54 protein-coding genes and 2 tRNA genes (1 of these 56 cut by a window edge) are annotated in these 55,624 nt (G+C 71.8%); 23 read left to right on the top strand and 33 right to left on the bottom strand.

Features of this window, described 5'->3' with window-relative positions; genetic code table 11:
* Positions 1-83: 83 nt before the first annotated feature.
* Positions 84-1,346 carry a DUF445 domain-containing protein gene (locus tag WN71_RS11860; RefSeq protein WP_046584130.1) on the bottom strand — a complete coding sequence of 421 codons (1,263 nt, stop codon included), beginning with the start codon at positions 1,344-1,346 and terminating at the stop codon, positions 84-86.
* 478 nt (positions 1,347-1,824) lie between these two features.
* Here WN71_RS11860 and WN71_RS11865 point away from each other — a divergent pair, with 478 nt between their 5' ends.
* Positions 1,825-3,156, top strand: coding sequence for an SGNH/GDSL hydrolase family protein (locus tag WN71_RS11865; RefSeq protein ID WP_046584087.1), 1,332 nt, complete (start codon positions 1,825-1,827; stop codon positions 3,154-3,156).
* A gap of 159 nt (positions 3,157-3,315) precedes the next feature.
* On the opposite strand, the gene WN71_RS11870 is transcribed toward WN71_RS11865, so the two are convergent.
* From WN71_RS11870 to WN71_RS11885, 4 genes are read right to left on the bottom strand one after another with little or no spacing between them, the layout of a single operon-like run.
* Positions 3,316-4,197 (bottom strand): DUF1707 SHOCT-like domain-containing protein, encoded by an 882-nt coding sequence (locus WN71_RS11870; RefSeq protein WP_046584086.1) that lies wholly within the window; start codon positions 4,195-4,197, stop codon positions 3,316-3,318.
* A gap of 10 nt (positions 4,198-4,207) precedes the next feature.
* Complete coding sequence (locus tag WN71_RS11875; RefSeq protein WP_046584129.1) at positions 4,208-5,215, bottom strand: ABC transporter ATP-binding protein; 1,008 nt, start codon at positions 5,213-5,215, stop codon at positions 4,208-4,210.
* A gap of 12 nt (positions 5,216-5,227) precedes the next feature.
* On the bottom strand, positions 5,228-5,992 hold the full coding sequence (locus tag WN71_RS11880) for an ABC transporter permease (RefSeq protein WP_079177815.1): 765 nt from the start codon (positions 5,990-5,992) through the stop codon (positions 5,228-5,230).
* Positions 5,993-6,023: 31 nt separating this feature from the next.
* On the bottom strand, positions 6,024-6,824 hold the full coding sequence (locus WN71_RS11885) for an ABC transporter permease (RefSeq protein ID WP_046584085.1): 801 nt from the start codon (positions 6,822-6,824) through the stop codon (positions 6,024-6,026).
* Positions 6,825-7,028: 204 nt separating this feature from the next.
* Here WN71_RS11885 and WN71_RS11890 point away from each other — a divergent pair, with 204 nt between their 5' ends.
* On the top strand, positions 7,029-9,455 hold the full coding sequence (locus WN71_RS11890) for a transglycosylase domain-containing protein (protein ID WP_046584127.1): 2,427 nt from the start codon (positions 7,029-7,031) through the stop codon (positions 9,453-9,455).
* A gap of 90 nt (positions 9,456-9,545) precedes the next feature.
* On the opposite strand, the gene WN71_RS11895 is transcribed toward WN71_RS11890, so the two are convergent.
* Both WN71_RS11895 and WN71_RS11900 read right to left on the bottom strand, forming a co-directional pair.
* Entirely contained in the window at positions 9,546-9,899 is a 354-nt protein-coding gene (locus tag WN71_RS11895; RefSeq protein ID WP_046584084.1) for a GroES family chaperonin, read from the bottom strand.
* 44 nt (positions 9,900-9,943) lie between these two features.
* The gene (locus tag WN71_RS11900; RefSeq protein ID WP_046584083.1) at positions 9,944-10,273 is read right to left on the bottom strand and encodes a DUF3618 domain-containing protein; all 330 of its coding nucleotides are present in this window, start codon (positions 10,271-10,273) and stop codon (positions 9,944-9,946) included.
* 92 nt (positions 10,274-10,365) lie between these two features.
* Between WN71_RS11900 and bcp the strand changes: the two genes are divergently transcribed.
* From bcp to WN71_RS11920, 4 genes are all read left to right on the top strand, one after another.
* Complete coding sequence (gene bcp / locus WN71_RS11905) at positions 10,366-10,833, top strand: thioredoxin-dependent thiol peroxidase (RefSeq protein ID WP_046584082.1); 468 nt, start codon at positions 10,366-10,368, stop codon at positions 10,831-10,833.
* 140 nt (positions 10,834-10,973) lie between these two features.
* Positions 10,974-11,612, top strand: a complete 639-nt coding sequence (locus WN71_RS11910; protein WP_046584081.1) for an HNH endonuclease signature motif containing protein — start codon at positions 10,974-10,976, stop codon at positions 11,610-11,612.
* The gene (locus WN71_RS11915) at positions 11,609-12,292 is read left to right on the top strand and encodes an HNH endonuclease signature motif containing protein (protein ID WP_046584080.1); all 684 of its coding nucleotides are present in this window, start codon (positions 11,609-11,611) and stop codon (positions 12,290-12,292) included. Before WN71_RS11910 ends, WN71_RS11915 begins: the two co-directional genes overlap by 4 nt.
* A 9-nt stretch (positions 12,293-12,301) precedes the next feature.
* Positions 12,302-12,376 (top strand) — tRNA-Leu (locus WN71_RS11920).
* A gap of 43 nt (positions 12,377-12,419) precedes the next feature.
* Here WN71_RS11920 and rdgB read toward each other — a convergent pair.
* The 3 genes from rdgB to WN71_RS11935 all read right to left on the bottom strand — a co-directional run bounded on the left by rdgB (position 12,420) and on the right by WN71_RS11935 (position 15,135).
* Positions 12,420-13,022 carry an RdgB/HAM1 family non-canonical purine NTP pyrophosphatase gene (gene rdgB, locus WN71_RS11925; protein WP_046584079.1) on the bottom strand — a complete coding sequence of 201 codons (603 nt, stop codon included), beginning with the start codon at positions 13,020-13,022 and terminating at the stop codon, positions 12,420-12,422.
* A 117-nt stretch (positions 13,023-13,139) separates the two neighbouring features.
* Positions 13,140-13,538: a hypothetical protein gene (locus WN71_RS11930; RefSeq protein ID WP_046584078.1), complete on the bottom strand. Its 399-nt coding sequence runs from the start codon at positions 13,536-13,538 to the stop codon at positions 13,140-13,142.
* A 136-nt stretch (positions 13,539-13,674) separates the two neighbouring features.
* On the bottom strand, positions 13,675-15,135 hold the full coding sequence (locus WN71_RS11935; protein WP_276208098.1) for an MFS transporter: 1,461 nt from the start codon (positions 15,133-15,135) through the stop codon (positions 13,675-13,677).
* 96 nt (positions 15,136-15,231) lie between these two features.
* Between WN71_RS11935 and WN71_RS11940 the strand changes: the two genes are divergently transcribed.
* Positions 15,232-15,966, top strand: a complete 735-nt coding sequence (locus WN71_RS11940) for a TetR/AcrR family transcriptional regulator (RefSeq protein WP_046584076.1) — start codon at positions 15,232-15,234, stop codon at positions 15,964-15,966.
* A gap of 81 nt (positions 15,967-16,047) precedes the next feature.
* On the opposite strand, the gene rph is transcribed toward WN71_RS11940, so the two are convergent.
* Positions 16,048-16,785 carry a ribonuclease PH gene (gene rph / locus WN71_RS11945; protein WP_046584075.1) on the bottom strand — a complete coding sequence of 246 codons (738 nt, stop codon included), beginning with the start codon at positions 16,783-16,785 and terminating at the stop codon, positions 16,048-16,050.
* Positions 16,786-16,911: 126 nt separating this feature from the next.
* Complete coding sequence (locus WN71_RS11950; RefSeq protein WP_046584074.1) at positions 16,912-17,145, bottom strand: PTS sugar transporter subunit IIB; 234 nt, start codon at positions 17,143-17,145, stop codon at positions 16,912-16,914.
* Between the two features lie 160 nt (positions 17,146-17,305).
* Between WN71_RS11950 and WN71_RS11955 the strand changes: the two genes are divergently transcribed.
* Together WN71_RS11955 and WN71_RS11960 are read left to right on the top strand one after the other, a co-directional pair.
* Positions 17,306-18,610, top strand: coding sequence for a PTS transporter subunit EIIC (locus WN71_RS11955; RefSeq protein ID WP_046584073.1), 1,305 nt, complete (start codon positions 17,306-17,308; stop codon positions 18,608-18,610).
* A gap of 214 nt (positions 18,611-18,824) precedes the next feature.
* Positions 18,825-20,075, top strand: a complete 1,251-nt coding sequence (locus tag WN71_RS11960) for a PTS transporter subunit EIIC (protein WP_046584072.1) — start codon at positions 18,825-18,827, stop codon at positions 20,073-20,075.
* 72 nt (positions 20,076-20,147) lie between these two features.
* On the opposite strand, the gene WN71_RS11965 is transcribed toward WN71_RS11960, so the two are convergent.
* Positions 20,148-20,900, bottom strand: a complete 753-nt coding sequence (locus tag WN71_RS11965; protein WP_046584071.1) for an MBL fold metallo-hydrolase — start codon at positions 20,898-20,900, stop codon at positions 20,148-20,150.
* A gap of 229 nt (positions 20,901-21,129) precedes the next feature.
* On the opposite strand from WN71_RS11965, the gene WN71_RS11970 reads away from it, so the two are divergent.
* A complete protein-coding gene (locus tag WN71_RS11970; RefSeq protein WP_046584070.1) occupies positions 21,130-21,600 on the top strand; it encodes a type II toxin-antitoxin system PemK/MazF family toxin in 471 nt (156 codons plus the stop codon).
* Positions 21,601-21,621: 21 nt separating this feature from the next.
* Here the strand turns inward: WN71_RS11970 and WN71_RS11975 are convergent, their stop codons facing one another.
* From WN71_RS11975 to clpS, 8 genes are all read right to left on the bottom strand, one after another.
* The gene (locus WN71_RS11975) at positions 21,622-22,167 is read right to left on the bottom strand and encodes a hypothetical protein (RefSeq protein WP_046584069.1); all 546 of its coding nucleotides are present in this window, start codon (positions 22,165-22,167) and stop codon (positions 21,622-21,624) included.
* A 205-nt stretch (positions 22,168-22,372) separates the two neighbouring features.
* Positions 22,373-24,451 (bottom strand): S53 family peptidase, encoded by a 2,079-nt coding sequence (locus tag WN71_RS11980; protein WP_046584068.1) that lies wholly within the window; start codon positions 24,449-24,451, stop codon positions 22,373-22,375.
* Positions 24,452-24,749: 298 nt separating this feature from the next.
* Positions 24,750-25,700: a PLP-dependent cysteine synthase family protein gene (locus tag WN71_RS11985; protein WP_046584067.1), complete on the bottom strand. Its 951-nt coding sequence runs from the start codon at positions 25,698-25,700 to the stop codon at positions 24,750-24,752.
* Positions 25,701-25,705: 5 nt separating this feature from the next.
* Complete coding sequence (locus WN71_RS11990) at positions 25,706-25,984, bottom strand: MoaD/ThiS family protein (RefSeq protein ID WP_046584066.1); 279 nt, start codon at positions 25,982-25,984, stop codon at positions 25,706-25,708.
* Positions 25,985-26,134: 150 nt separating this feature from the next.
* Positions 26,135-26,557 (bottom strand): M67 family metallopeptidase, encoded by a 423-nt coding sequence (locus tag WN71_RS11995; protein ID WP_046584065.1) that lies wholly within the window; start codon positions 26,555-26,557, stop codon positions 26,135-26,137.
* 172 nt (positions 26,558-26,729) lie between these two features.
* A complete protein-coding gene (locus WN71_RS12000) occupies positions 26,730-28,154 on the bottom strand; it encodes an amino acid permease (RefSeq protein WP_046584064.1) in 1,425 nt (474 codons plus the stop codon).
* Positions 28,155-28,671: 517 nt separating this feature from the next.
* A complete protein-coding gene (locus WN71_RS12005; protein WP_046584063.1) occupies positions 28,672-29,277 on the bottom strand; it encodes a DUF2017 domain-containing protein in 606 nt (201 codons plus the stop codon).
* 12 nt (positions 29,278-29,289) lie between these two features.
* Positions 29,290-29,607: an ATP-dependent Clp protease adapter ClpS gene (clpS, locus tag WN71_RS12010; protein WP_046584062.1), complete on the bottom strand. Its 318-nt coding sequence runs from the start codon at positions 29,605-29,607 to the stop codon at positions 29,290-29,292.
* Between the two features lie 58 nt (positions 29,608-29,665).
* On the opposite strand from clpS, the gene WN71_RS12015 reads away from it, so the two are divergent.
* On the top strand, positions 29,666-31,012 hold the full coding sequence (locus WN71_RS12015) for a nicotinate phosphoribosyltransferase (RefSeq protein ID WP_046584061.1): 1,347 nt from the start codon (positions 29,666-29,668) through the stop codon (positions 31,010-31,012).
* 149 nt (positions 31,013-31,161) lie between these two features.
* Positions 31,162-31,749, top strand: a complete 588-nt coding sequence (locus WN71_RS12020; protein WP_046584060.1) for a nicotinamidase — start codon at positions 31,162-31,164, stop codon at positions 31,747-31,749.
* A gap of 65 nt (positions 31,750-31,814) precedes the next feature.
* Here WN71_RS12020 and WN71_RS12025 read toward each other — a convergent pair whose 3' ends face one another.
* Complete coding sequence (locus WN71_RS12025) at positions 31,815-32,198, bottom strand: hypothetical protein (RefSeq protein WP_046584059.1); 384 nt, start codon at positions 32,196-32,198, stop codon at positions 31,815-31,817.
* Positions 32,199-32,319: 121 nt separating this feature from the next.
* A complete protein-coding gene (locus WN71_RS12030; RefSeq protein ID WP_046584058.1) occupies positions 32,320-34,671 on the bottom strand; it encodes an immune inhibitor A domain-containing protein in 2,352 nt (783 codons plus the stop codon).
* A gap of 494 nt (positions 34,672-35,165) precedes the next feature.
* Here WN71_RS12030 and WN71_RS12035 point away from each other — a divergent pair, with 494 nt between their 5' ends.
* Positions 35,166-35,498, top strand: a complete 333-nt coding sequence (locus WN71_RS12035) for a hypothetical protein (protein ID WP_046584057.1) — start codon at positions 35,166-35,168, stop codon at positions 35,496-35,498.
* Between the two features lie 139 nt (positions 35,499-35,637).
* Here WN71_RS12035 and WN71_RS39720 read toward each other — a convergent pair whose 3' ends face one another.
* Both WN71_RS39720 and WN71_RS12045 read right to left on the bottom strand, forming a co-directional pair.
* Positions 35,638-36,405, bottom strand: a complete 768-nt coding sequence (locus WN71_RS39720) for an RDD family protein (protein WP_079177811.1) — start codon at positions 36,403-36,405, stop codon at positions 35,638-35,640.
* Between the two features lie 337 nt (positions 36,406-36,742).
* The gene (locus tag WN71_RS12045; protein ID WP_046584055.1) at positions 36,743-38,263 is read right to left on the bottom strand and encodes an RDD family protein; all 1,521 of its coding nucleotides are present in this window, start codon (positions 38,261-38,263) and stop codon (positions 36,743-36,745) included.
* Between the two features lie 232 nt (positions 38,264-38,495).
* Between WN71_RS12045 and WN71_RS12050 the strand changes: the two genes are divergently transcribed.
* Positions 38,496-39,017, top strand: a complete 522-nt coding sequence (locus WN71_RS12050) for an SsgA family sporulation/cell division regulator (protein WP_046584054.1) — start codon at positions 38,496-38,498, stop codon at positions 39,015-39,017.
* Positions 39,018-39,083: 66 nt separating this feature from the next.
* Here the strand turns inward: WN71_RS12050 and WN71_RS12055 are convergent, their stop codons facing one another.
* Positions 39,084-40,490, bottom strand: a complete 1,407-nt coding sequence (locus WN71_RS12055; protein WP_046584053.1) for an FAD-binding oxidoreductase — start codon at positions 40,488-40,490, stop codon at positions 39,084-39,086.
* A gap of 92 nt (positions 40,491-40,582) precedes the next feature.
* Here WN71_RS12055 and WN71_RS12060 point away from each other — a divergent pair, with 92 nt between their 5' ends.
* The gene (locus tag WN71_RS12060; RefSeq protein ID WP_107469633.1) at positions 40,583-42,268 is read left to right on the top strand and encodes a tetratricopeptide repeat protein; all 1,686 of its coding nucleotides are present in this window, start codon (positions 40,583-40,585) and stop codon (positions 42,266-42,268) included.
* Positions 42,269-42,550: 282 nt separating this feature from the next.
* Here WN71_RS12060 and hppD read toward each other — a convergent pair whose 3' ends face one another.
* Positions 42,551-43,699, bottom strand: coding sequence for a 4-hydroxyphenylpyruvate dioxygenase (gene hppD, locus WN71_RS12065; protein ID WP_046584051.1), 1,149 nt, complete (start codon positions 43,697-43,699; stop codon positions 42,551-42,553).
* Between the two features lie 122 nt (positions 43,700-43,821).
* Between hppD and WN71_RS12070 the strand changes: the two genes are divergently transcribed.
* From WN71_RS12070 to WN71_RS12100, 7 genes are all read left to right on the top strand, one after another.
* Entirely contained in the window at positions 43,822-44,298 is a 477-nt protein-coding gene (locus tag WN71_RS12070) for an Lrp/AsnC family transcriptional regulator (RefSeq protein ID WP_071369825.1), read from the top strand.
* A 25-nt stretch (positions 44,299-44,323) separates the two neighbouring features.
* Positions 44,324-44,971: an ABC transporter permease gene (locus WN71_RS12075; RefSeq protein ID WP_046584050.1), complete on the top strand. Its 648-nt coding sequence runs from the start codon at positions 44,324-44,326 to the stop codon at positions 44,969-44,971.
* A complete protein-coding gene (locus WN71_RS12080) occupies positions 44,964-46,274 on the top strand; it encodes a betaine/proline/choline family ABC transporter ATP-binding protein (protein WP_079177812.1) in 1,311 nt (436 codons plus the stop codon). Before WN71_RS12075 ends, WN71_RS12080 begins: the two co-directional genes overlap by 8 nt.
* A complete protein-coding gene (locus WN71_RS12085) occupies positions 46,271-47,137 on the top strand; it encodes an ABC transporter permease (protein ID WP_079177813.1) in 867 nt (288 codons plus the stop codon). The genes WN71_RS12080 and WN71_RS12085 overlap by 4 nt, the downstream gene beginning before the upstream one ends.
* Before the next feature lie 194 nt (positions 47,138-47,331).
* Entirely contained in the window at positions 47,332-48,213 is an 882-nt protein-coding gene (locus WN71_RS12090) for a glycine betaine ABC transporter substrate-binding protein (protein ID WP_079177816.1), read from the top strand.
* Between the two features lie 127 nt (positions 48,214-48,340).
* Positions 48,341-48,958: a winged helix-turn-helix domain-containing protein gene (locus WN71_RS12095; protein ID WP_046584049.1), complete on the top strand. Its 618-nt coding sequence runs from the start codon at positions 48,341-48,343 to the stop codon at positions 48,956-48,958.
* On the top strand, positions 48,955-49,146 hold the full coding sequence (locus WN71_RS12100) for a hypothetical protein (RefSeq protein WP_046584048.1): 192 nt from the start codon (positions 48,955-48,957) through the stop codon (positions 49,144-49,146). Before WN71_RS12095 ends, WN71_RS12100 begins: the two co-directional genes overlap by 4 nt.
* 87 nt (positions 49,147-49,233) lie before the next feature.
* Here WN71_RS12100 and WN71_RS12105 read toward each other — a convergent pair whose 3' ends face one another.
* The 3 genes from WN71_RS12105 to WN71_RS12115 form a co-directional block, all read right to left on the bottom strand.
* Complete coding sequence (locus WN71_RS12105; RefSeq protein ID WP_046584047.1) at positions 49,234-50,025, bottom strand: S16 family serine protease; 792 nt, start codon at positions 50,023-50,025, stop codon at positions 49,234-49,236.
* Between the two features lie 162 nt (positions 50,026-50,187).
* Complete coding sequence (locus WN71_RS12110; RefSeq protein WP_046584046.1) at positions 50,188-50,829, bottom strand: IclR family transcriptional regulator; 642 nt, start codon at positions 50,827-50,829, stop codon at positions 50,188-50,190.
* A gap of 297 nt (positions 50,830-51,126) precedes the next feature.
* Entirely contained in the window at positions 51,127-52,926 is a 1,800-nt protein-coding gene (locus WN71_RS12115) for a DEAD/DEAH box helicase (RefSeq protein ID WP_046584045.1), read from the bottom strand.
* Positions 52,927-53,231: 305 nt separating this feature from the next.
* Between WN71_RS12115 and WN71_RS12120 the strand changes: the two genes are divergently transcribed.
* Positions 53,232-53,303, top strand: a tRNA-Cys gene (locus tag WN71_RS12120).
* Between the two features lie 71 nt (positions 53,304-53,374).
* On the opposite strand, the gene WN71_RS12125 is transcribed toward WN71_RS12120, so the two are convergent.
* The 3 genes from WN71_RS12125 to WN71_RS12135 all read right to left on the bottom strand — a co-directional run.
* The gene (locus WN71_RS12125) at positions 53,375-54,553 is read right to left on the bottom strand and encodes an SUKH-4 family immunity protein (protein WP_046584044.1); all 1,179 of its coding nucleotides are present in this window, start codon (positions 54,551-54,553) and stop codon (positions 53,375-53,377) included.
* A gap of 142 nt (positions 54,554-54,695) precedes the next feature.
* A complete protein-coding gene (locus WN71_RS12130) occupies positions 54,696-54,929 on the bottom strand; it encodes a hypothetical protein (RefSeq protein WP_046584043.1) in 234 nt (77 codons plus the stop codon).
* Positions 54,926-55,624: the end of a xanthine dehydrogenase family protein molybdopterin-binding subunit gene (locus WN71_RS12135; protein WP_046584042.1), read on the bottom strand. The gene runs 1,608 nt beyond the window's last position; the window shows 699 of its 2,307 coding nt (coding positions 1,609-2,307); its start codon lies off the right edge, out of view — the gene reads right to left on this strand; its stop codon occupies positions 54,926-54,928. The genes WN71_RS12130 and WN71_RS12135 overlap by 4 nt, the downstream gene beginning before the upstream one ends.

A 55,624-nucleotide genomic window follows, 5' to 3' on the forward strand; every position in this document is an offset into this window, starting at 1 on the left:
TGCCGCGGCCGACAGCCACGCCCCCACCACCGCACGCCCGGCTGCCGGCCGCGCCCCCACCACCACATGCCCCCGGCCGGGAACTACGCCCCCACCGCCCGCGACAACGTGAAGATCAGCAGACCCGCCAGCGACCCCACCACCGTGCCGTTGATGCGGATGAACTGGAGGTCGCGGCCGATGTGGGCCTCGATCTTGCGGGTCGTGTGTTCCGCGTCCCAGCCCGCCACCGTGTCGGTGATCAGCGAGGTGATCTCCTTGCGGTACGTCGTCACCACGTACACCGCCGCGCCCTCCACCCAGCGGTCGACCTTCCCCGCCACCTTGGGGTCCGCCTCCATCCGCGCGCCCAGCGACAGCAGCGAGGCCCGCACCCTCAGGCGCAGCTCGCTGCGTTCGTCCTCCGCCGCCGACACGATCATGGACCGTACGGCCGTCCACGCGGACGCGATGAGGTCCTGCACCTCGCCCCGAGCGAGCACCTCGCTCTTGAGCCGTTCGACCCGCGCGCGGGTGTCCGTGTCGGACTGGAGGTCCGCGGCGAAGTCCGCCAGGAAACGGTCGAGCGCACCACGGGCCGGGTGGGAGGGCATGTCGCGCATCTCGGTCACGAAGCGCAGCAGTTCCTTGTAGACCCGCTCGCCGACCTTCTTGTCGACGAACCGCGGGGTCCAGCCGGGCGCGCCGCCCTGCACCGCGTCCATGACCTGCCCGTCGTGCAGCACCAGCCAGTCGTGCGCCCGGCCCACGACCAGGTCCACGAACCGGCGGTGTCCGCCGTCGGCCACGATCCGCTCCAGCATCTTGCCCATGCCGGGCGCGATCTCCCGGGCGTCGGCGCGCCGCGTGATCGCCTCCCCGACCACGGCCTGCACGTCGGAGTCGCGCAGCACGGTCAGCGCGCCGCGCAGCGCGGTGGCCAGCTCCGCCGTCACCCGGTCGGCGTGTTCCGGCTCGGCGAGCCAGTGGCCCAGCCGGCCGCCGATGCCGACGGCACGCAGCCGCTGGCGTACGACGTCCTCGGAGAGGAAGTTCTCCCCGACGAACTCGCCGAGCGAGACGCCCAGCTGGTCCTTCTTGGTGGGGATGATCGCGGTGTGCGGGATGGGCAGGCCGAGGGGGTGGCGGAAGAGCGCCGTGACCGCGAACCAGTCGGCCAGCGCGCCGACCATGCCGGCCTCGGCGGCCGCGGCGACGTAGCCCGCCCAGGCGCCCGCGCCCGCGTGGTCCGCCCAGGTGGCGAGGACGTAGACGACGGCCACGAACAGCAGCAGACCGGCGGCGGTGAGCTTCATCCGGCGCACGCCGCGCTGCCGCTCCTCGTCGGCGGGGGTGAAGGCGGTCATCGTCCGGTGGGTGGGGGCCGCCACGGCACCGGCACCGGCACCTGCCTCGGCCCCGGCCCCGGCCTCGGCCCCGGCCCCGGCCTCGGCCTCAGCACCGGCACCGGCACCGGCACCGGCACCGGCACCTGCACCTGCCGCCGTCCCACCCGCGGCCCCGTCGGCAGACCCACCCGCAGACCCGCCGGGCGGCGCTTCCCCTCCCTCGGTCGCGTCCCGGCCCTCCGGTTGCGTCTCAGCCATGTGCTCCACCCGCATCCGATTCACCCGTTCGGTGATCTCACCCGTTCGGTGATCCCTCACACATTGTCCCTTCCTGACCGACTCCTGGAACGGATCAGGAGTTCCCGGCGTCTGTCAGGACGGGACGTCCGACATGTACCTGAGGACCCGGATCGGCGGCCCACAGGCCCGTGACGCATCATGGGCTCATCGGACGGAGCCCGGGGGCTCCCCAGTGCCCGAGGAGAACAGCACTCGCATGCCCAGGCGTCATGGCCATGCCCTGCTCAGTGCGGTGATCGCGCTGGTGGTGGCACTGTCGGCGGCGATATACGTCGGCGTGGCCGCGGACGACGGCACCAGCCGTGACGCGCCCGCCGGCCACCGGTCCGCGCGCAGTTCCGCCGCGCCCGCCTCCACCGGCACCTGGGTGGGCGCCTGGTCCGCGGCACCGGCCGGCGCCGAGCCCGGAACCGAGACGAGCGGCCTGGCCGGGCGCTCGGTGCGCAACGTGGTGCACGCGAGCGCGGAGGGCACCAGCGCCCGGATAACCCTCTCCAACCTCTACGGCCAGGCCCCGCTGACCATCACGCACGCCACCGTCGCCGTCGCCGCGGGCGCCGACACCGCGACCGCCGCCACGCAGTCGATGCGGCGGGTCACCTTCGGCGGCTCCACCTCCGTCGTCATACCGGCGGGCGGCCAGGTGATGAGCGACGCCGTCCGCCTCACCGTCGCCAACGGCTCCGACGTGCTCGTCACCACCTACTCCCCCACCGCGTCCGGCCCGGTCACCTACCACCCGCGCGCGCAGCAGATCTCCTACGTCGCCCGGGGCGACCGCACCGAGGACACCACCGGCGCCGCGTACACCGAACAGACGCCTTACTGGCGCTATCTGACCGCGCTGGACGTGCTCAGCAACGACTCGGACGGCACGGTCGTCGCGCTCGGCGACTCCCTCACCGACGGCATCACCTCCACCGTGGGCGCCAACCGCCGCTGGACCGACGACCTCGCGGGCCGGCTTCGCTCCGCGATCACCGCGGGGCAGGACCTGCCCCGCTACTCCGTCGTCAACGAGGGCATCAGCGGCAACCAGGTCCTGGCGAACGGGCTCGGCCGGCCCGCGGACAACCAGAGCGGGCTCGGGCGGTTCGGCCGCGACGTGCTCTCCCGCACCAACGTGAAGGTCGTCGTCATCGACCTCGGCGTCAACGACATCCTGCGCAACCCGAAGCTGGCCGACCCGGACCGGATCGTCGCGGGCCTGCGCACCCTGGTCCGGCAGGCACACGCCCGCGGGGTGAAGGTGATCGGCGCGACCCTCATGCCCTTCGAGGGCCACGAAGGCTACAGCGCGGCCCGCGAGACGGTACGCCGGCAGGTCAACGCGCGGATCAGGGCGGGCCGGGTCTACGACTCCTACGTCGACTTCGACAAGGCCCTGCGCGACCCGTACGACCCGCGGCGCCTGCGGTCGGACTACGACTCGGGAGACCATCTGCACCCGAGCGACGCGGGCTTCCGGCGGATGGCCCAGTCGTTCGACCTGCGGATGCTGAAGGGGGCGGGGCAGGCGGAGTCGTAGCGGACGGGGCACACACCCCGCCCCGAGGCCGGACAACGGACATCCCCCGGCCGTCCCGGACATCCCCCGGCCACCCCGGACATCCCCCGGCCGCTCGACCATCCGACCCGGCGGCCCCGGCGGCCCCGGCGACACGCCACCCGGCCGGACAGCCGCCGCTCAGTACCCCCCGTGCCGCCGCCGGTGCCGGTCCTGCCGGCGCTCCCGGTGCCGTTCCCGCATCTCCTCGCGGCGCTCCCGGTGTTGCTCGCGCATCTCGTCGCGGCGCTCCCGCAGCAGCTCGCGCTGCTCCTCCATCGCCTCCCGCCGCGCGTCGTGCAGGTCGAACAGGCCGCGGTGGTGGGCCGCGCCCAGCTCGCGCCGCGCCTCCCGGCGGTCGAGCTTCTCCTGCCGCCGCTCCTCCTTCAGACGCAGCCGCTCCGCCCGCGTCAGCTTGCGCTCCACGCCGACGCCGCCCCAGAAGGCGAACCCGGTGACGATCACCCTGGGCGCGCCCGGCTCGCCCGGCACGCCCTCCTGACTGTGGTCGAAGCCGCCCATGACGCCGATGCCGCGGACCACGACCTCGACGCCCGGGGGCACGACGACGTTCATCCCGCCCATGATCGCGATGCAGTTGATCTCGACCTCGCGGTCGGCGAAGTCCGCGTCACGCAGATCGATCTCGCCGCCGCCCCAGAAGGCGAAGCAGGTGAACCGCCTGGGCACGGTCCAGCGGCCCTTGCGCTGGAACCCGGACATCACCGCCACGGCCCCGCTGGAGGAGCCCTCGCCTCCGACGATCCGCGAGCCCCAACTCCCGCTCGGCTCGGGTTCCTTGACGAAGGAGACGGGCGAGGGCGGGGTGACGCCGGCGGCCGGCAGGTCACGGGTGAGGGGCGCCAGTTCGGCGTACGTGCGCGCCGCGTAGGTCGCCTCCAGGCGTTCCTCGAACTCCGTCATGTCGAGGCGCCCCTCGGCGAGGGCGTCCCGCAGGACCTCGGCGACTCGTTCACGATCGGCGTCGGATGCGCGAAGCTCCGGGGCTGCGTCGTCGGTCATGGACAGCAGCCTACGAGACCGTCCTGCCCGCGTACATCTTCGCGATGACGGCCTCGATGTCCGGTTCCCGCACCGAGAGATCGACCAGCGGGTACGCGGCGGCGACGTGCGCGAGCAGCGGCGCGGCCGAGCGGTCCGCGGGGAACGCCAGCCACTGGCGCGCCCCCTCCACCCGCACCACGCGGGCGCCGGGCACGTCGACGGGCGGCAGTTCGCGCTCCAGGTCCACCACCAGCGTGCGTTCGCTCTCGCCCGCCTCGTGCAGCCCGGCGAGCGGGCCGTCGTACATCAGACGGCCGTGGTCGATGACCATCACCCGCGAGCAGAGCTGCTCGATGTCCTGGAGGTCGTGCGTGGTGAGCAGCACCGTGGTGCCGCGCTCGGTGTTCACGTCCCTCAGGAAACCACGGACCTTGACCTTGGAGATCACGTCCAGGCCGATCGTCGGCTCGTCGAGGTAGAGGATCTCCGGGTCGTGCAGCAGGGCCGCGGCGATGTCGCCGCGCATCCGCTGGCCGAGCGAGAGCTGCCGTACGGGCACGTCCAACAGGTCCGCCAGTTCGAGGAGTTCGACGCAGCGGTCGAGGTTCTCCCGGTAACGGGCGTCGGGGATGCGGTACATGCGGTGCATCAGCCGGTAGGAGTCGATCAGCGGCAGGTCCCACCACAGGGTCGTACGCTGCCCGAAGACGACGCCGATGCGCTGGGCCAGCCGGGTGCGCTCGCGGGAGGGGTCGAGGCCCGCGACGCGCAGGCGGCCGCCGCTCGGGGTGAGGATGCCCGTGAGCATCTTGATGGTGGTGGACTTCCCGGCGCCGTTCGGGCCGATGTAGCCGACCATCTCCCCGCGCCGCACCCGGAAGGACAGCGCGTCCACGGCCCGCACCTCGTGCCGCTCCCGCTTCAGGAAGCCGGTCCTGCGCCGCACGTCGAAGACCTTCTCGACACCGTCGAGTTCGATGAGCGCAGCACCCTGCGCGCCGGGTCCGCCGTCCACCGCCGGCTCCTCCTTGTCCACGTCCACTCCCCGTCAGCTCCCCGTGCTCCGGTACGACCGCAGCCCCGCCCGCCACGCCACCCCGGACAGCGCCCCGCAGCCGGCCGCCACCAGCGGCGAGGTGAACGCCACCCAGCCGGGCAGGTCCAACGGCAGCGGCCGGCCCAGCAGATAGGCGGCCGGCACCCAGTTCACGAAGGCCAGCGGCAGCACGAACGTCACCCCGCGCACCAGCTCCGTGCCGAACACGGTCGGCGGGTACTGGAGCAGCGTCGTACCGCCGTACGTGAACGCGTTCTGCACCTCCGACGCGTCCTGCGCCACGAACTGGAAGGCCGCGCCGGCCACGAACACCGCGCAGAAGATCCCCGCGCCGCTCAGCAGGACCACCGGCATCAGCAGCACCTTCGGCAGGGTCCAGTCGACGCCGACGGCGGTCACCGCCCAGCCGAGGACCAGGGCGCCCTGGGTCACCCGCCCCAGCCGGCGCAGCCCGAACCGGTCGGCGGCCACCTGCGCGAGGACCGGCGCCGGACGCACCAGCAGGGTGTCCAGCGTGCCGTCGCGCACCCGCTGCCCGAGCCGCTCCATCGAACCGATCGCCAGGTCGGCGAGGCCGAAGGAGACGCACGACAGGCCGTACAGAAAGGCGACTTCGGACAGCGGCCAGCCGCCGAGCGCGTCGACGCGCGAGAACATCAGCAGGATCGCGACGAAGTCCAGGGCGGTCACCGTGAAACTGGCGAACGTCGACATCACGAACGACGCGCGGTACGCCATCGTGGAACGGATCCACATGGCGGCGATCAGCCGGTAGACCCGCAGCCCCTCAGCCACCCTGCACCACCACCCTGCGGGTCGCCGCCGACTGGAGCAGCCGCCCGGCCGCCAGCAGCACCAGCGCCCACGCTCCCTGGAACGCGAACGTGCGCCACACGTCCGCCTCCCCGAGCAGCACGTCCGCCGGCCGCTGCAGCAGCGACGACCACGGCAGCAGGCGTACGACGTCGCCGAGCGCGCCCGGGAAGACGTTGAGCGGCAGCATCAGCCCCGAGCAGAAGAACCCGGCGAGCATCATGATCTGCGTCATGCCGGTGCCGTCCAGCAGCCAGAAGGACAGCAGCGCCACCAGGTAGCGGATGCCGAAGCTGACGGCCATCGCGAGCGCGAGCGCCACCAGGAACGCAGCCCAGGTCCCCCAGTCGTGCGGCAGCGCCACCGGGAAGACCAGCGCGCCGAACACGAAGGGCAGCACGCCCCGGCCCAGCAGCTGGAACAACGACCTCCCCAAGTCGGCGGCGAACCACCACAGTTGGAGATCGGCCGGGCGGTACAGATCCACCGCCACGTCCCCGGTCCTGATGCGTTCCATCAGCTCGGTCTCGACGCCGCTGCCGCCTATCGCCAGGGTCGCGAGCAGCGCCTGGCCCAGCCATACGTAGGTGACCGCCTGCGCGCGGTCGTACCCGCCGAGATGCGGACGCACATCCCACAGGGCGAGATATGTGTACACAAGGATCAGTCCGAACACGGTGTTGGTGAACACTCCGGCGACGGTCGCCGTCCGATAGGTCGCGTATCGTCGGAAACCACCCACCGTGACGGCCGCGTACAACCGTCCCGAGCCCACGTCAGTCAACCTCCCCAGGACCGCCCGGCACCGAAGCGCAGGAGCCTAGTCCGCGGCCGGTGACGGATGCCACACGTTTTCGGGGCCCGACGCGCGCCGTGGTTCGGAACGGAACGCTTGGTGCGAGAGTCTTCAACCGGGGACGCAGTTGGCGTACGAGGGCGTACGGGAACGTACGACGCGAAACAGGAGTCCGTGCACGAGATGAGCGACGAGCCGCAGCCGCAGCAGCCGACCGAGGGCTGGGCACCGAGAGAGCCGCAGGCGGCCGGGGCCCCGGGCCCCGCGGCCCCGGCCGGCGCGGCGGGCGCGGGCGCCAAGCGGCCCAAGCGGCCACGGCGCACCGGATGGCGGCGACTCGTGCCCACCTGGCGGATGGTGGTCGGTTCGTTCGTGATGGCCGTGCTGCTGGTGATCGGCCTGTTCTTCCTCGGCTATTCGCTGGTCAGCATCCCCTCCGCCAACGCGCTCGCGATGAAGCAGGCCAACGTCTACCTCTACGCCGACGGCACCCAGATCGCCCGCGACGGCGCCGTCAACCGCGAGAACGTCAGCCTCGCGCAGGTCTCCAAGGCCGCCCAGCACGCCGTACTCGCCGCCGAGGACCGGGACTTCTACACCGAGTCGGCCATCGACCCCAAGGCGATGCTGCGGGCCGGCTGGAACACCGCGACCGGCAAGGGCAGGCAGTCCGGCTCCACGATCACCCAGCAGTACGTGAAGAACTACTACCTGGCGCAGGAACAGACCGTCACCCGCAAGGTGAAGGAGTTCTTCATCTCCATCAAGCTGGACCGCGAGAAGTCCAAGGACGAGATCTTCGAGGGCTACCTCAACACCAGTTACTTCGGCCGCAACGCCTACGGCATCCAGGCCGCCGCCCAGGCGTACTACGGCACCGACGCCGCCGGCCTCGACCCGGCCCGCGCCGCCTACCTCGCCGCCCTCGTCAACGCGCCCAGCGAGTACGACGTCATCGCCCACCCCGAGAACAAGGCCTCGGCCGTGGCCCGCTGGAACTACGTCCTCGACGGCATGGTGAAGAAGCACTGGCTCAGCCCCGCCGAGCGGGCCGGGATGAAGTTCCCGATGCCCAGGGAACAGACGCTCTCCACCGGCATGTCCGGCCAGCGCGGCTACATCGTCAACGCGATCAAGGACTACCTCACCACCAACAAGATCCTCGACACGGACGCCCTCGACGCCGGCGGGTACCGGATCACCACCACCCTGCAGAAGAGCAAGCAGGACGCCTTCGTGAAGGCCGTCGACGACCGGCTCATGTCCCGGCTCGACAAGAAGCACCGCAAGGTCGACACCTACGTCCGCGCGGGCGGCGCCGCCGTCGACCCGAGCACGGGCGAGGTCGTCGCGATGTACGGCGGCATCGACTACGTGCAGCAGTACACGAACAACGCCACCCGCGGCGACTTCCAAGTGGGCTCCACCTTCAAGCCGTTCGTGTTCGCCTCGGCCGTGCAGAACCACTCGATGACGCAGGACGGGGACATGATCTCCCCCAACACCTACTACGACGGCACCAACCAGCGCCCCGTGGAGGGCTGGAGCGGCGGCGCCTACGCCCCGCACAACGAGGACGAGGTCGACTACGGCGACATCACCGTGCGCACCGCCACCGACAAGTCCGTCAACTCGGTCTACGCGCAGATGGCCGTCGACGTCGGCCCCGCGAAGGTCAAGCAGACCGCGGTCGACCTGGGCATCCCGGCCGACACCAAGGACCTCAGCCCCTACCCGTCGATCGCGCTCGGCACCGCGACCGCCAGCGTCCTCGACATGGCGGAGGCGTACGCCACGCTGGCCAACCACGGCGAGCACGGCACGTACACCATGATCAGCAAGATCACGAGGAACGGCGTGGAGGACGTGCAGCTGCCGCACGCCGCCACCACGCAGGCCGTCAGCCGCGAGGCCGCCGACACCACCACCTCGGTGCTCCGGAGCGTCGTCCAGAACGGCACCGCGACCGCCGCCCTCCAGGCGGGCCGCCCCGCCGCGGGCAAGACCGGCACCGCCGAGGAGGACACCGCGGCCTGGTTCGCCGGCTACACGCCCGACCTCGCCACCGTCGTCTCGGTCATGGGCCAGGACCCGGTGACCGCCGCGCACAAGTCGCTCTACGGCGCCATGGGGCTGCCGCGCATCAACGGCGGCGGGGCGCCCGCGGAGATCTGGGCCGCCTTCACCCAGGAGGCCCTGAAGAACAAGCCGGTGCGCGACTTCGACCTCGAGCTCCAGGTCGGCGCGGACATGACCGCGCCGCCGAGCGCCCCGGCGAGCGGCCGGTCCACGACCCCGGGCACGAGCACGCCGTCCACCGGCCCGACCGGCCGGACGCCGGGCCAGACCCAGGGGCAGACCACCGGCCAGACCACCGGCACCCCGACCGACGGCACCGCGACCGGCGGGACCACCGCGGGCGGGACCACCACCGGCACCGGAGGCACCACCGGCACCGGCGGGACGACGACCGGCGGCACCACAGGCCAGCAACCGAGCGGCGGCACGACGGGCGACGCCGGGACGACGACGGGCACCACGACCGGCGGCACCGGCACGACCACCGGGGGCGCGGGACCGCTCAGCACGGGGGCGGCACGAAGACACTGACGGACGAGACCCCCGTACGGACACGGCGAAGGGGCCGGTGGCATCGCGCCACCGGCCCCTTCGCCGATCCGTTCGATTCCGCTACGGCGGCTACAGATACAGCCCCGTGGAGTCCTCCGAGCCCTCGAAGCGGTCCGCGGCCACCGCGTGCAGGTCACGCTCCCGCATGAGCACGTAGGCCACACCCCGCACCTCGACCTCGGCCCGGTCCTCCGGGTCGTACAGGACCCGGTCGCCCGGCTCCACGGTCCGCACGTTCTGCCCGACCGCGACGACTTCCGCCCAGGCCAGCCGACGCCCGACCGCCGCGGTGGCGGGGATCAGGATGCCGCCCCCGGACCGCCGCTCGCCCTCACCGGCCTCGTGCCGCACCAGGACGCGGTCGTGCAGCATCCGGATGGGCAGCTTGTCGTGCTGGGTGATGTCGTTTCTCTTGGCGCTCACGCGTGTGAACCTACCTGCCTTCGACGCGTCGGTACCTGCCCGGGTCAGCCGCGGCGCCGCCGGACGCCCACGACCAGCAGCCCCACGACCCCGACGGCGAGCAGGGCGACCGGCACGACCCGCTCCAGCCGGGGCGCGCCCTCCTCGTCCGTGAACTGCGCCTTCACCTCGCTGACCGCACGGTTGACCTGCACGTACGCCCGTCCGAGGGTGTTGTCGACATGGCCGACGACCTTCGCCTTGGCATCGCCGACGATGGTCTTCGGGTGCACCCGCACGCCGATCTCGTCGAGCGTATCGGCCAGCACTGCGCGGCGGGCCTTGATGTCCGCCTCGATCTGCGCCGGGGTTCTGGTGTCCGACGTGTCCGCCACCGTTCGGCCTCCGAAGTCTGCTGATGCTGTTCTGGACAGTCTGTCAGTTCCGGGCGCCGCCGCACCGCAAGGGCCCCCGTTACGCTGGTGCGATGAGCGAGCGACTCCAGCCCGGGGACGTGGCCCCCGGCTTCACCCTCCCCGATGCCGACGGCAACGAGGTCTCCCTGGCCGACCACAAGGGCCGCAAGGTCATCGTCTACTTCTACCCCGCGGCCCTCACGCCAGGCTGCACCAAGCAGGCGTGCGACTTCACCGACAACCTGCAGGTCCTGGCCGGCGCCGGGTACGACGTCATCGGCGTCTCCCCCGACAAGCCGGAGAAGCTCGCCAAGTTCCGCGAGAAGGAGCACCTGAAGGTCACCCTGGTGGCCGACCCCGACAAGAAGGTCCTGGAGGCGTACGGCGCCTACGGCGAGAAGAAGCTCTACGGCAAGACGGTCGTCGGCGTCATCCGCTCCACGGTGATCGTCGACGAGGAGGGCAAGGTCGAACGCGCCCTCTACAACGTCAAGGCGACGGGCCACGTGGCCAAGATCATCAAGGACCTGGGGATCTGACCCGGCGGCTCCACCGGCTGAACGGCCTGCACCTGGGTGTCCCCGGTGCAGGCCGCTTCACGTGCCGGGCGTGACCGCCGGACGGGCGGTTCGTTACTCCGTACGGGCTGCGAACGTGTGGCCGGAGCGGAGGGGGCTCGATGGGAGTCAGTGCTTACACCAAGGAGCGGCTGGAGGAAGCGGCTCGGGAGGCACGGACGTTGTCGGAGGCGTTGGGGCGGCTGGGGGTGGATCCCAGGAGTCCGACGCGGCGGTACGTCTTCGAGCGGATGAAGAGGCTGGGCGTGGATGTCTCACACTTCGAGCGTGAGGTGAAGTGGACGCGGGAGATCCTTCAGGAGGCGGTTTCGGCATCGACGAACATGTGCGAGGTGCTGCGTCGGCTGGGGCTGGAGGTCGTCGGCGGTCACCACACGCACATCAGCCGCCGGATCAAGACGTACGGCATCGACATCTCGCATTTCCAGCCACCGACCCGACAGGGCAAGGCCTGGCGTCCTCGAACACCCGAGGGCCTGCTTGTCGCGCAGCCGACCGGCCGGGCCAGGCGTGTCCCGAGCGATCGTCTCAAGTGGGCGATGACGGCCACAGGCACGCCGGAGCGCTGCGCGATGTGCGGCATGGAAGCGGTCTGGCGAGGACAGCCCATTCCCCTGGAAGTCGACCACATCGACGGTGACTGGCGCGACAACCGCATCGAGAACCTCCGATTTCTGTGCCCCAACTGCCACTCGATCACGGACAGTTACCGCGGCCGCGGCAAGGGTAGGGACGCATGAGCAGCGGCGTGCAGTACACCCGGGAACGGCTGGCCGAGGCCGCCGCGCGATGCGCCGACATCGACGAGGTCATCGCCTTCTTCGGCACCCGGCCGTACGGCCGACTGCGCGGCCATCTCTTCCGACGCTTCGATCATTTCGGGATCGACGTCTCACACATGCCCCGTCAGCGGCGAGCGAGGGCAGCACCCGCCAGACCGACCAACGACGACCTGCGTCGAGCGGTCGAAGGGGCGAGCTCCGTCGCGGACGCGCTCCGTACCCTGGGCTTTGCGCCCTACAACAGCAGGCTCCGCGGCCAATTCCACTGCTGGGTGGCCGAGGACGGCCTCGACACCTCGCACTTCCTGGGCCAGGCGCATCGACGCGGCGGACCGGGCGCCACGCCGCTCAGGCGCGCCGAGGACATCCTGGTCCAACACACCGGCACCCGCCGAACGAGAACCCACCTGCTCCGCAGGGCGCTTCTGGAAGTGGGTGCACCCGAGTCGTGTGCCGAGTGCGAGGTCGGCGCCGAGTGGCTGGGCAGACCCATGACCCTGGAGGTCGACCACATCAACGGGAACTGGAGTGACGACCGGCGGGAGAACCTGCGGTTCCTGTGCCCCAACTGCCACGCGATCACCAGCACCTGGTGCAGGGGAGGCAGCCAGCGGCGACCGCTCGGCGGGTACCAGTAAGCTGTCCGTGGGGCCGTAGCCCAATTGGCAGGAGGCACCACTTTTAGGTAGTGGCCAGTGCGAGTTCGAGTCTCGTCGGCCCCATCATCAGGGCGCGGCTCCCTACTGGGCGCCGCGCCCCTCCATGTCAGCCCAGCAGCTCCCGGACCGCCGGTACCAGTGCCCGGAAGGCCTTGCCGCGGTGGCTGATCGCGTTCTTCTCCGCGGCTGAGAGCTCCGCGCAGGTTCGGGTCTCGGTGTCCGGCTGGAGGATCGGGTCGTAGCCGAAGCCGCCGGTGCCGGCGGGGGTGTGGCGGAGGATGCCGCGTAGCTGGCCCTCGACGACGCGTTCGGTGCCGTCGGGCAGGGCCAGGGCGGCGGCGCAGGCGAAGTGGGCGCCGCGGTGTCCGTCGGCGATGTCGGCGATCTGGGCGAGCAGCAGGTCGAGGTTGGCCTGGTCGTCGCCGTGCCGGCCGGCCCAGCGGGCGGAGAAGATGCCGGGGGCGCCGTTGAGGACGTCGACGCAGAGGCCGGAGTCGTCGGCGACGGCGGGCAGGCCGGTGGCCTGGGCCAGGGCGTGGGCCTTGAGGAGGGCGTTCTCGGCGAAGGTGACGCCGGTCTCCTTGACGTCGGGGACGTCGGGGAAGGCGTCCGCGCCGACCAGTTCGTGGGGCAGTCCGGCGTCGGCGAGGATGGCCCTCAGCTCGGTGATCTTTCCGGCGTTGCGGGTGGCGAGGATCAGGCGGGTCATGGGGCCAGTATCTCCGGCCGCGCCGTGCGGCGGGTGGGCGGCCGGGTCCGGCGGGTGCGCGACCGGTGCGCGGCCGGTTCCGGCGGGTGCGCGGCCGGTGCGCGGCCGGTGCGCCCGCTACGACGTGCAGACCTTCGTCAGTTCGCCGGCCGCGTCGGTGACCGGGCCGACGTCGGGGGTGTCGTCGCCGTTCCTGACGGCCGTACGGACGTTGCCGACGGCCTTCTTCAGGTCGTCGACGGCCTTGTTGACGTCGGGGTCGCCGGTCTTGTCGCCGATCCGGTCGAGGTCGTTCTCTATGGCGGTGAGCGAGGCGTCGGTGCGGTTCGGGTCCGTGGCGGCGTTCTCCACCGCCTGCTGGAGGTCGGTGACGTTGTCGGCGATGGAGTCGGCGGTCTGGACGCAGTCCAGGGCCTTGCCGACGGTGTCGCAGCCGGTGGCGAGCGCGGCGGCCGCCACGGCCAGGGCGACGGTCGTGGTGGTACGGCGACGGCCTCGGCGTCGGCTCGCGGCCATGGTGGTGTCCCCTCCCCTTGGGCCGGGCGCACGGTGTCGGCCGCGCGCCCGTCCGTAGGGACGCGGCGGCGGCCGGTCCGGTTGCCCGCGCGGGCCGGTTGCTTTGCGCCGCCTTTACCGCGGGTTGGCGCGGGCGTCAGCCGTGCGCCTGCTGGGCGTGCCGGGGCAGCAGGCCGACGAGGAGGAGGGTCAGCAGGTTCAGGCCCGCGGCGAGGGCGAGGACGAGTTCCGCGGCGGCCACGCCGGACGCCGGGGTGAGGTGGCCGGCGCGGGAGTAGAAGACCGTGCCGAGGGCGGCCACGCCGATGGCGCCGGCGAACTGCTGGACGGCGTTGAGCGTGCCCGCGCCGGTGCCGACCTCCTCGGGGGTGGCGTCGCCGAGGATGAAGTCGACGAGCGGGACGAAGACCAGGCCGGAGCCGAAGCCGGTGACCAGGAGCGCGGGTGCCAGTTTCCAGGCGGTGAGGTCGGCGCCCCAGTGGCCGACGGACCACCACAGCGCGAGCAGTCCGGCGACGGCGATGCCGAGGCCGAGGTGCAGGCTGGTGCGGCCGAGCTTCTCGGCGAGGGTGGCGCCCGCGAGGAGTACGGCGACGGCGGTGCCGAGCGCCCAGGGCAGCAGGGTGAGGCCGGTGTGCAACGGGGTCCAGTGCAGGCCTTGCTGCAGCAGCAGGTTGACGACGAGGACGAAGGCGCTGAGGGAGGCGTAGAACCCGGCGACGACGAGCAGGCCGACGACGAAGCTGCGTTTGCGCAGCAGGGTCGGTGTGATGACCGGGTGGTCGCTGCGGCGTTCGGAGCGGACGAAGAGGGCGAGCAGGACGAGCGCCGCGGCCATCATGCCGTAGGTCCAGATCGGCCAGCCGAGGTCGCGGCCCTGGATGAGCGGGACGACGAGCAGCGCGGAGGCCGCGGTGAGCAGGCCGACGCCGGTGAGGTCGAGGCGGGCGGTGGGGTCCTCGCCGCCGTTGTGGGGCAGGACGCGCAGGGCGAGCAGGCCGGCGGCGACGCCGAGCGGGACGTTGATGAGGAAGATGGACCGCCATGCGCTGCCGAACAGGTCGAGGTGGAGCAGCCAGCCGGCGAGGACGGGTCCGGCGACCATGGTCAGGCCCATGAGGGGGCCGACCGGCATGAGGGCCCTGCGCAGGTGCCGGGGCGGGAAGACGACCTTCACCAGGGCGAGGCCCTGCGGGATCATGACCGATCCGCACAGTCCCTGGAGGGTGCGGGCGACGATCAGGAAGACCACGCCGGGGGCGAGTCCGCAGGCCAGTGAGGCGAGGGTGAAGCCGGTCATGCCGAGCAGGAACAGCCGGCGGCGGCCGAGGAGGTCGCCGAGGCGGCCGGAGGTGACGAGGCCGAGCGCGAAGGCGGCGGTGTAGGCGCTGAGCACCCATTGGACCGTGGCGGTGGAGCCGCCGAGGTCGGCGTGGATGGCGGGGCCGGCGAGGTTGGCGACGCTGGAGTCGATCAGGTCCATGACGTCGGCGGTGACGACGACGGCCAGGAGGAGCCAGGCGGCGCGGGTGGGCCGGGCGGAGTCGGTTGCGGGGTCGGTGGCGGGGGCGGGTGGGGTGCGCTGGGTTGTGGACACGAACACCGTTCTACTCCGGAACACTGTTCGTTGCAAGACGAACGCTGTTCCTAGTGTCGTAGAACACTGTTCGCCCGGGTTGGCTAGACTTCCCCCATGTCTCCGACTCCGCAGGAACGGCGCGCAGCGCGGCACCAACTCGGCACCGGTTCGGGCACGCCGGCGGCCCGGCGCGGTCCGTCCGGCGGGCGCAAGCGGCCGATCACGGTCGACGCCATCATCGACACCGCGTTCGGCATCGTGGAGCGGGAGGGGTACGAGGCCCTGACGATGCGGCGGGTGGCGACCGCGCTGGAGACCGGGCCGTCGTCGCTGTACGCGCACGTGGTCAACAAGGAGGACCTGGACGAGCTGCTCATCGGCCGGCTGTGCACGGGGATCGAGCTGCCCGAGCCGGACCCGGACCGCTGGCGGGAGCAGATCACCGGCGTTCTCGGCCGGCTGCGCGACCGGTATCTGCGCTATCCGGGCATCTCCCGGGCGGCGTTCGCCGCGGCGCCGTCCAACCTGGACACGCTGCGCGTCAGCGAGGGAATGCTGGCGCTCCTGCTGGCCGGCGGCGTCGCCCCGCAGGCCGCCGCGTGGGCCATGGACTCACTGATGCTGTACGTCAACGCGTACTGCCTGGAAGTGTCGCTGGCGGAGAGCCGGCTCGGGCGCGGCGACGGCGGCTGGGTGGTCAGCCGCGACGAACTGTTGCGCCGGTTCGCCGCGTTGCCCGACACGTTCCCCGCGACCAAGCGGCACGCCGCCGAACTCACCGCGGGCACGGTCCACGACCGCTTCGACTTCACCATCGGACTGATGCTGGACGGGTTGGCGACGGGATAGCGGATCCTCCAGCGCGCCGAGCGGGCCGGGCGCGGGGCGCACCGGCCCGCCGGCGGTGGGTGGAGCGGGGGACGTGGGGGCTCAGCGGTCCAGCAGGGCGTCCAGCGCGGTGCGCTGATGACCCGCCAGCTCGGCGCAGCCGGCCACCGCGAGGTCGAGCAGCGCGTCGAGCTCGTCGCGGGCGAAGGGCTCGGCCTCGGCGGTGCCCTGGACCTCGACGAAGCGGCCGTCGCCGGTGCAGACGACGTTCATGTCGGTCTCGGCCTTGACGTCCTCCTCGTAGCAGAGGTCGAGGAGGGGGACGCCGCCGACGATGCCGACCGAGACGGCGGAGACCGTGCCGGTGAGGGGCTGGCGGCCGGCCCGGATCAGCTTCCTGCCCTGGGCCCAGCCGATCGCGTCGGCGAGGGCGACGTAGGAGCCGGTGATCGCCGCGGTGCGGGTGCCGCCGTCGGCCTGGAGGACGTCGCAGTCGAGGACGATCGTGTTCTCGCCGAGCGCCTTGTAGTCGATGACCGCGCGCAGCGAACGGCCGATGAGGCGGCTGATCTCGTGGGTACGGCCGCCGATGCGGCCCTTGACGGACTCGCGGTCGCCCCGGGTGTTGGTGGCGCGGGGCAGCATGGCGTACTCCGCGGTGACCCAGCCCTCGCCGCTGCCCTTGCGCCAGCGGGGGACGCCTTCGGTGACGGAGGCGGTGCACAGCACCTTGGTGTCGCCGAAGGAGACGAGGACGGAGCCTTCGGCGTGCTTGCTCCATCCCCGTTCGATGGTGATGGGGCGGAGCTGCTGGGGGGTGCGGCCGTCGATTCGAGACATGCCGACGAGCCTATCCCCACCGGTGAAAGGGCCCCTACCGCGGTGCGGAGGGGCCCCTGGGCGGCGAGCCGTTCGTACGCGCGGCCGTACCCCGTCCGGGGTGGGGCGGCGCGGCGGCCCGCCGGCTCACATCATGTCTTCGATGTCCGCGGCGATCGGGTCGGCGTCGGTGCCGATGACGACCTGGATGGCGGTGCCCATCTTGACGACACCGTGGGCGCCGGCGGCCTTCAGGGCGGCCTCGTCGACCAGCGACGGGTCGACGACCTCGGTGCGCAGACGGGTGATGCAGCCCTCGACCTCTTCGATGTTGTCGATGCCGCCGAGCCCGGCAACGATCTTCTCAGCCTTGGTGGCCATGGTGTTTCTCCCTGAATTCCCTGTTTCGAACCGCTTTTTCGAAGTAACCCACAGTTGGCCCAACTTCGCGAGCGACCGTGCCGCCTGTGCCCGAGGATGACGTCACAGCAACGACATCGTCGTGACTGGTCTACACCACCTGACAGGCGGTCGACAAACCATGAGCGCACAAAGTGCCGGCGCGGGAATCTCCCCCGCGCGCGCCCGATGGAACACCGCGTTCCAGGGCCTGCAGAAGATGGGGCGCAGCCTTCAGCTGCCCATCGCCGTCCTGCCCGCCGCGGGCATCCTCAACCGGCTGGGCCAGCCCGACGTGTTCGGGGACGACGGGCTCGGCTGGAACAGGCTCTCCAAGGTGATGGTCGGCGCGGGCGGTGCGCTGCTCGACGGCTCGCTCGGACTGCCGCTGCTGTTCTGCATCGGCGTGTCGATCGGCATGGCGAAGAAGGCGGACGGTTCGACGGCGCTCGCGGCCGTGGCGGGCTTCCTCGTCTACTACGGCGTGCTGCACCAGTTCCCCGAGGGCTGCCCGGAGGGCTCCAAGGCCATTGCGGGGATCGGCTGCCAGGTCACCGAGACCGGTGGGGGCGTGACGGCGTTCACGTTCCAGAACCCGGGCGTGTTCGGCGGCATCATCATGGGGCTGCTGGCGGCCTGGTTCTGGGCGCGCTTCCACCGCACGAAGCTGGTGGACTGGCTGGGCTTCTTCAACGGCCGCCGTCTGGTGCCGATCCTGATGTCGTTCGTGGCGATCGGGTTCGCCGCGCTGTGCCTGTGGGTGTGGCCGCCGATCGGTGACGGACTGGAGCACTTCAGCGACTGGCTGCACGACGCGGGCGCGTGGGGCGCGGGCGTGTTCGGTCTCGCGAACCGGGCGCTGCTCGTGATCGGTCTGCACCAGTTCCTGAACGTGCCCATCTGGTTCCAGTTCGGCAGCTACACCAAGCCGGACGGCACGGTGGTGCACGGCGACATCAACATGTTCCTGGCGGGCGACCCGAACGCGGGCCAGTTCACCACGGGCTTCTTCCCGATCATGATGTTCGCGCTGCCGGCGGCGGCGCTGGCGATGACGCACTGCGCGAAGCCCCATCGCCGCAAGGAGGTCGGCGGCCTGATGCTGTCGGTGGCGCTGACGTCGTTCGTCACCGGTATCACCGAGCCGATCGAGTACTCGTTCCTGTTCATCGCGCCGCTGCTGTACGCGGTCCACGCGGTGCTGACCGGTGTGTCGATGGCGGTGACGTGGGGGCTCGGGGTGCACGACGGCTTCAGCTTCTCGGCCGGCCTGATCGACTACGTCATCAACTGGAACCTGGCGACCAAACCGTGGCTGATCATCCCGATCGGCCTGTGCTTCGCCGTCGTCTACTACGCGATCTTCCGGTTCGCCATCACGAAGTTCGACCTGAAGACGCCGGGCCGGGAGCCGGAGGACGAGGTGGAGGACACGACCAAGGCGTGACGGCGGGCGGCCGACCGCATGTCCCGAGGCCCCTGGACCACCCGGTCCGGGGGCCTTTCCGGTGTCCCGCAAGGGGTCCGCGCTGACACGTTTTCAGGGGCACGATGCGTGATCCAACCGTGACGAATTTGGCGGGTTCCTTATGCCGTCTTCATCGTGTACAACAGGTCTACACCACTGAGTGGTGTAGACCACCACCCGATGGAGGAACTCCATGAGCACCGCCACCGCGCCAACGGCGGCCCCCGCAAAGAAGCGGGGATCTGGCCTTTTCCAGGGTCTTCAGAAGGTAGGCCGCAGCCTCCAGCTGCCGATCGCCGTACTGCCGGCCGCCGGCATCCTGCTGCGTTTCGGACAGGCTGACGTCCACGACAAGCTCAACCTGCCGGACAAGGTCACCGCGGTCTTCGCGACGGCCGGCGGCGCGATCTTCGACAACCTGCCCCTGCTGTTCTGCATAGGCGTCGCGATCGGCTTCGCGAAGAAGTCGGACGGCTCGACGGCACTCGCCGCGCTCGTGGGCTTCCTGGTGTACAAGAACGTCCTGACCGCGTTCCCGGTCACCGAGGCCAAGGTCCAGGCCGGCGCCGACGTCGCCGCGACCTACAACAACCCGGGTGTCTTCGGCGGCATCGTGGTGGGTCTGCTGAGCGCGGTGGTGTGGCAGCGCTTCCACCGCACCAAGCTGGTGGACTGGCTCGGCTTCTTCAACGGCCGCCGCCTGGTGCCGATCCTGATGGCCTTCGTGGGCACCCTCCTCGGTGTGTTCTTCGGCCTGGTCTGGGAGCCGATCGGTGAGGGCATCGCCAACTTCGGCGAGTGGATCACCGGTCTCGGCGCCTTCGGCGCGGGTCTGTTCGGTCTGATCAACCGCGCGCTCATCCCGGTCGGCATGCACCAGTTCGTCAACACGGTCGCCTGGTTCCAGATCGGTGACTTCAAGGGTGCGGGCGGCACGATCGTCCACGGTGACCTCAACCGCTTCTTCGCCGGCGACCCGACCGCCGGACAGTTCATGTCGGGCTTCTTCCCGATCATGATGTTCGGCCTGCCGGCCGCCGCGCTCGCCATCGCGCACTCCGCCCGTCCGGAGCGCCGCAAGGCCGTCCTCGGCATGATGATCTCCCTCGCGCTGACCTCGTTCGTCACCGGTGTGACCGAGCCGATCGAGTTCTCGTTCATGTTCATCGCGCCGCTGCTGTACGGGATCCACGCGGTCCTGACCGCCGCGTCCATGGCGATCACCTGGGCGCTAGGCGTGCACGCGGGCTTCACGTTCTCGGCCGGCTTCATCGACTACGCGCTGAACTGGAACCTGGCCACCAAGCCGTGGCTGATCATCCCGATCGGTCTGGTCTTCGCGGCGATCTACTACACGGTCTTCCGGTTCGCCATCACCAAGTTCGACCTTCCGACCCCGGGCCGCGAGCCCGAGGAGGAGCTCGAGGACCTCACGAAGGCGTGAGTTCTCTCCCTGCAGCATGACGAAGGCCCCGGAACCGTCCAGGTTCCGGGGCCTTCCGTATGCGTCGGGGCGTCAGATCGTGTACGTCGCGCCCGGGGCCGCGAGCTCCGTCGGGCCGTCGAACGCGGCGCGCGCGTCGGCGAGGTTGACCTCGGGGTCGGTCCACGGCGGGATGTGGGTGAGCACCAGCCGGCCCACCCCGGCGCGGGCCGCGGTCTCGCCGGCCTGGCGGCCGTTGAGGTGCACGTCGGCGATGTTCTCCTTGCCGTGCGTGAACGCCGCCTCGCACAGGAACAGGTCGGCGCCGCGGGCCAGCGACTCGAGCGCGTCGCTCACGCCGGTGTCGCCGGAGTACACCAGCGCGCTGCCGCCGTGCTCGACGCGGATGCCGTACGCCTCCACGGGGTGCGCCACCCGCTCGACATGCACCGTGAACGGGCCGATGTCGAAGGTGGACGGCTTGACGGTGTGGAAGTCGAAGACCTCGCTCATCGACGAGGCCGACGGCGTGTCCGCGTACGCCACGGTCAGCCGGTGCTCGGTGCCCTCGGGGCCGTAGACCGGCAGCGGCTCGCAGCGGCCGCCGTCGTGCCGGTAGTAACGCGCCACGAAGTAGCCGCACATGTCGATGCAGTGGTCGGGGTGCAGATGACTGAGGAAGATCGCGTCGAGGTCGTAGAGACCGCAGTGGCGCTGCAACTCGCCCAGGGCGCCGTTGCCCATGTCGAGAAGCAGCCGGAAGCCGTCGGCCTCGACGAGGTAGCTCGAGCAAGCCGATTCCGCGGACGGGAACGACCCCGAGCAGCCGACGACGGTGAGCTTCATAGAGCAGAAACCTCCGCTGGCGGAAAGCCTGGGAAAAAGGGAAACCTGGGGACGGTGACGGGGGTCGTGCGGTCCGTCGAGCGTAAGGCGCAAAACGTCCTGTCGCTCCTCCGCCAAGGGCCGTTGTGGGCGAACTCACCTGTGCTGTCACCGGTTCGGCTGGAAGCAAGGCGCGGGTGGTGCGCGAGAGGGCGCGCGTCCCCGACCGCGCGCCGGTAACGTCGTCCCCATGGACACGTCCTGGTGGCTGGCGCTCGCGGCGGTGGTGCTGCTCGGGCTGGTCGCCACGCTCGTCGACGGCTGGGGACGCGGCCGGCGCCCGGCCCGCCGGCGAGGGCTGCGCAGGCCGCCGGGGCGCCGCGAGGGACGCGGGCGCGAGCGCGGCGCGAGGCGGCCCAGTCCCGCCGAGATCTGGTGGGCCGACGTGCCCTTCGAGGACGTGCCGGGCGCGAAGGACCGGCCCTGCCTGGTGCTGTCGGTGCGCGGGAACCGGGTCCTGGTCGCCAAGATCACCAGCCGGTACCACGACGAGCGGGCCGGGGTGATCCCGATGCCGCCCGGCTCGGTCGGCGACGCCCAGGGCCGGGCGAGCTTCCTGGAGACCGGCGAGCTGCGCGAGGTGCCCGTGCGGGACTTCCGGCGCCGGGTGGGCGTGGTGGACCCGGCACTGTGGGACCAGGTCCGCCATCTGGCGCGCTGAGCGCCCCGCGGCCCGGCCCCCTCAGCGCACGTCGACGGTGACGGCCCATTCCACGATCCCCTTGCACGACACCTGGCCGGGGCTGGTGGCCTCGGGGCACAGCGGCCGTGACGAGGTGAGCGCGGAACTGCCCGCTGCCACCGCGCGATAGGCGGCGACGGCGTCGCCCCGCGGCGCGGCGACACCCGGGTTGGCGGGGGTCAGCGCGCTCCCGCTCGCGGTGATCCGGTCCCAGGGCCGGGCGGCGGTGCCGTCCAGGGTGAGCCGGACCTGGCCGCCGCGCGCCAGGCAGACGGTACGGCCGTTGTCGGCGGCGGTGAGCTGGAGTTCCTGGACGCAGCCGCCACTCGCGGTGGCCGACGGGGACGGCGCCGGGGCCGAGGGGGACTGTGCCGGGGCCGAGGGGGACGGCGCGGTGACCGACGGGGACGGCGCGGAGGACGTGGCGGAAGGCCCGGCGGTGGCGCTCCCGGTGTCCTTGCCGTCGTCGCAGCCGGCCAGGAGCAGCGCCGCCGCGGCGAGGGCGAGGACCGTGGCCACGGGGTGGGGGGAGGTGGTACGGCGCATGGGTGGGCCGCCTTTCTGCGGGACCGGGGCGGCGCTCCGCGGGGGTGGAGGGTGGAGCGCCACCGGTTGCCTGGTGCCGATGGGACGTTTCCCCGGCGGCGCGGGATCCGCTCCGTACATCACGATTTCGACGCGGACATGACGAGGCCCCGGCCGGTGGGTCCGGCCGGGGCCCGCTGCCCCCGCTGCGGGGCGGTCGGTCGGATCAGCTGGTCGTGACGGCGGTGTCGTCGACCACGAAGCTGGTCTGGAGCGAGGAGTCCTCGACGCCGCTCCACTTCAGCGTCACCGTGGTGCCCGCGTAGGAGGAGAGGTCGAACGACTTCTGGGTGTAGCCGGTCGCCTTGTTGAGGTTGGAGTAGGTGGCCAGGGTCGTCGAACCGGCCGTGACGGTCAGCTTGTCGTACGCCGTGCTGGTGGACGTCTCGGCGGTGTCGATGTGCAGGTAGAAGGTGAAGGTCGCCTTGCACCCGGACGGGACGGTGACCGACTGCGAGAGCGTGTCGGTGTGGCTGGAGCCGTAGCCGTCGAGCCACGCCTTGTACGAGCCGGCGTGCGCGGCCTCACCGGAGTCGGTGGTGATGACGCCGCTGGTCTCGGTCCAGCCGGTGGTGCCCGACTCGAAGCCCGGGTTGGTGACCAGCTGCGAGGAGGTGCAGGTGCCGCCACCGCCGCTGGTGCTCACCGTCCAGCTGAACGACGCCGAACCGGTCGCGCCGGTGGAGTCGGTCGCCGTCACGGTGACCTGGTAGGTGCCGGCGGTGGACGCCGTACCGGAGATCAGGCCGGAGCTGCTGATCGACAGACCGGTGGGCAGGCCGCTCGCGCTGTAGGTGAGGGACGCGCCCGCGCTGTCGGTCGCCGAGATCTGGAGGCTGACCGAGCTGCCGGTCACGGTGGACTGGCTGCCGGGGTTGGTGACGGTCACGGTGTTGCCGGTGGAGGTGCCGGAGGCGAAGGCCGTGGTGCCGTTGGGGGTGCCCCAGCCGGTCGGGCCGTCGTAGCCGGTGCCGGCGGTGCAGAAGTACGACGTGGTGCAGGAGCCGTTGTTGCCGCTGGTCACGTCGTACAGGTTGGAGGTGTGCGAGTAGGGGTACTTCGCCGGGTAGTCGCTGGAGCCCGGGGTGCCCGCGAGGGCGTAGACGCCGGCGATGATCGGGGCGGAGGCGCTGGTGCCGCCGTAGACCGCCCAGCCGGAGCCGCCGTAGGTGTCGTAGACCGCGACGCCGGTGGCCGGGTCGGCGACGGCGGAGACGTCGGACTCCATCCGCTTGGTGCAGCCGGTGTCGGTCTGCCAGGTCGGCTTGGAGTCGTAGGCGGAGCAGCCGGAGCCGGTGCCCTCGCTGCTGGACGTCTTCCACACGGACTCGGTCCAGCCGCGGCTGTTGGAGGAGGTGGAGAGCGCGGTGCCGCCGACGGCGGTCACGTACTGGGAGGTCGCCGGGTACTCGGCGCCGTAGTCCTCGTCACCGGAGGAGACGGTGATGGCGACACCCGGGTGCTTGAAGTAGGAGGTGTCCTCGCTGGTCTGGGAGGACGACTCGCTGCCGCCCCAGCTGTTGGAGACGAACTTGGCGCCGAGCGCGACGGCCTCGTTCTCGGCGGTGCCGAGGTTGGCGTCGGTGGCGGAGGTGGCCTCGACCAGGATGATGTTGCAGTTCGGGCAGACGGCGCTGACCATGTCGATGTCGAGCGCCTCTTCACCGGCCCAGCCGCTGTCGTTGGACGGCAGCGAGGTGGTGGAGCCGGTCTGGCTGACCTGCTTGAAGCAGCCGTTGGCCTTGGTGCAGGAGGACAGGCCGTAGGTGGAGCGGTAAGTGGCCAGGTCCGACTCGGCGTTGGGGTCGTTGTACGCGTCCACGACGGCGACGGTCAGGCCGGAGCCGCCGGTCGAGGGCAGGTTGTAGGCGCTGTGCAGGTTGGACGGGCTGAGGCCGGAGGGGGCCGCGGCCGCCAGCGCACTGGAGAGCTGCTGCTTGATGTCGGTGCGCCGCTGGGCGAAGCAGGACGCCTGGCCGGCCTTGGCCTTGGCGCACAGGTGCTCGGTCGGCACCTTCTGGCCGGCCTTGCCGGTGGCGTGCACGGCCTGCCGGTCGGGCGAGGTGAGCGCCTTGGCGTTCTGGGTGGTGCGCGAGGCGGCGTGGGGGGTGGCGGCCGCGGGCTGGGCGGCCCCGGCGGAGGGCGCCGCCACCAGGCCGGCGAAGGTGAGGGTGATGACGGGGAGGGCCGCTGTCAGGAGTCTTCGCAGACTCCTTCGGCGCTTGCTCGGGCGGGATTCACGCATGGGTGCTGCCTCCATCGGTGGGGTTACAAGGCAGGCCCGTGACGCGCGTAGCGGCGGCAGAGTGCGCAGTCATGAGCATGACATTCCGAACACCCTGCTCTGCCATTGAACGTGGCATGACAGGACGGCCAGAACGTAGCCCGACCCGACCGCGGGCAGGCACCCCGCGAGCAAGATCTTTGCCCCCTCATAGGCAGCGTTTAGCCGCCTCATAGCGGGGGGTTGGCGCGTTGATGAGAGACGGCGCCACACGCGAAGCCCGTCGGGGTCTACGCGCGCAGCGCCGCAATTCCTTCGCTCAGGCCCAGAGTTGACCGTGCAGTGTCTCGATCGCCGCTTCGGTGGTGGCGGCCGTGTAGACGCCGGTGGACAGGTACTTCCACCCGCCGTCGGCGACCACGAAGACGATGTCGGCGCTCTCCCCCGCCTTCACGGCCTTGTTGCCGACGCCGATCGCGGCGTGCAGGGCGGCACCGGTCGAGACGCCCGCGAAGATGCCCTCCTGCTGGAGGAGTTCACGGGTGCGGGTGACCGCGTCGGCGGAGCCGACCGAGAAGCGCGTGGTGAGCACGGAGGCGTCGTAGAGCTCGGGCACGAAGCCCTCGTCGAGGTTGCGCAGGCCGTAGACGAGGTCGTCGTAGCGCGGTTCGGCGGCGACGATCTTCACGTCCGGCTTGTGCTCGCGCAGGAAGCGTCCGACGCCCATGAGGGTGCCGGTGGTGCCCAGGCCCGCCACGAAGTGGGTGACCGACGGCAGGTCCGCGAGGATCTCCGGGCCGGTCGTGGCGTAGTGGGCGCCCGCGTTGTCCGGGTTGCCGTACTGGTAGAGCATCACCCAGTCGGGGTGCTCGGCGGACAGCTCCTTGGCGACGCGCACGGCGGTGTTGGAACCGCCGGCGGCCGGCGAGGAGATGATCTCGGCGCCCCACATGCCCAGCAGGTCCCGGCGCTCCTGCGAGGTGTTCTCCGGCATCACGCACACCATGCGGTAGCCCTTGAGCTTGGCCGCCATGGCCAGCGAGATGCCGGTGTTGCCGGAGGTCGGCTCCAGGATCGTGCAGCCCGGGGTGAGGCGGCCGTCCTTCTCCGCCTGCTCGATCATGTGCAGCGCGGGGCGGTCCTTGACCGAGCCGGTCGGATTGCGGTCCTCCAGCTTGGCCCAGATCCGCACCTCGGCGGAGGGCGACAGCCGCGGCAGGCGCACCAGGGGGGTGTTGCCCACCGCGGCCAGCGGGGAGTCGTAGCGCATGAAGATCAGACCGAGCCGCCGGCCACGGCCGGCAGGATCGTCACGGTGTCGCCGTCGGACAGCTTGGTGTTGATGCTGTCCAGGAAGCGGACGTCCTCGTCGTTCAGGTAGACGTTGACGAAGCGGCGCAGCTTGCCGTCGTCGACGATCCGGGCCTGGATGCCCGCGTGCCGGGTCTCGAGGTCGGCGAACAGTGCGGCGAGGGTGTCACCGTTGCCCTCCACCGCCTTCTGACCGTCGGTGTACTGGCGGAGGATGGTGGGGATGCGGACCTCGATGGCCATTTAGCGGGCTCCTGTCGGATCATCTCGGGTCGGGAACGTCACCCCGCGGGGCGTACGACGTTCAGAACCATGGGGTCATCGTATCGATTCCCCGTCCGCTCCCCGGAATGTGATCTCGCATCGCGGACGATTGCCGACCGGATGCCGAGATCAGTAGGCCTCGACGACCCGGACCTCCTCCTCGGTGACCTCGCCGTCCACGATCCGGTACGAGCGGAACTGGAAGGGGCCCGCGCCGTCGGCGTCCGCGGTCGACACCAGGACGTAGTGCGCGCCGGGCTCGTTGGCGTAGGAGATGTCGGTGCGCGAGGGGTAGGCCTCGGTCGCGGTGTGCGAGTGGTAGATGATCACCGGCTCCTCGTCCCGGTCGTCCATCTCGCGGTAGAGCTTGAGCAGGTCACCGGAGTCGAACTCGTAGAACGTGGGCGAGCGGGCCGCGTTCAGCATGGGGATGAAGCGCTCGGGGCGGCCGGTGCCCACCGGGCCGGCGACCACACCGCACGCCTCGTCGGGGTGGTCCTCGCGGGCGTGGGCGACGATCCGGTCGTGGAGGGCCTGGGTCAGGGTCAGCATGGCGGCCAGGATAGACGGAAGGCCGCCCCGTACCGGGGAGTGGTACGGGGCGGCCCATATGGCGGACGCCCTGAGCGGCGACGGCCGCGGGTGCCACGAGTACCCGTGGCCGCCGGGCGTCCGCGGTCCAGTGCCCCGAGGGGCGGTCGGTCACGCCCCGGAGGGCGGTCGGTCAGCCCACGCGGGCCGGCACCGGCTGCTCCTCGCGGCGCTCGGTGACCTCGGGGTTGCGGGCCTTGAGGACGGCCCAGCCGGCGGCGAGCGCGGCGGCCCAGCCGGCCATGACGTAGAGGCAGATGCGGGAGTCGGCGTCGTAGGCGATCAGGCCCGTGACGAAGAGCAGGAAGACCACCGCGATCCAGCTGCACACCGCGCCGCCCGGCGCCGGGAAGGACGAGGCGGGCAGCCGGCCCGCCGCCACCGCGCGGCGGTAGAGGATGTGGCTGACCAGGATCATCAGCCAGGTCCAGATGCCGGCCGCGGTCGCCACCGAGGTGACGTAGCCGAACGCCTTCTCCGGGACGATGTAGTTGAGGACCACGCCGATCGCCATGAAGGCGACGGAGACGGTGATGCCGAGCGCCGGGGTCTTGGTGGCCGACAGGCGGCCGAAGGCCCGGGGCGCCTCGCCGTTGTCGGCGAGGGTGCGCAGCATCCGGCCGGTGGAGTACATGCCGGAGTTGCAGGACGACAGGGCCGCGGTGAGCACCACGAAGTTGACGATGCCCGCGCCGGCCGGGATGCCGATCACGGCGAACGCCTTCACGAAGGGGCTCACGCCCGCCGCGAAGTCGGTCCACTTCACCACGCAGAGGATCACGGTCAGGGCGCCGACGTAGAAGAGGGCGATGCGCCAGGGCAGGGTGTTGATCGCCTTCGGCAGCGTCTTCTCGGGGTTCTCCGACTCGCCCGCGGTGACACCGACCAGCTCGACCGCGAGGTAGGCGAACATCACGCCCTGGAGGGTCATCAGGGAGGAGCCGACGCCCTTGGGGAAGAAGCCGTCGAACTGCCACAGGTTCGCCACGTGGGCGGTGTCGCCGGCCGCGCTGAAGCCGAAGGTGAGCACGCCGACGCCGATCACGATCATGCCGATCAGGGCGGTGACCTTGACCATCGAGAACCAGAACTCGATCTCACCGAAGAGCTTCACCGAGATCAGGTTGGCCACGAAGAGCACCACCAGGAACACCAGCGCGGTGACCCACTGGGGGATGTGCGGGAACCAGTAGTGGACGTAGATCGCGGCGGCCGTCAGCTCGGCCATGCCGGTCACCACCCACATCAGCCAGTACGTCCAGCCGGTGAAGTAGCCGAAGAACGGGCCGAGGAACTCGCGCGAGTACTCCGCGAAGGAGCCTGAGACCGGGCGGTAGAGCAGCAGTTCGCCCAGGGCCCGCATGATGAAGAAGACGATCGCGCCCGCCAGGGCGTACATCAGGATGAGGCTGGGACCGGCCTTGGCGATGTTCGCCCCGGCGCCCAGGAACAGGCCGACGCCGATGGCGCCGCCGATCGCGATCATCTGGACCTGACGGCTGCCGAGACCGCGCTCGTACCCCTCTTCAGGGGTGTCGGTGACCCTCTCGGAGGTCATGTGTGTGCGCCTTTCTCCATGCCGACCCGGACCGTTGTCGGCCGCGGATCGGGTTTCGATCCCCCCGGATATCTGGAGTTGGGCGGGCCCCTGAGGACCCGTCCGTGCCTGGCCGGCGATCACCGGCTCGGTGGCGCACCCGGACGGGCATGGGTGGTGCCGTCCGAGCGGTCGTGAAGATTTATCACGGCCGCAACTTTGATCGATCGCGCGTGTTGTGGCGCATCGCACAGGAAAAAGGGGACAAATGTCGCCCGAAAGTGTCAGACCGGGCCGAGGCGGTGACGCGATCGTTATCCGGATTTGAGCACTCTCTGAGCGAACGCGAAATCCCCTCGAAGGCGACAAAAAGCCCGCCTGCGCGGTGCAGGCGGGCTCGGGCGGCACGGGCGGGTGCGGGACAGGCACGGGCGGGCGCGGGACAGACGCGGGCGGGCGCGGGACAGACGCGGGCGGGCGCGGGACAGACGCGGGCGGGCGTGGGGCGGCCCTTCGGAGGGGGGCGGATCCGCCCCGGTCACGCGAGGAGGGTCGTCACCAGGGTCTCCTGGAGGCCGCCCAGCCACAGGTAGGCCATCACCATCGGCTTGCGCGGGTCCTCGTCGGGGAGGCCGTAGAGGATGTCCGTGTCGTCCTCGTCGGCGATCTCCAGGCGGGCGCCGATCGCGAGCCGCAGGTCGTTCAGGGCGCCGAGCCACTGCCGGGACTCGGCGGGCGTCAGCTTCAGCACCGCCCCGCCGTCCCCGGCGGGGGACAGCGCGTCCAGCGTGCGGACCACGGCCAGGGCGTTCTCACGCTTGCCGGCGCGCAGGTCGTTCTCGGTGTAGCGGCGGAACTCGGCCGAGTGCGCCTGCCGTTCCTCCGCCTCCCGGGTCGAGGCGGGTTCCTTCTCGGGGTCGCTGTAGGCGTCCGGGAAGAGCCGCTTGAGGACCGGGTCGGAGGGCGGCTCGCTCGGGCCCTCCGCGAACAGCTCGGCGAGCGGGTCCTCGGAGGCGTTCTCCCCGGGCCCGGGGCCGATCAGCTCGAGCAGCTGGACGGCCAGCGAGCGGATGATGGAGATCTCGACGTCGTCGAGGGCGACGGCCGCGCCGCCGCCGGGGAGCGGTTCGAAGTGTCCGGGCATGAAGTGGGTTCGCTACTTCCGGTCCTGCTGGAGGGTGGCCCACAGACCGTAGCCGTGCATCGCCTGCACGTCGCGTTCCATCTCCTCGCGCGATCCGCTGGAGACGACCGCCCGGCCCTTGTGGTGGACGTCGAGCATGAGCTTGGTGGCTTTGTCCTTGGTGTAGCCGAAGTACGTCTGGAAGACGTAGGTGACGTAGCTCATGAGGTTGACCGGGTCGTTGTGGACGATCGTGACCCAGGGGACGTCCGGCTCGGGTACGGCGAAGACCTCCTCCGCCGACTCGGTGCGTTCGATCTCTACGGGAGCGGGTGACGTCACAACGCCCATGCTGCCACGGGCCCCACAAATCGTCACACTGACGCAAAGGGGTGTAGCATCCGTTGCCATGAACACAGCGGACCTTGGGCTGCCGGTGGATGTCCCCTCGACGGCGCTCTTCACTGACCAGTACGAGCTCACGATGCTTCAGGCCGCCCTCAAGGCCGGCACCGCACACCGGCACAGCGTCTTCGAGGTCTTCACCCGGCGGCTGCCGTCGGGGCGCCGCTACGGCGTGGTCGCGGGCACCGGCCGGGTGCTGGACGCCGTGGAGAACTTCCGCTTCGACGCGGACGTGCTCCGCTTCCTGCGCGAGCGGGGGATCGTCGACGAGCCGACCCTCGAATGGCTGGCCGGCTACCGCTTCACCGGTGACATCTGGGGCTACCCCGAGGGCGAGGTCTACTTCCCCGGCTCGCCGGTCATGCGGGTCGAGGGCTCCTTCGCCGAGTGCGTGCTGCTGGAGACCGTGATCCTGTCGATCCTCAACCACGACTCCGCGATCGCGGCGGCGGCCTCCCGGATGACGGCCGCGGCCGGGGACCGGCCGCTGATCGAGATGGGCGCCCGGCGCACCCACGAGCTGGCCGCGGTCGCCGCCTCCCGCGCCGCCTACATCGGCGGCTTCGCCTCCACCTCCGACCTGGCCGCCGGCTTCCGCTACAACATCCCCACCGTCGGCACCTCGGCACACGCCTTCACCCTGCTGCACGACCGGGAGCGGGACGCCTTCCAGGCACAGGTCGACTCGCTCGGCCGCGGCACCACGCTGCTCGTGGACACCTACGACGTCGCCGAGGCCGTCCGCGCGGCCGTGGAGGTCGCCGGGCCCGAGCTGGGCGCGGTCCGCATCGACTCCGGCGACCTGCTGTTGGTCGCGCACCGGGTGCGCCAGCAGCTGGACGAGCTGGGTGCCCACGACACGAGGATCATCGTGACGTCGGACCTCGACGAGTACGCCATCGCCTCGCTCGCCGCGGCACCGGTGGACGCGTACGGCGTCGGCACCCAGCTGGTCACCGGCTCGGGGCACCCCACCTGCTCGATGGTCTACAAGCTGGTGGCCCGCGCCGCCTCGGAGCGCCCCTCCGCGCCCGTGGTCCCGGTGGCGAAGCGGTCCACCGGCGGCAAGACCTCCCTCGGCGGCCGCAAGTGGGCCGCGCGGCGGCTGGACGAGGACGGCGTCGCCGAGGCGGAGGTCGTGGGCACCGCGGACGTGCCGCCCGCCCTGGCCGGCCGGCAGCTGCTGGTCGAGCTGGTCAAGGGCGGCGAGGTGGTCGGGCGCGAGCCGCTCGACGTGGTCCGCGAGCGGCACGCGGCGGCCCGCGCGGGGCTGCCGATGTCGGCGACCCAGCTCTCCCGCGGCGAGCCGGTCATTCCGACGGAGTACGTCCATCTGGCGTCGGGTAGCTAGAGACAGGTGCCGGCCGGACGTGACACGCCCTCTCCCCTACGCCGCCGTAACTCCGTAGGCTCGGAGGTTCACGGTCGGGCACCCGCACAGATGACGCACACATTCCGGTCGACCCTCCGGTCCGGCCTCATAGCCGAAGGACACCCAGCATGCGCCGCGCCTTGATCGTCGTAGACGTGCAGAACGACTTCTGCGAGGGGGGCAGCCTCGCGGTGGCCGGGGGTGCCGATGTGGCCGCCGCCATCACCGAGCTGATCGGTCAGGCCCCCGCCGGGTACCGCCACGTGGTGGCCACCCGCGACCACCACATCGCGCCCGGCGGCCACTTCGCCGACAACCCCGACTACGTACGGTCCTGGCCGGCGCACTGCGTGGCGGGCACCGAGGGCGTGGGCTTCCACCCGAACTTCGCGCCCGTGGTCGCCTCGGGCGCGATCGACGCCGTCTTCGACAAGGGGGCGTACGCGGCCGCCTACAGCGGCTTCGAGGGCGCCGACGAGAACGGCGTGACGCTCGGGGACTGGCTGCGCGCCCGGGAGATCACCGAGGTCGACGTGGTCGGGATCGCCACCGACCACTGCGTGCGGGCCACCGCGCTGGACGCCCGGCGCGAGGGGTTCCGCACCCAGGTGCTGCTCGACCTCACCGCGGGGGTGGCCCAGGAGACCACCGAGCGGGCCCTGGAGGAGCTGCGCGAGGCGGGCGTGGAGCTGACGGGCAAGCCGGTGGTGCAGTAGGCGTCACGACGGCGGGCGGCGCGGTGCGCGGCCGCCGCGGGCGGCACGGCGGGCGTCACGCCCGGTCAGCTCCCCTGGGGCGCCGCCGTGCGGCGCAGCAGGGCCCGGATCGGGTGCCACAGCTCCGGCATCGGCTCCGACACCGGCCCCGGCATCGGCTCAGGCATCGGCTCCGGTACGGCGACGTCCCCGGCCGGGGCCGTACGCCATATCAGGCCGTCCGGGTGGTGCAGGACCGCGGTGATCTCGTCCGGGGTCGGCGGGGCCGCGTTGCCCCGCAGGTAGACCGCGCGCAGCCCCAGGTTGCGCAGCCTGGTCAGGGCGCGTGCCCGGTTCTGCGCGTGGACGAGAACGCGCACGCTGCCGGTGCCTCCGGCGGCGGGGCGGGGCAGGTGCAGCGCCACCACCACCGTGCCGTTCGGCAGCTTGCAGAACCCTCCTGCGGCCATGCGGTCACACCCCCGTGGACGTCGGTGTCAATAAGTCGGTCACAGGACGCACCTAAACACGATCGGCGGCGACCCGCCAGGGGGTCACCGCCGATACGCTTCTGACCTGCGAAGATGCCTGCTACTTCACCGCGGGCCCGACCTTGAGCTCGATCGTGGAGCCGTCGCCGGCCTCCTTGACGATCTTTATCGTGGTGTTCGTGTCAGTGACCTTGACACCGTCGGCCGGGGTCGCCGGGTCGTAGTACGTGTTCGCGTGGTCGTCGAAGACCGACACACCCTTCAGCGACGGGATGCGGGTGGCGACGTCCGCCTTGTGCAGCGTGATGCCGTCCGTGCGCTCCAGGGTGAACGTGGAGTCGTACGCCTGGATGCGGCCGCGCATGATCGTCCCGTCGGACCACTTCAGCGGCGTCGGGTGCGCGTCGATCGGCAGGATCTGGCCGACGCCCGGGTGGTCGCCGGTGTTGTTGTCCACCTGGGAGGTGTCCCACTTCCAGATCAACAGGCCGTTCTGGTACGGGTAGTGCTCCACCCAGTCCGGCTTCGAGGCGAAACCGAAGTTGTACGGGCCGACCTTGAGGGTCTTGTCGTACGACACGTACTGACGGTTCTCCGCGATGTAGTACTGCGCGTAGTCCTTGGTGAAGGACGCGCCGATGCGGCTGAACCCGTCGGCGGTCCAGGCGGGATCGGCGCTCTCGGCGTCGTCGGAGAAGACGGTGGCGCCGTCGGCGGTCAGCTTGATCTCGTCGGCCGCGAAGCCCGTCAGGGCGACGCCGCCGTCCGTCTGGTAGCGGAAGCGCAGCTGGAACTTCTGGCCCGCGTAGGCGTCCAGGGGGTACGACAGCTGCTGGTAGCCGTCGACGGTGCCGGTCAGCGCGGGGGTGCCGCTGGCGTCCCGCGGGATCGCCTGGCCGCCCACCGTGCCGTCCAGCGCCTTCCAGTTGGCGCCGCCGTCGGTCGACACCTCGGCGTAGAGGTAGTCGTAGTCGGCCTCGATGTCGTAGTAGCCGTCGAGGCTCAGCGTGGCCGAGGACTTGCCCGTCAGGTCGACCGAGCGGGTCAGGGTGTTCTTGAGGTCGTTGCCGCTGCCGCTCCACCACTGCGTCGAGCCCTGGGCCGGGGTGACGACGTCGGTGGTGACCGCCTTCTGGGGCAGCGAGACCACCAGGGCCTGCTTGTCCCACGTGTTGTACTCGGCGACGCCCAGCTTGGTGGTGGACTGCTTGCCGGCCTTGGCCGTGTCGTAGTTGAGCCAGCCCAGCTGGAGCTTGTCCCAGGCGTTGAGGTCGCCGGGCAGGTCGCCGATGGCCTCCTTGCCGGTGCCGAGCCAGGAGCCCGAGGACATCAGGGTCCAGAAACCGGTCGAGTTCTCGCCGCCGTTGGTGTCGTACTCGTCCGGCAGGCCGAGGTCGTGGCCGTACTCGTGGGCGTAGACGCCGAGTCCGCCGTTCTCCGGCTGGATGGTGTAGTCGCCGACCCAGATGCCGGTGTCGCCGATCTGGGTGCCGCCGAGCTTGTTGGCGTCCGGGCCGGTGGCGCCGGCGTCGGTGCCGAAGGCGTACCAGCGGTGCGCCCAGATCGCGTCCGCGCCCTGGGCGCCGCCGCCCGCGGACTCGTCCTCACCGGCGTGCACGATCTGGAAGTGGTCGATGTAGCCGTCCGGCTCGTTGAAGTTGCCGTCGCCGTCGTAGTCGTAGCGGTCCCACTGGTCGTACTGGGCCAGCTCCGTCTTGATCTCGGCGGCGGTGTCGCCGGCCGCCTCGCGGTCGGCGACCCAGGCGTTGACGCCGTCCTGGACCGCGTACCAGGCGCCGGTGGAGGCCTTGTTGGAGCCGTAACGGGCCTCGTTGTAGGGGACCTTGACCCAGTCCGTGACCTCGCCGTCGACCGAGTAGCGGCCCGAGGACTGCGTCTCGTAGTACTTCTTCAGCGACTCGGTGTTCTTGCCGGTGCCGAAGTACAGGTCCTGGAAGTGCTGCTGGTTGTAGTCCGCCTGCCAGGCCGTGCTGTTGTCCGTCTTGCGGTCGGGCGCGGCTATCTGGTTGTGCAGCGGGCCGGCGGTGCCGCCGTAGCGGCTGTCGACCTGGTCGCCGAACTCCACCAGGATCGTGAAGATCTTGTCGGTCTTCTCCCGGCCGAGCTCGACGTACTTGCTGTCGCCCTTCTTGCCCTTGAGCTGGACGACCTGCGAGCCGTTGCGGTCGGTGACCTTGGCCTTGCCGGATATGACCTGGTTGAGGGCCTCCTGGCGCTGGGCGTCCTGCGTCTTGCTCAGGGGCCCGTCGAGGTCGTGGTCCCGCTGTACGGCGGTCGGGTCGTGCCGGTCCACGGCGGCGGAGCCGGCCGTCGTGGCGGTCGTGGCCGTCGTGGCCGCTTCCGCGACGGCGAAGGTCGAGAACGTGGCGGATGCCGCCGCGAGCGCCACACCGATCGCGGCGACTCTGAACGTCCAGGGTCTAGTGGTCACTTGATGTCCTCCCCAGACGCGTCCGGGCGCACGGAAAGGGGGGCCTGAAGTCGAGAGAGGTCCGCGCGCGGTTGACGCGTGTTAGTCAAGTGCCGTTATTTGACTAGAGGTTTACGTGGAAAGACAAGACCTTGACTTGTACCTATCAAGTGCACTATGCGGATCGGTGGTTCGCTTTACGGACGCGTGTCCGGGGCGTGGCAGGCGTATGTACCACCCGTCCGGCGCGCCGGTGCCCCGCACGCGCGCCGCACGCGCGCCGCTCGGTGCGCGCCGGAGGCTCGCTCAACGGGCGCGCGTTCCCGTCCACTTGCTGGACTGCATGAACCCGTGCGCCCCCTGTGCACCGGTACCGTGGGTTAGGTCACGCTTACCGGTCGTTCCCCTCGGGCATGGACGCGAATAGAGTCGAATGGTGGAACGCCCGGAAGTCGGCGGAAAGCCAGGCCGGTTACCCGTCTCACCCCCGAGAATCTTCCGAGGACACGATTGCCATGCCTCGTCCGACCGCTGCACAGCTCGCCTACGGTTCCTGCACGGTGATCCTCTCGACGCTCGCCATGCTGCTGCTGTCACAGACGTCGTCCGGCGTGGGGATCGCGGTCATCGCGCTCGCGGCGCTGGGTCTGGGACTGCTGGTGGCCATGACGGTGCCGCAACCCAAGTCCCGCGGCCTGGTGGCCCGTACGAACATTCCCGAGGCGGTGCCGGAGCGGGTGTCCGCGCTGCGGGAGTCCACGCTGCGGGAGCCCGCCCTTCTGGAGCCCGCGCTCCGGGAGTCCGTGGCTGCCACGCCCGAGGCGGTTCGGGAGCCTTCGGCCTCCTGAGCGCGCGTTGCCGAGTGCGGGCTCGTCGTGGCCTGTCGCGCAGTTCCCCGCGCCCCTGAGGTGGGCATGTCCCTCAAGGTGGGCATGTCCCCCACCCCGCACAGCAGCGGCCGCCCGGTTCCGGGCGGCCGTTCGTGCGTCAACCGAGGCTGACCACCACCGTCTTGGCCGCCTTGTCGTGCAGGCCCTGCTTGTAGGGCCGGTCGAAGAAGCTCCAGCCGCCCGCGATCGCCGTCCAGACACAGGCGCAGCAGAAGGCGAACGGGATCCACAGCACCGCCGCGCGGGCCAGGGACGTCTGGACCGAGGGCGTGGAGCCGTTGTCCAGGTTGGCCACCCGCATCCCCAGCCACTTCTTGCCCAGGGTCTGACCCGTCCTGCTGATCAGCACGGTGTCGTAGGCGATGTACAGGACGGCCGCGATGATCTCCTCGGCGAACGACTTGCCGAACTGCATCCGGTCCGCGTTCACCGTGTACGCAGCGACGCCGAAGCCCCAGGACAGCAGCGCCACCACGATCCCGACGAGGATCATGTCGATGATCCGGGCGAGGGTGCGCTTGCCGCTGTCGGCGAGGGGCGGCATACCGGCGAGGGGGTCGGCGGGGTAGCCGCCGGCGCCGTGCGGGGGCGGCTGGCCGCCGGGCGGCTGGCCGCCGGGGGGTGGCGGGCCGCCGTAGGGCGGGGGCTGCTCGCCCCCGTACGGCGGCTGCGGGCCGCCTGGGGGCTGTTGCCCGCCGGGGGGCGGCTGCGGGCCACCAGGGGGCTGCTGCCCGCCGGGGGGCGGCTGCTGAGCGCCGTACGGCGTGTCGTAGGGCGAGCCCGACCCCTGACCGGACGGGGGCTGCTTCCTCAGCGGGTCGTCTTCCGGCGGCTCGCCGGAGCCCGGGGGCGGTTCGGTGCTCATGGCCCGAGTGGAACCCGAAGATCGACGCGGCGCATCCGGCGAGCGGCCGTAAGGGGTACGGGGGCGGCTGGCGCCGCGGCTTTGGCGGTGGGACCGGGGGCGGGGGCGGAGCGCCGTCCCCGGGCCCCGGCCGGTGGGGGTTGATCGCGCAGTTCCCCGCGCCCCTGAGGGGGTGGGCCCTGAGGCGGGTGTCACGCTGAGGGACGCGCCTCCCCCTGAGGGGGTGGGCCCTGGGGCGGGTGTCACGCTGAGGGGCGCGCCTCCCCCTGAGGGGGTGGACCCTGGGGGGTGGCCTGGGGACTGTGGTCTGACGGGGTGTGGTCCGAGGGGGTGTCGGTCAGCGGGCTACGAAGGTGTGGGCTGCCTTGTCGTGCCAGCACTGGTGCCAGGGGCGGTCGAAGAGGCACCACGCCACGCCGAGCAGGCCGATGCCCAGCAGGCCCGGCACGACGTAGACCAGCCAGCGGCGCAGGGACGCGCCGAAGGTCGGCGGCTCGTGGCCCTCGATGTCCTGCACCTGCACGCCGCACAGCTTCTTGCCGACCGTACGGCCCCACCTGGCGGTGGGCAGCACCTCGTAGAGCACACCGAAGACGAGCAGCACGCCGAGGACGATCCCGAGGTACGCCGAGGTCGTGCCGTCGAGGAGCCAGACCGTGACGGTCCGTCCGGAGAGCTTCGCCGCGTCGATCTTGGCCTGGACGTGGTCCACCGCGCGGCCGGCGAGCGGTACCGCGGCCGCCGCGGTGACGGCGGCCAGCACCACGCTGTCCACCAGACGGGCGGCCAGCCGGCGGCCGAGCCCCGCGGGACGGGCCGCCGCCTGACGCCGGGCGGCCGCCTGGAAGGGGTCGTCCACCGGAGGCTTCCACGGTGTGACGGGCTGGTCGTCGTCCGCGCCCGCGAGCCGGTGCACCTGCTGCGCCCAGGAGGACTGGCCGCCGCCCGGCCCGCCGGTCATCGGCGCCGGGCTGCCGGGACCGGCGGTCTGCTGCGGCACCTGGGGCGCGGCGGGCTCCGGAGCGGCCGGGTTCGGCGGCAGCGGATGGGCCCGCAGACCCGGCCGCCCTGCCTGCCCGGCGGGCCCCGGCGACGGGTCCTGGGCCGGGACCTGAGGCTGCGGCGCGGGCCGGTCGGATGCCGGGTAGGGCGCCTGCTGGGACGGGAACGAGGCCTGCGCCTGGGCGGCTTGGGCCGGACCCGCCTGGACCGGACCGGGCTGGACCGGACCGGGCTGCGCCTGGGCGGCTTGGGCCGGACCCGCAGGACCCGCAGGACCCGCCGGAGACTGCGGCTGGGCGTGGAGCTGCGCGCCCTGGGGGTGCGCCTGCGGCGCGGGCACCTGGGGCGCCTGGCCCTGGCCCGCCTGGGCCTTGGCGGCCGCGCGGGCCGCCGCGGCCTTGCCCGCGGCGAAGCCGGGCGTGCCCGCCGCGGGAGCGCCGGCCGCGCCCTGCGCGCCCGGCCCGTGCGCCCCCTGCGCCGCGTCGTCGTCGGCGGGATCGGCGGCGGGCTGCGCACCCCAGGAGATCCGGCGGTCGTGGTCGCCGAAGCCGGACTGCCGGGCGCTGTCGGCGCCCCAGGCGGACGCCGGCTCGGGCCGGTTGCCGTACTGGTCGTCGCCGCCCGGACCCGGCGGGTCCTCGTCGAAGAAGTGCGGGCCCGTCTCCTCGACCTGCGCGGGCGCCGGCCGGGAACCCGCGGGCGGGACGAGCGGCCGGCCGTCCTGGGGCGCGGGCCGGCTGGTGCCGGGCACCCACGCGGCGCCGTTCCAGTAGCGGACGTAACCGGGGATGGACGGGTCCGGGTAGTAGCCCTCGCGGGGTCTGTCGTCACCGGGGGCCGGGGTTGGGGCGCTCATGTCCGTCGTCCCGTATCTGCTCGGAGGTCGTCTGGGGGGCTCCACATCTATCAGACGCGGGCCCTGGCCACCGCAAGTCCCGCCGGACCCACCCCTTTCCGGGCAAGGGCGTGCACCCCTTCACCCGATCCGGAAGAAAAGTTCGCCGAACCCGCGTAATGCCGCCGCCCGGATCCGCTCTCCCTGCGTGCGGGACCGTCCCGGCCCGCGTGAGGGAGGAAGGGCACACATCATGCAGCAGACAGTCGTCGTGGAGCGCGAGGTGGAGCTCCGGCTCGTCCTGTCGCCCGAACGCAGCATCCCCGTCCCCGCCAGGCTGGCCTACCGCGGTGACGACCCGTACGCCGTCCACATCGCCTTCCACATCCGCGCCGAGCACCCGGTGCGCTGGACGTTCGCGCGCGAGCTGCTCGTCGAGGGTGTGTTCCGGCCGTGCGGCTACGGCGATGTCCGGGTCTGGCCGGCCAAGGCGGACGGCCGCTGCGTGGTGCTGCTGGCGCTCAGTTCCCCGGACGGCGACGCCCTGCTGGAGGCGCCGTCCGCGCAGCTGTCGGCCTGGCTGGAACGGACCCTCGTGGCCGTACCGCCGGGGACGGAGAGCGACCGGCTCGCCCTGGACGACGCCCTGGCCGGGCTGCTCGACCCCGCCGCCCCCGGGCGTCCGGCGCCCCGCGAGCGGGCGGCCCGGCCGCGCCCGCAGGACGTGTGGCTGCGTGAGGCGCGGCCGTCGGACGAGTGCCCGGAAGGTGAGTGAGGGGTTACGGCGGGCCGCCGCGGCCGGTCTCCGGCCCCGGCGCCGGAGCCTGCCCCGGTTCAGAACTCAGAGCACCTTGCCCGGGTTCAGGATGTCGAGCGGGTCGAAGACCTGCTTGATCCGTCGCTGCATCTCCAGGCCCACCGGGCCGATCTCGCGCGCCAGCCAGTCCTTCTTCAGCACGCCCACCCCGTGCTCGCCGGTGATCGTGCCGCCGAGTTCCAGGCCGAGCGCCATGATCTCGTCGAAGGACTCGCGGGCCCGCCGCGACTCGTCGGGGTCCTGCGCGTCGAAGCAGACCGTGGGATGCGTGTTGCCGTCCCCCGCGTGCGCGCAGACGCCGATCGTGAGGGCGTACTTCTCGGCGATCCGCTCGACGCCCTCCAGCATGTCGCCGAGCCGGGAGCGGGGCACGCACACGTCGTCGATCATCGTCGTGCCCTTCACCGCCTCCAGCGCGGTGAGCGACAACCGGCGTGCCTGCAACAGGAGTTCGGACTCGGCCACGTCGTCCGCGGGGACCACCTGGGTGGCGCCCGCGGCCTCGCACAGGGCGCCCACGGCGGCGAGGTCGGCGGCCGGGTCCGCGGTGTCGAACGCGGCGAGCAGCAGCGCCTCGGTCGACTCCGGCAGGCCCATGTGCGCGAGGTCGTTGACGGCCTTCACGGTCGTACGGTCCATGAGTTCGAGCAGCGACGGCACATGGCCGCCCTCCATGATCCGGCAGACGGCGGCGCAGGCGGCGGACGCGGAGGGGAACTCCGCCGCCAGCACCAGCTGCCGCGGCGGCTTGGGCCTGAGCGCGAGCACGGCCCGTACGACCACGCCGAGCGAGCCCTCGGAGCCGACGAAGAGCCGGGTGAGGTCGTATCCGGCGACGCCCTTCGCGGTACGGCGGCCGGTGGTCATCAGCCGCCCGTCGGCGAGGACGACGTCCAGGCCGAGCACGTACTCGGCCGTGACGCCGTACTTCACGCAGCACAGCCCGCCGGACGCGGTGCCGATGTTGCCGCCGATCGTGCACGTCTCCCAGCTGGAGGGGTCCGGCGGGTAGCACAGGCCGTGCTCCTCCACGGCGCGGGAGAGCACGGCGTTGACGACCCCCGGCTCGACCACGGCGATGCGGTCGACCGGGTTGATCTCCAGGATGCGGTCCATCCTGGTCAGCGACAGCACGATGCAGCCGTCGGAGGCGTTGGCGGCGCCGGACAGGCCCGTGCGGGCGCCCTGCGGGACGACCGGGACGCGCAGTTCGGTGGCGGTGCGCAGGACGTGCTGGACCTGTTCGACGGTGCGCGGCAGGACCACCACGGCGGGGGTGCCCGAGGGGCAGAAGCTGGCCATGTCGTTGGCGTAGGAGGCCGTGACGTCGGGGTCGGTGAGGACCGCCGCCGCGGGCAGGCCGCTCAGCAGACGGTCGACGAGGTTGCCCGTCACCTCGTCGCGGGGGGCTTCGATACGGCTCATGATCACAGCGTCGCACCCGGGGCCATCGGTGTGAACCCCGCCCACGGCGGCCGTAGCCTGCCCGGGTGCGGTCGCCCCGCTGGCGCACAGTGTCCGCCATGGACATCCAGGAGCAGCCGGTGGCGCCGGAGCGGCTGGAGAAGCCGGACGGACAGGCAGCGCGCGGGTCCCAGGGAGCACCCGCGCCGGACGGACAGGCAGCGCGCGGGTCCGAGGGAGCACCCGCGCCGGACGGACAGGCAGCGCGCGGGTCCGAGGGAGCACCCGCGCCGGACGGACAGGGAGCGCGGGGGTCCGAGGGAGCACCCGCGCCGGAGGGATCGCGCGGGTCCGGGCGAGCGCCCGCGCCGGACGACGCGCCCGCGCCCGGGCGGCCGGTGCGGCGCCCGGCGCTGCGCCGGGTGCTGCTCGGCTCCGCCGCGGCCGCCGCGGGCTGCGGGGTGCTCGGCGGGCTGATGCTGTGGCTGCTGCCGCCGCGGGAGCGTCCGGCCCGGCCCCCCGCGCCCGCCCCCGGCGCGCAGGCGCTGACCGCGGTGACCGACGGGCTGCCCGCCGCGCTGCCCGGCCTGAAGGCGCTGATCGCCCTCCGGGAGGCCCGGGTGCGCGCCCATCCGGCGGACGCCCGCTCGTGGGCGGTGCTCGGCGCGGCCTACGTCGAGCGCGGGCGCCGTACCTCCGAGGCCGGGGCGTACTTCCCGAAGGCCGAGAACGCGCTGCGGGCCTCCCTGCGGGCCCGGCCGCGGGGCAACGCCGACGCGCTGGACGGTCTCGCGGCACTGGCGAACGCGCGCCGGGACTTCCGCTCGGCCCGGTCGTACGCCGAGGCGGCCGCGCGGCTGGCGCCCAAGCGCTGGACGACGTATCCGCTGCTGATCGACGCGTGCGACGGACTCGGCGACCGCAAGGCGGTCGCCCGGTATCTGGGCACGCTGACCGGGCTGCACTCCGGGCCCGCCGTGCAGGCGTGGACCGCCGCGGTCTACCGGGACCGCGGGCAGCGCGAGGACGCCGCGGCCGCCCTGTACGACGCCGCGGCGGGCACGGACTCGGCGGCCGAGCGGGCCGCGTACCTGGAGCAGGCCGGGGATCTCGCGCTGGAGCGCGGCGACCGCGCGAACGCGCTGCGGCACTTCGACGCGGCCCTGCGCGCCGACCCGGACCTTCGGGCCGCGCAGGCCGGCCGGGCGCGCGCGCTGGCCGCGCTGGGCCGTTCGACCGAGGCGGTGAACGCCTACCAGGCGGCCCTCGCGGGGCAGCCGACGCCGCAGTACGCCCTGGAGCTTGGCGAGTTGTACGAGTCGCTGGGACGGACCACGCAGGCCCGGGCGGAGTACGACGCGCTGCGCGTGCGGGTGCGGCAGGACGCGGCGGCGGGCATCGACGACGCGCTCGTGCTGGGGCGGTTCGCCGCCGACCACGGCGATCCGAACGAGGCCGTACGGCTGCTGCGGGAGGAGTGGCGGCGTCAGCCGGGCGTCGAGGTGGCGGACGCGCTGGGGTGGGCGCTGCACCGGGCCGGCGACGACGGGCAGGCGCGCGGCTTCGCGGTGATCGCGACGGACAAGGAGCACGCGGGCGGGGTGCGCAGCGCGCTGTTCGCCTACCACCGGGGCCTGATCGAGAAGGCGTCCGGGCAGGACGCCGTGGCGCGGCGGTTCCTCCAGGAGGCGCTGCGCATCGATCCGTGGTTCTCGCCGTTGCGGGTGCCGGCGGCACGGGCCGCGCTGGCGCAGCTCGGCGAGCCGCCGGCGGTGGGGGTCCCGGAGGACGACGGCTCCTCCTGACGGCCTCCCCCACAGCGACGGAGTCGCCCTCCGGGCACCCCGGCATTCATTCACCTGCGGGCCGGTGGGGGCTGGTCGCGCAGTTCCCCGCGCCCCTTTTTGGGGCGCATCGATGGCCGTGCCCCGAAAGGGGCGCGGGGAACTGCGCGCCCGACCCCCACCGGCCCGCGGACGAAAACGAACACCAACCCGACCCTGAAGGGGCGCGGGGAACCGCGCGACCGGCCCCCGCAGGCCCTCACGCGCCGGTGATCCTCAAGGAGGCCCCGAACCCCCGGAGGGCTACAGGTTGCCGCGGCGCTCCTGCTCGCGCTCGATCGCCTCGAACAGGGCCTTGAAGTTGCCCTTGCCGAAGCCCATGGAGCCGTGCCGCTCGATGATCTCGAAGAAGACCGTCGGGCGGTCCTGGACCGGCTTGGTGAAGATCTGCAGCAGGTAGCCGTCCTCGTCGCGGTCGGCGAGGATCTTCAGCTCGCGCAGGGTGTCGACGGGGACGCGGGTGTCGCCGACCCACTCGCCGAGGGTGTCGTAGTACGAGTCCGGGGTGTCGAGGAACTGCACACCGGCCGCGCGCATGGTGCGCACCGTGCGCACGATGTCGTTGGTGTTCAGCGCGATGTGCTGGACGCCGGCGCCGCCGTAGAACTCCAGGTACTCGTCGATCTGCGACTTCTTCTTCGCGACGGCGGGCTCGTTGATCGGGAACTTGACCTTGAGCGTGCCGTCGGCGACGACCTTCGACATCAGGGCGCTGTACTCGGTCGCGATGTCGTCGCCCACGAACTCCTTCATGTTCGTGAAGCCCATGACCTTGTTGTAGAAGCCGACCCACTCGTTCATGCGGCCGAGCTCGACGTTGCCGACGCAGTGGTCGACGGCCTGGAAGGTGCGCTGGGCGGGCGGCTCGACGATCGGCTTCGCGGCGACGTAGCCGGGCAGGTAGGGGCCGTCGTAGCCGGAGCGGTCGACCAGGGTGTGGCGGGTCTCGCCGTAGGTGGCGATCGCGGCGAGCACGACGGTGCCGTGCTCGTCCTTCAGCTCGTACGGCTCGGCGACCGAGGTGGCGCCGTGCTCGATCGCGTAGGCGTACGCGGCGCGCGCGTCCGGGACCTCGATGGCGAGGTCGACGACGCCGTCGCCGTGCTCGGCCACGTGCCGGGCGAGGAAGTGGCCCCAGTCGGTGGCGGCCTTGACGACCGAGGTGAACACGAACCGGGCGGAGCCGTTCTCGAGGACGTAACTCGCGGTCTCGCGGCTGCCGTTCTCCGGGCCGGAGTACGCGACCAGTGTCATGCCGAAGGCGGTGGAGTAGTAGTGCGCGGCCTGCTTGGCGTTGCCCACGGCGAAGACGACCGCGTCCATGCCCTTGACCGGGAAGGGGTCCGCCTCCCGGGCGGTCGTGGCGGGAGTGTGGTGAGTGGTCTGCGTCATGACGGCAGGGTGGCTCCGGCCTGCAAGGTGCGCAATAGTTTGCGTATTCACTGGTCAATGTGTGCAGCCGTACGGCCGAACGCCGGACCTTTCTGTACAGGATGACCACCCCGGGAGGCGGCGTGGCGATCGATCAGCTGGACGGGCGCATCATCGTGCTGCTCGCGCGGGAGCCCCGGATCGGCGTGCTGGAGATGTCGCGGCGGCTGGGGGTGGCGCGCGGCACCGTGCAGGCGCGGCTCGACCGGCTTCAGTCGAACGGAGTCATCCGCGGATTCGGTCCCCAGGTCGATCCGGCGGCCCTCGGCTATCCCGTCACGGCCTTCGCCACGCTCCAGATCCGGCAGGGGCAAGGGCCGGACGTCCGGGCGCACTTGGCGACCGTGCCGGAGGTGCTCGAACTGCACACCACCACCGGCAGCGGGGACATGCTGTGCCGCCTCGTGGCCCGGTCCAACGCCGATCTCCAGCGGGTCATCGACCGCGTCGTCGGTTTTGATGGGATCGTCCGGGCCGCCACCGCGATCGTGATGGAGAACCCCGTTCCACTGCGGGTCATCCCGCTCGTGGAGCAGGCCGCGGGAGGGGAACCGGCGTAGCCGACACGAGGTGAGGTGAGCGCGGATGAGCTTCTGGGAGTACGTGCGCACCACGCACCAGCAGCTGCTCACCGACGCCTACCAGCACGCCAGCGTGGTGTTCCAGTGCATGGTGGTGGCGACCGCGCTGGGCGTGCTGATCGGGGTGACCACCTATCGCAGTGCCTGGGCGGGCAATGTCGCGACGACGGCCGGCTCGATGCTGCTGACCATCCCCTCGCTCGCGATGATCGGTCTGCTGATCCCGCTGGTGGGGCTCGGCGTGCCGCCCACCGTGATCGCGCTGACGCTGTACGGGCTGCTGCCGGTGGTGCGCAACGCGATCGTCGGGCTGCGCGGGGTCGACCCGGCACTGACCGAGGCCGCCCGCGGCATCGGGATGTCCCGGCTCGCCCGGCTGCTGCGCGTCGAGCTGCCGCTGGCCTGGCCGCCGATCCTGACCGGCATCCGGGTCTCCACGCAGATGCTGATGGGCATCGCGGCCATCGCGGCGTACGCCTCCGGGCCGGGGCTCGGCAACGAGATCTTCCGCGGCATCGCCTCCCTGGGCAGCGCCAACGCGCTCAACCAGGTGCTGGCGGGCACCGTCGGGATCATCATCCTCGCCCTGCTGTTCGACGCGGCGTACGTGCTGATCGGACGGCTGACCATCTCCAGGGGGATCCGTGCCTGACGCCCCGCCCGCCTCCCCTCCCCCGGCCGCGTCCCCCGGCGACGGCGACGGTTCCGCGGCGGGGCGACGATCCGACAGCCACGGCGCCACGATCGAGCTGGAGGCGCTCACCAAGCGCTACCCGGGCAGCGGCGCCCCGGCCGTGGACAACGTGAACATGGAGATCAGGGCGGGCGAGACGGTCATCTTCGTGGGGCCCTCGGGGTGCGGGAAGTCGACCACCCTGAAGATGATCAACCGGCTGATCGAGCCGTCGGGCGGGCGCATCCGCATCGGCGGCGAGGACGTCACCGACATCGACCCGGTGCGGCTGCGCCGCAAGGTCGGCTACGCGATCCAGTCCTCGGGCCTGTTCCCGCACATGACGGTCGCCCAGAACATCGGGCTCGTGCCGCGGATGACGGGCTGGCGCAAGACGCGGATCAAGGAGCGGGTCGAGGAGATGCTCGACCTCGTCGGCCTGGACCCGGGCGAGTTCCTCGGCCGCTATCCGCGCCAGCTCTCCGGCGGGCAGCAGCAGCGCGTCGGGGTGGCGCGGGCGCTGGCCGCCGATCCGCCCGTGCTGCTGATGGACGAGCCGTTCGGCGCGGTCGACCCGATCACCCGCGACCATCTCCAGGACGAGCTGATCCGGCTCCAGCAGGAGCTGCACAAGACGATCGTCTTCGTCACCCACGACTTCGACGAGGCGATCAAGCTCGGCGACCGGATCGCGGTGCTGCGCGAGCGCTCGCACATCGCGCAGTTCGACACCCCGGAGGCGATCCTCACCAACCCGGCGGACGACTTCGTGTCCGGGTTCGTCGGCGCCGGGGCCGCGCTGAAGCGGCTCAATCTCAGCCGGGTCCGGGACGTGGAGATCACCGACATCCCGACGGTCACGGTCGACACCCCGCTCCAGCAGATCTTCAACAGCCTGCGGGCCAGCGGGACCAGCGAGATCCTGCTGCTCGACCGCAACCACCGCCCCTACAAGTGGCTGCGGCGCGGCGACCTGATGCGGGCCAAGGGCTCGCTCGCCCGCGCGGGCACGCTGGTGACGGACACGGTGACCCGGGACGCGACCCTGCGGGACGCCCTGGAGGCGGTGCTCACCGACAGCTCGGGGCGCGCCGCGGTGACCGGGCGGCGCGGCGAGTACATCGGCGTCGTCGACATGGAGACGCTGATGAACTCCGTGCACGAACTGCTGGAGGAGGACCGCCTGGAGGCGCTGGAGCACCAGCACGACCTGGAGACGACCCGGTCCGCGCAGACCCACGCCGAGCAGGAGGGCGGCGACGCGGGAGGGCGGAAGGCGTGACCTCCGACGACGGTGTCCTGCTCACGGACGAGGACGACGAGGGCGGCGGCCCGCCGGACGGGGCGCCCGGCGGCGGGCCGTCCGGCGCGGCGGGCGGGAACGGGCCGGCGGCCGGCCGGGCCGCCCGCCGGATCACCTGGCAGCAGCTGACCCTCCTGCCCGCCTTCCTGGTGCTCCTGCTGCTGGGGACCTGGCTGTGGTACCGGCAGGCCGACCTCGACGCGATCTCGCGCAACGCGCTGTCCGGCGGGCAGGTGTCGCAGGCGCTGTGGGAGCAGATCGAACTCGTCGCGATCTCCACGTTCTTCGTGCTGATCATCGCGATCCCGCTCGGCATCCTGCTCACCCGGGCGCCGCTGCGCCGGGCCACCCCGTTCGCGATGGCCCTCGCCAACATGGGCCAGGCGACGCCCGCGATCGGCCTGCTGGCGCTGCTGGTGATCTGGCTCGGCACCGGGAAGACGCCGGCGCTGATCGGCATCGTCGCCTACGCCGTGCTGCCGGTGCTGTCCAACACGATCGCGGGGCTGCGGGCCAACGACCCGACGGTCCTGGAGGCGGCCCGCGGCATCGGCATGTCCCCGCTGGGCGTCCTCGGCCGGGTCGAACTCCCGCTGGCCGTACCGCTGATCCTCGCGGGCGTGCGGACGGCCCTGGTGCTCAACGTCGGTACGGCGACGCTCGCGACCTTCGGCGGGGGCGGCGGGCTCGGCGTGCTGATCACCACGGGCATCACCAACCAGCGGATGCCGGTCCTGGTGCTCGGCTCGATCCTCACGGTGGCGCTCGCGCTGCTGGTGGACTGGCTGGCCTCGCTCGCCGAAGTCCTGCTGCGGCCGCGGGGGCTGGAGGCGGGGGCGTGAGGCGGGAGCGGTCCGCGGCGGCGGTCGTACGGGCGGTGCGCGGGCGGTCGGCGGTGGCGGTCGTACGGGGGCTGCGCGGGCCGTCCGCGGCGGCGGTCGTACGAGGGCTGCGCGGGCGGTCGGCGGTGGCGGGGGTGGCGCTGTCGCTGGCGGGTGCGGCGCTCGCCGGCTGCGGGCTGCACAGCGGCTCCCCGATGGTCGACGACGTCTCCCCCGGCTCGATCGGCAAGGGCACGCCGCTGAAGGGCGCCCATCTCACCGTGACGTCGAAGTCGTTCACCGAGAACCTCATCCTCGGCGCGATGATCGGCATCGCCTTCCAGGCGGCGGGCGCGGACGTGCTGGACCGCACCGGCATCCAGGGTTCCATCGGCTCGCGCGAGGCGGTCAAGAACGGCGACGCGGACGCGATGTACGAGTACACGGGCACCGCGTGGATCACCTACCTCGGCCACAGCAAGCCGATCACCGACCCGCAGGCCCAGTGGCAGGCCGTGCACGACGCCGACCTGAAGAACGGGCTGACCTGGCTGCCGCCGTCGCGGCTCGACAACACCTACGCGCTCGCGATGAACCAGGCCAACTACCGCAAGTACCACACCAGGACCCTGTCGGACGTGGCCGCGCTCGCCGCGAAGGACCCCGGCGCGGTGACGCTGTGCGTGGAGAGCGAGTTCGCCAACCGCACCGACGGGCTGCCCGGCATGGAGCAGGCGTACGGGATGGACATCCCCGCGAAGAACATCACGCAGATGGACACCGGGATCATCTACACCCAGGTGCAGAAGGGGAGTTGCACCTACGGCGAGGTGTTCACCACCGACGGGCGCATCAAGTCGATGAACCTGGTCGTGATGGACGACGACAAGCATTTCTTCCCCAACTACAACGCCGCGCCGGTGATCAACTCCAAGGCGCTGAAGAAGTGGCCGGCCATCACCGCCCTGCTCGACCCGATCACCGCGAAGCTCGACAACACGGTGGCGCAGACGCTGAACGCGAAGGTCGACGTCGACGGCGAGGACCCGCACCAGGTGGCCCTGAAGTGGATGAAGGAGCAGGGCTTCGTGCGGTGACGACCCCGGTGGCGAATCCGGCGGCGAACCCGGCGGCGACCCCCTTGCGACGCAAGGGAGTTGATGCCAAGAAGTCGATGCAAAGAACTGCTTGCAAAGGAGTCTTTGCATCGCTACCTTGGCAGTCATGCAGGAGCACGAAGAACGCGAAGAAGGCGAAGAGCGCAGGGAGCGCCGACTCGACGCCCGTTCGCTGCGCGGCCTGGCCCATCCGCTGCGGATGCAGCTGCTGGACGCACTGCGGCACGGCGGCCCGGCCACCGCCTCCCGACTGGCCGCCCGGCTGGGCGAGTCCAGCGGGGCGACCAGCTACCACCTGCGCCAGCTCGCCGCGCACGGGTTCGTCGAGGACGCGCCCGGTCAGGGCAAGGGGCGCGAGCGCTGGTGGCGGGCCGTGGACCAGGGGATCGTCTTCGACACCGCGGAGTTCGCCGACGCGGGGCCCGAGGTCCGGGGCATGGCCGAGGTGTTCCTGCACGAGATCGCGAACACCCACTCCCGCGAGCTCGCGACCTGGCTCGGCAGCCGGGAGCGCTGGACGGAGGGCTGGACCAACGCCTCCGACATGAGCGACATGACGCTGCGGCTCACACCCGAGCTGGCGCACGAGCTGATCGTCAAGATGCACGACCTGGTCGACGAGTACCGCGACCGGGTGTCCGCCGAGGACACCCCCGGCTCGGAGCAAGTGCGCGTCCACACCCATCTGTTCCCCATCGAGACGGACCGAGAGGCAACACGATGAACACGTTCGACACCACCGCCCGGCTGGCCGCGCTCCACCACGCCGACCTGCACGCCGAGGCCGCCGCGTACCGCCTGGCCGCCGAGACCAAGGCCCCCGGCGAGATCCGCCGACGGGTCGGCTGGACCCTCGTCGAGATCGGCCTGCGCATGGCGGCCACCCAGCGGCCGACCACGGCACTGGCCTGAGACGACCCGCCCCGGACCGGCCCGCCGGGCAGGCGGGAGTCGCCGGACGGACGGAAGTGCCGGCGGACGGACATTGCCGGCCGCGCCCTAGCAGCTCGGTACGGAGCCCTTGCCCTTCTCCAGGGAGACCAGCGCGTCGACCGCGCCCTTCAGGGTGGTCACCGGCACCAGGCGCAGCCCCTTGGGGAGTTCCGCCTTCGCGTCGCCGCACTCGGCCTTCGGCACCAGGAAGACGGTCGCCCCGTCCCGCCGGGCGGCCTGCGTCTTGAGGGACACCCCGCCGACCGCGCCGACCGTCCCGTCCTCGGCGATGGTCCCGGTGCCGGCGATGTTCCGGCCGCCCGTGAGGTCGCCGCCGCTGCCGTCGCCGTCCAGCTTGTCGATGATCCCCAGGGTGAACAGCAGCCCCGCGCTCGGACCGCCCACGTCGGCCAGCTTCAGCGTGACCTTCACGTCCTTCGAGCTCTTCCCCAGGTACTTCAGGGCGGCCTCGGTCGCCGCGTCCTGGGACTGCTTCATCTGCTCGGTGTTGTGCGCCTCGATCTCCTTGACGGTGTCGCCGCTCGGGTAGACCGAGTCGCGCGGCAGGACCGCCTGGTCGGTGCGGAACCAGCCGTCGAGCACGTCGCCGAGGGACACGTCCTGGTCCGGGCCGGTCGCCTCGATCGTCGTCATCCGCAGCTGCCCGGTCGTCGTACGGGTCGGGGCGCCGGAGATCGTGATCACCTGCGTGCCCTTGTACGCGCCGAGCACATTGGCCGTCAGACCGGGCTGCGCCACCGAGAACGGCAGGGGCGCGAACGCGGCCGTGGCGAGCAGGGCCACGACGGGCAGGGCGCAGACGGCGACGGCCTGGGGGCGCGTGAGGCGTGAGAGCACGGGATCAATCTAACGGGCGCGCCTGAGCGGCGGGCTCGGCGGCCTCCGCCTGCGGGTCGGTGGGGGCTGGTCGCGCAGTTCCCCGCGCCCCTGAAGGGGCGCGGGGAATTGTGCGAAAGGGCCCCACTCGGCCGCAGACGACGACCTACCCGGTCAGTGGAGTCAGCGGAGCGCTTCCGCCACCTCCCGGGCCGCGTCCACCACCCGGGGTCCCACCCGTTCCGGCACCGCGTCGGCCAGCATCACCACGCCCACGCTGCCCTCGACCCCGGTGACCCCGAGCAGCGGGGCGGCGGCGCCGCTGGCGCCCGCCTCCAGCTCGCCATGGGTCAGGGTGTAGCCGGGGTCGGTCATCGGGCGGCGGCGGGCGGAGAGGATCGCCCGTCCCGCGGCACCCCGGTCCAGCGGGTGGCGGAACCCGGCGCGGTAGGCGACGTGGTAGTCCGTCCAGGTCGGCTCGACGACGGCGACGGCCAGTGCCTCCGAGCCGTCGACCAGGGTGAGATGGGCGGTGGCCCCTATGTCCTCGGCGAGCGAGCGCAGCGCCGGCAGCGCGGCCTCGCGGACGAGCGGATGCACCTGGCGGCCCAGACGCAGCACCCCCAGACCGACCCGGGCTCGCCCGCCCAGGTCGCGCCGTACGAGTGCATGCTGTTCCAGGGTGGCGAGCAACCGGTACACGACGGTCCGGTTGACGCCCAGTTTGTTGGATAGCTCGGTGACGGTCAGCCCGTGGTCCGTATCGGCCAGCAGTTTGAGGACCTTCAGTCCTCTGTCGAGCGTCTGGGAGGTTTCCGCGGTCACGACGCCCACTCCTTAAGTGGTGAGGTCGGCGGCCCCCTCGCGGCGGATGCGTCACCGAGTCCCGTCAGCGACGCGCTTCAGAGGCCGCCGATGGCAGGACGGCCCGGCTTCGACCGGGCCCAGTCGCTTCACGGCTGCGCTCCGCGGCGGCGCTGCCACGGGGCGTGTGCGTAGCGGGACAGTAGCGAAGCCGGTTCGCTGAGCGGAAGCCTCCGTCCAGAATCCGGTCAACGCCGCGCGGCGACTCCGGCCATTCGTCCCGTTACGTCCGCAGAACTCGTGCCATGCCCGGCGTGATCACCGCATCCGGGTGGCCCACTCCTGCACCTTCGCGATGCGCTGCCGCAGCTGCCCGGCCGTGGCCTCGGCGCTGGGCGGGCCGCCGCAGACCCGGCGCAGCTCGGTGTGGATCACGCCGTGCGGCTTGCCGCTCTGGTGGACGTAGGCGCTGACCATCGTGTTGAGCTGCTTGCGCAGCTCCATCATCTCCTTGTGGCTGACCACCGGCCGCCGCTCGGCGGGCAGTTCGAGCAGGTCGGCCTCGCTGTCGGGCTTCTTGCGGCTGTGCGCGATCTGCCGGGCCTGCCGCTTCTGGAGCAGCATCTGCACCTGGTCGGGTTCGAGCAGGCCCGGGATGCCGAGGTAGTCCTGCTCCTCCTCGCTGCCCGGGTGCGCCTGCATGCCGAACTCGGCGCCGTCGTAGAGGACCCGGTCGAAGACGGCCTCGGACTCCAGCGCCTCGAAGGAGAACTGCTCCTGCTCGCCGGTGTCCTCGTCCTGCTCCTTGTTCGCCTCCTCCATCTCCTTCTCGGACTCGGCGTACGGGTCCTCCTCGCCCTCCTTCTTCGGCTTGTCGAGGGCGTGGTCCCGCTCCACCTCCATCTCGTTGGCGAAGGTGAGCAGGTCGGGGATGGTCGGCAGGAACACGGAGGCGGTCTCGCCGCGCCGCCGGGACCGCACGAAGCGGCCGACGGCCTGCGCGAAGAACAGCGGGGTGGAGATGGTGGTGGCGTACACCCCGACCGCGAGGCGGGGCACGTCGACGCCCTCGGACACCATGCGGACGGCGACCATCCACCGGTCGTCGCCGGCGCTGAACTCGTCGATCCGCTTCGAGGCCCCGGTGTCGTCGGAGAGGACGACGGTGGCCTTGCTGCCGGTGATCTCGCGGATCAGCTTGGCGTAGGCACGGGCGGAGTCCTGGTCGGAGGCGATGACGAGGGCGCCGGCGTCCGGGATGCCCTTCCTGACCTCGGTGAGCCGCTGGTCGGCGGCGCGCAGCACGCTCGGCATCCACTCGCCGCGCGGGTCGAGCGCGGTGCGCCAGGCCTGGCTGACGGCGTCCTTGGTCATGGGCTCGCCGAGCCGGGCGGCGATCTCGTCGCCGGCCTTGGTGCGCCAGCGCATGCTGCCGCTGTAGGAGAGGAATATCACCGGGCGCACGACGTGGTCGGCGAGCGCGTTGCCGTACCCGTAGGTGTAGTCGGCGGAGGACCGCCGGATGCCGTCCTGCCCCTCCTCGTACGTCACGAAGGGGATGGGGTTGGTGTCGGAGCGGAAGGGGGTGCCGGTGAGCGCGAGCCGGCGGGTGGCCGGCTCGAACGCCTCCAGGCACGCCTCGCCCCAGGACTTGGAGTCGCCCGCGTGGTGGATCTCGTCGAGGATGACGAGGGTCTTGCGCTGCTCGACGCGGTTGCGGTGCAGCATCGGGCGCACGCCGACACCGGCGTAGGTGACCGCGACACCGTCGTAGTCCTTGCCGAGCGGGCCCGCGCTGTACTCGGGGTCCAGCTTGATCCCTATCCGCGCGGCGGCCTCGGCCCACTGCTTCTTCAGGTGCTCGGTCGGGGCGACGACGGTCACCTGCTGCACGACGTGGTGGTGCAGCAGCCAGGAGGCCAGGGTGAGGGCGAAGGTCGTCTTGCCGGCGCCGGGCGTGGCGACCGCGAGGAAGTCGCGCGGCTGCTCCTGGATGTACCTCTCCATCGCCCCCTGCTGCCAGGCGCGCAGCCTGCTGGCGGTGCCCCAGGGGGCACGGCCGGGGAAGGCCGGGGAGAGGTGGTGCGAGTGCGTCGAGGAAGCGGCGGTGGTAGTCACGGTCTCCGGAGATGGGGGGTCGAATCGGATCGAATCAGGGGCGAATCGGGCGGCTCGGCCACGTATGACAACCGGGCCACCCTACCGGCGCGCGGCCCGGACCGAGGTCCCGACAAGGCCGCGCCACCCCCGGGTGGGACTGACATCACAGATCACCCGACACCCCGTTCATGAACGGCGTGTGGCAGTCGCGTTGCAGCCCCGCCCGATCCCTTGAGCCGCCCCGGCCGCTCCGCCTACGGTCGAGTCACCGAGTTCGGAACGGCCGGAACCGAGAGCACCACACGGTCCCCGGCCCCCGACACGGCCGTGTGCCCGAGTGGCTTAGGGACTCGCCTGCAAAGCGAGGCACGTGGGTTCAATTCCCGCCACGGCCTCTGCGGTCTCGACCGCATGGACATGGGAAGGGCGGCACCCCGGAAGGGGGCCGCCCTTTCTTTGTGCGGGGTCAGGGATAGAGCCCCCCGCCCGCCTGGTCGGCGAACATGTGGGGCCAGTAGCGGTCGGCGTCGTCGTCGCGGGTGGTGGCGACCGGGTCCAGGGCGGCGAGGGTGGCGGTCAGGGTGTCGGCCAGCTGCTCGTAGGCGTCGGTCAGGCCGTGTTCGGCGTCGAGGGCCTTCTCGCGGTGGATCAGCCAGAAGGTGAACGCCAGCGTGGAGACGTCCGCGTTCAGCGGGCGCAGGGTCAGGTCGGGCTCGCTCCAGGCGAGGACCGCGCCGGTCGCGCCGTCGACGACGAGGCTGGTGTCCTCCAGGAGGTGGCCCAGGCGGATCAGACGGCCGGCCGAGGGCGGGAGGGCGGCGAGAAGGTCCTCCGTCTCGTCCGCGTGGTGCTCCGTCAGGGTCGGCAGCGGCACGTCCGTGTCCAGGGTGAACCAGAAGCCGTCCTCGGGCAGGCCCACCTCGCGCAGGAAGCGGCGGGTCGGTTCGTGGGCCAGCGCGGCCGGGAAGTCGACGTCCTCGAAGCGGACGATGCCCCCGGCGCCGAACTCCTCGTCCAGCAGCCGCACCGGCAGGTCCAGCGCCAGACCGGACCGGGTGCCGGGGCCGGCCACCAGGGCCAGCGGGCGGATCAGCGCCGCCATCCGCCAGTACGGCGGGACCTCGCCGTCGGTGCCGGCCTCGAACACGGCGAGCAGCCGCCGGGACGCCTCGGTCACCGCCTCGGGGCCGCGACGGCTCGCGTAACCGGCGAACCGGCCGCGCAGCGCGGCCAGTTCCTCGGTCAGGGCGGCGAACCGCAGCAGCGCCTCCAGGGAGGGCGCCAGCGGGTGCGCGTCCATCAGGTCGGGGCGGTCGGGGAGGAAGTACGTCGTGGACAGCTCGCCGGTGGCGCCGTCGAGCAGCAGCGACTCGGCCTCGGTGCCGTCGGCGCCCCGCAGGCCGCCGATGACCAGGCGGTCCCGCAGCTCCTCGGCCAGCCGGTCCGGGTCGCCGGTGGAGTCCGCGACCGTGCGCAGGCCGTCCCGGGACAGCGCGGCGAAGCTCAGCAGGTCGCTCTCCAACGGCACGCCGGGGCCGGTCAGGCGGCGGCGCGTCGGCGGATGCGTCACGTACGGGTCCAGGTCGTCCCAGGACAGGACGACGGCCGCGACGTCGGCGATGTCCGTGGCCTCGATCGTGCTCATCACGTGCTCCCCCGTGCAGATCGTCCAGCTGCTCGGCAGCCTACGGGGCACCACTGACAACGGCCCCCGCCCGCGGTGGGAGCGCTCCCCACACATCACGTAGGACGCCGTGCGCAACAGGTTCGTTCCCCTGCGGACGGGCTCAGGTGAAGTACACGCCGCCCAGGACGACGACGATCGCCGCGAGGACGAACAGCAGGACCCACACCAGCAGCTTGCCGACGCTGGGCGGCGGCTCGTAGCGCGCGGCCTGAGGCCCGCCTTCCGTCCCGGCCTGAAGCCGGCCTTCCGCCCCGGCGCGCTCGGCCGGCTCGCCCGCCGGTCCGGCTGTCGGTCCGGCTGTCGGTCCTTCCGCCGGTCCTTCCGCCGCGCTCATCGGTCCGTCACCACCGCCGCCTGCGGGCGGATCGGCAGCCGGTTGACGGGGCGGCCCGTCGCGGCGCGCACCGCGGAGGCGATCGCCGCCGGGGAGGTCACCACCGGCACCGCGCTGGCGGCCTTGGCGCCGAAGGGCGCGACCACGTCCCGCTCCTCGACCAGCTTCACGATGCGGATGTCCGGCGCGTCCAGGGCCGTGGGCAGGGCGTAGCCGGTGAGGTCGGGGTGGCGGATCAGCCCGCGCGGGGTGCGCAGGTTCTCGGTGAGCGCGATGCCCACGCCCTGGGTGACGCCCGCCTCGATGCGCGCGACGAGCTGGGCGGGGTTGAGCACCCGCCCGACGTCCTGCGCGACGGCCAGCTCCACCACCCGGACCGAGCCGAGCTCGATGTCGACGTCGACCACCGCGCGGACCGCGCAGAACGCGAGGCCGACGAAGGCGTCGCCCTGACCGGCCTCGTCGAGCGGCTCGGTGGGGTGCGGGCGGCACTGCGCGGTCGCCCACAGCTCCTTGCCGTCCATCGCCTCCGTGACGGTGGTCGACAGGACGCCGTCGTACGACGTGATCTTGCCGTCGGCGATCTGGAGCAGCTCGGTGGACATGCCGAACTTGTGCGCGAGGGGCTGGAGGAGCTGCGTGCGGACCATCTTGGCCGCGCGCTCCACGGCGCCGCCCGACACCCAGGTGTGGCG

Source organism: Streptomyces mangrovisoli (assembly GCF_000974985.2).
In the GTDB taxonomy this organism is placed as follows: domain Bacteria; phylum Actinomycetota; class Actinomycetes; order Streptomycetales; family Streptomycetaceae; genus Streptomyces; species Streptomyces mangrovisoli.

What these genes read in the sequence shown, in the direction of transcription:
- WN71_RS11860 (WP_046584130.1), bottom strand. Translation starts at nt 1,346, where the DNA reads ATGACCGCCTTCACCCCCGCCGACGAGGAGCGGCAGCGCGGCGTGCGC.
- WN71_RS11865 (WP_046584087.1), top strand. Translation starts at nt 1,825, where the DNA reads ATGCCCAGGCGTCATGGCCATGCCCTGCTCAGTGCGGTGATCGCGCTG.
- WN71_RS11870 (WP_046584086.1), bottom strand. Translation starts at nt 4,197, where the DNA reads ATGACCGACGACGCAGCCCCGGAGCTTCGCGCATCCGACGCCGATCGT.
- WN71_RS11880 (WP_079177815.1), bottom strand. Translation starts at nt 5,992, where the DNA reads ATGTGGATCCGTTCCACGATGGCGTACCGCGCGTCGTTCGTGATGTCG.
- WN71_RS11890 (WP_046584127.1), top strand. Translation starts at nt 7,029, where the DNA reads ATGAGCGACGAGCCGCAGCCGCAGCAGCCGACCGAGGGCTGGGCACCG.
- bcp (WP_046584082.1), top strand. Translation starts at nt 10,366, where the DNA reads ATGAGCGAGCGACTCCAGCCCGGGGACGTGGCCCCCGGCTTCACCCTC.
- WN71_RS11910 (WP_046584081.1), top strand. Translation starts at nt 10,974, where the DNA reads ATGGGAGTCAGTGCTTACACCAAGGAGCGGCTGGAGGAAGCGGCTCGG.
- WN71_RS11915 (WP_046584080.1), top strand. Translation starts at nt 11,609, where the DNA reads ATGAGCAGCGGCGTGCAGTACACCCGGGAACGGCTGGCCGAGGCCGCC.
- rdgB (WP_046584079.1), bottom strand. Translation starts at nt 13,022, where the DNA reads ATGACCCGCCTGATCCTCGCCACCCGCAACGCCGGAAAGATCACCGAG.
- WN71_RS11930 (WP_046584078.1), bottom strand. Translation starts at nt 13,538, where the DNA reads ATGGCCGCGAGCCGACGCCGAGGCCGTCGCCGTACCACCACGACCGTC.
- WN71_RS11940 (WP_046584076.1), top strand. Translation starts at nt 15,232, where the DNA reads ATGTCTCCGACTCCGCAGGAACGGCGCGCAGCGCGGCACCAACTCGGC.
- rph (WP_046584075.1), bottom strand. Translation starts at nt 16,785, where the DNA reads ATGTCTCGAATCGACGGCCGCACCCCCCAGCAGCTCCGCCCCATCACC.
- WN71_RS11950 (WP_046584074.1), bottom strand. Translation starts at nt 17,145, where the DNA reads ATGGCCACCAAGGCTGAGAAGATCGTTGCCGGGCTCGGCGGCATCGAC.
- WN71_RS11955 (WP_046584073.1), top strand. Translation starts at nt 17,306, where the DNA reads ATGAGCGCACAAAGTGCCGGCGCGGGAATCTCCCCCGCGCGCGCCCGA.
- WN71_RS11960 (WP_046584072.1), top strand. Translation starts at nt 18,825, where the DNA reads ATGAGCACCGCCACCGCGCCAACGGCGGCCCCCGCAAAGAAGCGGGGA.
- WN71_RS11965 (WP_046584071.1), bottom strand. Translation starts at nt 20,900, where the DNA reads ATGAAGCTCACCGTCGTCGGCTGCTCGGGGTCGTTCCCGTCCGCGGAA.
- WN71_RS11970 (WP_046584070.1), top strand. Translation starts at nt 21,130, where the DNA reads ATGGACACGTCCTGGTGGCTGGCGCTCGCGGCGGTGGTGCTGCTCGGG.
- WN71_RS11975 (WP_046584069.1), bottom strand. Translation starts at nt 22,167, where the DNA reads ATGCGCCGTACCACCTCCCCCCACCCCGTGGCCACGGTCCTCGCCCTC.
- WN71_RS11980 (WP_046584068.1), bottom strand. Translation starts at nt 24,451, where the DNA reads ATGCGTGAATCCCGCCCGAGCAAGCGCCGAAGGAGTCTGCGAAGACTC.
- WN71_RS11985 (WP_046584067.1), bottom strand. Translation starts at nt 25,700, where the DNA reads ATGCGCTACGACTCCCCGCTGGCCGCGGTGGGCAACACCCCCCTGGTG.
- WN71_RS11990 (WP_046584066.1), bottom strand. Translation starts at nt 25,984, where the DNA reads ATGGCCATCGAGGTCCGCATCCCCACCATCCTCCGCCAGTACACCGAC.
- WN71_RS11995 (WP_046584065.1), bottom strand. Translation starts at nt 26,557, where the DNA reads ATGCTGACCCTGACCCAGGCCCTCCACGACCGGATCGTCGCCCACGCC.
- WN71_RS12000 (WP_046584064.1), bottom strand. Translation starts at nt 28,154, where the DNA reads ATGACCTCCGAGAGGGTCACCGACACCCCTGAAGAGGGGTACGAGCGC.
- WN71_RS12005 (WP_046584063.1), bottom strand. Translation starts at nt 29,277, where the DNA reads ATGCCCGGACACTTCGAACCGCTCCCCGGCGGCGGCGCGGCCGTCGCC.
- clpS (WP_046584062.1), bottom strand. Translation starts at nt 29,607, where the DNA reads ATGGGCGTTGTGACGTCACCCGCTCCCGTAGAGATCGAACGCACCGAG.
- WN71_RS12015 (WP_046584061.1), top strand. Translation starts at nt 29,666, where the DNA reads ATGAACACAGCGGACCTTGGGCTGCCGGTGGATGTCCCCTCGACGGCG.
- WN71_RS12020 (WP_046584060.1), top strand. Translation starts at nt 31,162, where the DNA reads ATGCGCCGCGCCTTGATCGTCGTAGACGTGCAGAACGACTTCTGCGAG.
- WN71_RS12025 (WP_046584059.1), bottom strand. Translation starts at nt 32,198, where the DNA reads ATGGCCGCAGGAGGGTTCTGCAAGCTGCCGAACGGCACGGTGGTGGTG.
- WN71_RS12035 (WP_046584057.1), top strand. Translation starts at nt 35,166, where the DNA reads ATGCCTCGTCCGACCGCTGCACAGCTCGCCTACGGTTCCTGCACGGTG.
- WN71_RS39720 (WP_079177811.1), bottom strand. Translation starts at nt 36,405, where the DNA reads ATGAGCACCGAACCGCCCCCGGGCTCCGGCGAGCCGCCGGAAGACGAC.
- WN71_RS12045 (WP_046584055.1), bottom strand. Translation starts at nt 38,263, where the DNA reads ATGAGCGCCCCAACCCCGGCCCCCGGTGACGACAGACCCCGCGAGGGC.
- WN71_RS12050 (WP_046584054.1), top strand. Translation starts at nt 38,496, where the DNA reads ATGCAGCAGACAGTCGTCGTGGAGCGCGAGGTGGAGCTCCGGCTCGTC.
- WN71_RS12060 (WP_107469633.1), top strand. Translation starts at nt 40,583, where the DNA reads ATGGACATCCAGGAGCAGCCGGTGGCGCCGGAGCGGCTGGAGAAGCCG.
- hppD (WP_046584051.1), bottom strand. Translation starts at nt 43,699, where the DNA reads ATGACGCAGACCACTCACCACACTCCCGCCACGACCGCCCGGGAGGCG.
- WN71_RS12075 (WP_046584050.1), top strand. Translation starts at nt 44,324, where the DNA reads ATGAGCTTCTGGGAGTACGTGCGCACCACGCACCAGCAGCTGCTCACC.
- WN71_RS12090 (WP_079177816.1), top strand. Translation starts at nt 47,332, where the DNA reads ATGGTCGACGACGTCTCCCCCGGCTCGATCGGCAAGGGCACGCCGCTG.
- WN71_RS12095 (WP_046584049.1), top strand. Translation starts at nt 48,341, where the DNA reads ATGCAGGAGCACGAAGAACGCGAAGAAGGCGAAGAGCGCAGGGAGCGC.
- WN71_RS12100 (WP_046584048.1), top strand. Translation starts at nt 48,955, where the DNA reads ATGAACACGTTCGACACCACCGCCCGGCTGGCCGCGCTCCACCACGCC.
- WN71_RS12125 (WP_046584044.1), bottom strand. Translation starts at nt 54,553, where the DNA reads ATGAGCACGATCGAGGCCACGGACATCGCCGACGTCGCGGCCGTCGTC.
- WN71_RS12130 (WP_046584043.1), bottom strand. Translation starts at nt 54,929, where the DNA reads ATGAGCGCGGCGGAAGGACCGGCGGAAGGACCGACAGCCGGACCGACA.